Origin of the sequence: Membranihabitans maritimus (genome assembly GCF_021729145.1) — a bacterium.
Taxonomy (GTDB): domain Bacteria; phylum Bacteroidota; class Bacteroidia; order Chitinophagales; family Saprospiraceae; genus Membranihabitans; species Membranihabitans maritimus.
This window is the reverse complement of sequence record NZ_JAJSLW010000020.1, coordinates 1-57,671: the sequence shown is the minus strand read 5'-3', so window position 1 is coordinate 57,671 and position 57,671 is coordinate 1. Positions and strand designations below refer to the sequence as shown.

Sequence of the window (57,671 nt, the reverse complement as noted above, 5' to 3'; positions counted from 1 at the left end):
AAAAGAAAATGCGGGCAGCAATATTTCTATCCAAACATCGGCAAATAGTGTGGGACAGATTTTAGGGCCGGTCATAGGGACTTGGCTTATTGCAGGTGGGTTTTATTACCCATTTATTATTGCCGGCATCATCATACTGACCGCTATTGGATTACTGTATTTTTATAAAAGCTTTTACAAACCTACCAACGAAAATACCCAAAGATCACTTACTGATAATTAACCGAATTCTAAAGCCCCATATATGTTTTGCTTAAATTAATACATAAAATATTAGATGATTACAAAGAGGATATGAAGGGGGTTGTAGAATCCAATCTTAACGATTTTAACAACGTTGAGCAAGGAATTTCCATTTCCAGGCAGTATTTACAGAAATTAAGAATATGTGTAAGGCAAAATGAGTTCAGTAATCAACAGGACGAAATAACATTCTTTAAAGAACATAAACCTTACATATACAGTCGGTTAAAATTTTATGCTAAACTCTATAATTTCTTGATAAATAGGCCTGCGGGAACAATAAAATCCCAACAGGAATTTATAGACGCAGAAATAAAAAAACTTCAAGAAAGTAACCGGCGTAATATAGATTTCATAAAGTATTATAGGGAGCAATCTACGGTTCTCGATGAATTTTATTTTTTGCGAGGAAAGGATAAAATCAGTTTGGTTTCCAATACCTCCCATTTTTATACCGATTCCGAATTCTCTACAAGCCACGATAACGCCGTCGCTAAAATTATGGCTTATGATCTTTTAGTTAACCATTATGTTCAAGAACTGAGCTATTTAAGAGATATATCTTATGGGAAATCGCGAGAATTAAATACCTTGGCCAACGGGGATCGGCTAAGCTGGACTGCTTCAAAAACAGATTTGATAGAATTGATATATGCTTTACAAGCCTCTGGGGCCATAAAAAGTGGAACGGCCGGGATTAAAGAAATGGCTTCGGCTTGCGAAAGTATTTTTGACCTAAATCTTGGTAACGTGTACAGGACTTTTTTAGAAATCAGGGAAAGGAAGATAGACCTGACCAAATTTATCGATAGGCTAAAATCTGCGCTTTTACAAAGGATGGAAGAAACCGACGGTTAATTTATTCAACCCTGAAAATGTTAAATTTTCTCCCAAGTTGGGTACGACTTGGGAAAAAATAAAATTAATTTTTTTTATGGCTGTTTAGTGTTGACCTTCCAATGAACAACAAACAAATAAAACCATTTTAACTCATTGAAAATGAGAAAATAAAAACACCCAACTTGGGTATAACTTGGGAATAAAACCCATTAAACTATCCCAAATTTGTAGAACGAAAGTCAAATCCTGCGAGGGGCTATCAAATTAGTTTAGACTGAGGCGGTAGCCCTTTTCATTTAAAACCGTTCTATTATGCCAACAAGTATCATTACCACAGACGATCTTCGGGAATTCAAAATGGAATTGCTCGATGACATTAAAAAGCTCCTATCCCGACAAGCAACCGGTAAACTTAAAAAGTACCTGAAATCTTCCGATGTAATGGAACTGCTTCAGGTCAGTCCGGGAACACTTCAAAATCTTCGTGTCAATGGCACATTGCCATACACGAAAGTGGGCGGTATCATCTATTACGATGCCGAAGAAATCCAGAATGTAATGTCTGCAAACCGTGTGCAGCACGGATTAAATTCTTAAGCGATGAATTATATAAAGCTACTCAACGCGGCTTTTGAAAAATTCTTTTTCGATGACCGCTTGAACCCGACCCATATCAGCCTGTATATGGCGCTGTTCCAAGAGTGGAACAGCAGCCGTTTTGCCGATGAGTTTTTTGTGAACCGTCGAGAGTTGATGCGCGTGGCTAAAATAGGTTCTAAATCGACCTATCATCGCTGTGTTACCGACCTGCACTCGTGGAACTATCTATCTTATTTTCCATCGAACAATCCTTACAAAGGTAGCAAAATCAAGATGTCCATTATCGGGACAAGTGATGAACCGGATATGGGACGGTACAATCCCGAATTGGAACAGCTTGCGGAACGGTACCATCCCATACGTGAACCAGTAGTGTACCAACACCATCCCACCAACGGACAAGCTGTGTACCCGCACCGTCCCTTGAGTGGACAAGCATTGGTATCTAATATAAACAATACCAAACAAGTAAACATTAATAAACAACCAAAGGGCAGGCAGGCCGTTTTAGATTTTTTTGTTGAAAAAAATTTTAATGCTGATGAAGGAAAAAAATTCTTTGCGCACTATGAAGCCAACAATTGGAAAACAAGCGATGGAAAAATAATACGTGATTGGCGGGCTCTAGCCAAAAATTGGATGGATAGAACCGAATTATTTACCGAAGAAAACAAACCAAACAAAAAGGGAGCGTCCCAAAATCGGGACAACCTTAAAACCACTAAAACCAAGGATTATGGACAACCCCTCTAAAATAACCGAAGGCGGCGTGGAATATTCGCTCGGCAAATTTGACGGGAAATGCGTGCTTTACGATTTCCCGAGAATACTAATTTATCTGAATGCCAAGGGAAAGCTCCTCTTTGGAAAGAAATTCAAAATTTATGAAGAGGACAAGGATATTTTGCTAAAGCTCTGTTCCTACTTCATCAAGGACAAGGAAAACTGCCAAAAATTCGACATCGATATTGAGAAAGGCATTTTACTATCAGGCCCGGTAGGGTGCGGTAAAACCAGTTTAATGAAACTTTTACGACATTTAGTACCGTTGCAACGCCCGTATGAAATGATTCCCTGTCGGAATGTTGCATTCAGTTTTAATCATCTTGGTTTTAAAACCATCGAGGACTATGGCAACACGAAGTTTTTCTGTTTTGACGATCTGGGCGTAGAACCTTCCGGAAGGTTCTACGGTAAGGACCTGAATGTGATGGGTGAAGTCCTGTTATCCAGATACGAGCTCTTCCTACAGACCAAACATAAAATCAAGACGCACGCGACTACGAACCTCAATGCCGAGGAACTGGAAGAACGCTATGGAAACCGTGTCCGTAGCCGGATGCGGGAACTGTTTAATTTGATTGCTTTTGATGAAGGGGCTGGGGATAAGAGGAAATAGATTAAGCCCGCCAAGACTTGAATATTATAAACAACTCAATAAAAAATTGCTTGCCTAATTCCCGAATGTTTTTTATCACTTCTAAAAATGCCTCTTTCATAATTTGGTTTTTAAATAGTTATCTATTCCCATCAAAATAGCCAATGCCATTGCCTTAATTTTTTCAGGTATCAAAAAATAATTTCCCTCATCTTCATTGGTAAGAAATCCAGCTTCCACAAGTATGGCCGGGCAATACCCAATCATTTCCCTCAGAACTTGAAAGTTGGCAAACTTCACACCTCTACTTTCATAACCTATTACTTCACAAAGTGCCCTTTCAATTTTATAGCCTGCAAATACCAATTCCATCGAGAATTTTTCTTGTTTTCTTAAAGCATAAACCTCAATCCCTCTCGCATCCGGATTATCAGAATGATTGCAATGCAAGGACACAAATAAATCCGCTTTTAATGCTTTGGCCAGCTTAGTTCTGTCAGATAAAGAAATTAGTGTATCACTATACCTGGTTAAATAAATATCCAAAGGCTCTTCCAATACATTATTCAGCTTCAAAATGGCATTTGCAATATCCAAAACCACATCCTTTTCTTAGATTCCATTTACACCAATTGCACCAGCATCTTTTCCTCCGTGTCCAACGTCAATTATTATTCGTTTTTGAACACTCGTTTCTTGTCCAAAAATGACACACATTTTTAGAAGCAAAATCACAAAACTGACGTTTTTGAGCACTTTTTTCATTTTCACTTTTCGGATTATCAACAATCTACCTTCCAAAATCCATAAAATTTGATGTCAAATAATGGCAACGGAATTCAATTAATACCAAATAATATTTTATTCACAAATATTTGATTTTCAAGTATTTGAATACAAATATATATACTTTTCCCTTAACGAAAACGAATCAAAAATTTAAACTGTTCCATTATGAAAAAATCAATCTACTTGGCAACTTTTCTTTCGTTGCTCTCAACATCACTTTTTGCACAAATCGGCGGAATCGAAGATTCAGTTGACGATGTTTCAAACACCATCAGAACCATTTTTCCGATAATCCTCGGGGTGATTTTCCTTATCGGTTTCCTGTTCAACGCAGGACATTTCTTTGGGGAAAATGCAGACCTTAAAAAAGGAATTACCCGTGTACTCGTATTTGTGCTAATAGCGGGAGCTGTAGTTGGAATCTTTACTTACCTAATAGGAATCGTAGTATAAATGAACCCTCATCGAGGGCTTTAATAGAAGAGCTTTATGAAGAAATTCGAGGTCTATAAAAACATCAGGAAGCGGGCGGTCATTTTCGGACTGCCCATATCCTTGTTTGCCATAATGATGGTTTCCATTCTCGCTTCGCTACTGGTCATCATCTTCTCGTTCAGCTTCGGAATAATCATTGGCGTATTGCTGCTCAATTCAGCCTTGTATATCGCTTTGACCCGGATAACCGGCAATCCACAGCTTTTCCAAATGGCAAAAGCCTTCCCACAAATCATCAGTAACAAAAGAAACTCCGGCATCGATTATGAACAAGATTAACCTTTCGGCATACCGACCCATAGCGGATATTCAGGACAATATCATTTTTGCCAATAATGGCAATGTGGTCTTGTGCTATGAAGGCAATTTGCCCGAAATCTATTCCTTGTCCGAAAAGGATTTTGAGGATATGCACGGGGCTTGGTTTCAGGCTTTGAAGTCGTTGCCGGTGGGAACTGTAGTTCATAAGCAGGATATTTATTTGAAAAAATCCTATTCTTCGCAACAACTGCCCAATAAAACCTTTTTGGAAAAAGCGACCCACGATCATTTTAAAGGGCGTGAATATATGGAGCACCGCTGTTTCCTGTTCTTTATCCTGACCAAGAACAAAGCACTTAACAGTCCCAAATATGTCAACCCCTTCCGAAAGGTTTCCAAGAGCATTATCCGGGAACTTGATGATACCGTGCAACGCTTTATCGGCTCGGTAAGTGATTCGGTTTCCTTTATCAACAATAGCCGTAAAATGGAATTTTTTCCGCTTGAAGCGAAAGGGATTGAGCAACTGACCAATGGGTACTTTAATGGCTTCAATGAAGGTTTTGATACGGATATTTTACTTGAAAAGAAAAACGTCAATATAGGCGAAAACTATCTTGATGCCCTGGCCATCAACAGCGAACTGTGCTTTGGCGAAAGTGTACAAAGTAGCAAGACCAATGAGAAATTCACTTCTGACGATTTTGTGTTTCATCAAGGGTTTATTGATGGTTTAGGGCTTACGCTTAACGAAAACCACATTGTCAACCAAATTCTTTATCTGGACGATAAACAGAAGTGGCGCAAGCTGCTCGATAAGAAAGTCGAGGAACTAAACAAAAGTTCCAACTTTGGTTCGCAAAACAAAGTGGTATTAGGAAAAATCCAGCACATCCTTGACCAGATCAATGCGGATGACAATGCGCGGATTATTCGTGGTCATCTGAACATTGTCTATTGGGATAAAAACCCGGTCAACCTTAGCCAGATCGGTTCCAAAATAAAAACTGAATTCAAAGAATTGGATATCATCCCGTATTACCCACGAGGCGAAGAACGTAAAAACTATATTCTAAATAGTTACTGCTGCTTTTCATCCAACTTTTCAAACAACGATCTGTATGTAACGGATTTAAAGCACGCACTTTGCCTGTTCATCAACAATACAAACTATAAATCTGATAATACCGGAATCATCTTTAATGACCGTGAGCATAACATTCCCGTATTAAAGGATGTTTGGGACGAAAAGAAGAAACGCATCAAGGCACGGAACTTTGCTATTTTCGCGCCAACAGGCGAAGGTAAATCCTTTTTGGCAAATAATATTCTGCGCCAATATTTTGAAAGTGGTGTTCGCTTGGTCATCATTGATTTGGGTGGCTCATACACCAAGTTTGCCAAACTCTATCCTGAAAAATACACGGTACTTCGCTACGAAAGCGGAAAAAACTTAGGCATCAATCCATTTTACATAAGTGACACAAATGACCTCACACCCGAACGATTGGAAGACTTATCCGTTTTCCTGTTTGAACTGTTTGCTTCCGATTTAAAAGTAACCAAGGCACAGTCAGTATCCGTCAAAAAGATACTGCGCCATTATTATTATAGTACTTCTGAAAATCACTCATTAGATGGTTTCTACAGCTTTATAGAAAAGAGCCAAGAAAATCTACTTGACACTCTTAAAATCCATCCCGACTACTTCAACGTTACCAGCTTCTTGCACGTAATGTCCGAATATGTCGGCGATGGTCTATATAGCTTCCTTTTTGAAGTTAGCGAAGACCAGACCTATAAAATCGAGGACAAGCGATTGATTGTTTTTGAACTGGATGAAGTCAAGGACAATAAGGAAATCCTGTCGGTGATGCTGAAACTGATAAAGTCCGCCATTCAAAGAACTATTTGGAAAAACAGAGCTGAAAAAGGCATTATTCTATTTGATGAGTTTGCGAAGCAACTGAAGTTCGACAATGTACTCGAAAGCGTGGAATTCTATTATCAGGCTATCCGAAAACAGAACGGTGCTATTGGTATCATCCTGCAATCCATCAACCAGCTGCCGAACAATTCGACTTCCGCAAGTATTCTCGAAAATACGCAGGTCATTTATAGTCTGAACAATGAAAAAGGCTATGACGAACTGGTCAAAAGGCTCAACCTATCTAGCCACGATTTAAACCAATTAAAATCCATCAAAAACAACCTTTCCGGTCCGCGCAAGTACACCGAAATGTTCATTAAGATTGGAAAGGAAAGTAACATCTTCCGGCTTGAAGTTCCTAAGGAAGTGTATGCCGCTTACTTGACCGATGGGCAAGAAAATGAGGAAATTATGAAGCTCTATGAAAAGTATCACGATATGCAAAAAGCAATAATTCAATTCACATCTAAAACATAATATTATGAAGACAAAAATCAAAATTTTAGTAATGACAGTAGCCCTGACTTTGTTTATGTCGGGTAATGCGACTGCCCAAGGAATGCCCACTTATGATAATACCAATTTTATCAGCTTGGTAAAACAACTCATAGAATCTGGAAAGCAGACAGCCCAGATGATTAAGTCTGTAAAATTCCTGAAAGATGCAAAAGAGGCAATAGAAAAAGTATCAAGCGTTGTCCAGCAACTGAGGGCAGTTGAGGAAATTGGACAGAACAATCAACGCCTTATCAACGTAATGCAAAACGATGTACAGGATATTCTCAACTCGCCTTACATTAAGCCAGATGAAGTTTCAAAGGTTGTGGAATCTTTTGATGCCATAGTTCAAAACTCATTGGACACGGTGGATTTTATTGATGAAGTTCTCTCAAGCGATTACCTAAAAATGAGTGATGCAGAGCGCGCTGAAATTTTAAAGCAAAAAGAGCTGGAATCAAAGCAGATGGTTTCCAACATCACTACAAAAACCAAACGCTATCGCGACATTATTTCCTTCAGAAAAATGCAGGATAAAGTCAATAACAGAGAAACGGAATATTAAAAATGACTGCGACCATTCTCTTAGGAATCGGACTGGAATATATAGACACGGTTTTCCAGACTATACAGGCCAGCGACTTTTCGCAATACACCATTGCCGGAATGAAAACGCTTGCTGTCTTGTTCTTTCTGGTTAACATCCTTAAAAAGTATAACGAAGGCATTGCAGATAAGGATGGCTACACTTGGGGATTGAGCCCTGGCGAATTGGCCAAAAATTTTGCTATCGTCATTTTGGTCATTTTCTCAACACAGGTCTTAAGCTTTTTCGATGGCATCTTAGTCGCTATTGAAGGGCAATATCGAGGGACAGCACCAGCATTATTGCCTTTACAGATGCAAGACATTCCTTTAGAGGAAGACGTAAGTTTGTTTGATGCCGCAAGTTCGGCAATGACGCTTTTATACGAAGCATTGGTCACGCCATTGTACGGTTTTAAGATATTGGCTTTCATAATGAGCACCATACTTTGGATATTGGATTTGTTCATCTATCCGTTATTCTTGGCAGAACGCTTCTTCCTTTTAGGAATAATGCAAGCCTTCTTTCCTCTGGTCATTAGCCTGGCAGTTTTTGAAAAGTTCCGTTCGCTCGCTTATACGTTCTTTAAACTATATGCAGCGGTATATATGCTCGTGCCAGCATTCTTTCTTGTCAATGTATTTATCAATGCCATTTATACTGAAATCAATACCAATTTTTGGGTCAATCTATTCGGAACCGATACAGGTCAAGGATTTTTTGCACCTGTGGTTCAATTGGGTTCAGTAGGATTTATTGTGTTCCTGAAATTCAAACTGTATAAACGTGCCACGTCCTTTACACTCAGATTATTTACTGCCTAAATCAGATTAAATATGAAAACACCATATAAGAATATTTACAATGTCCTAAAACTGAATCGATTTATCGTTTTGGCGGTTGTTGTGTGTACCTTGCTTTCCAGTACATTTTCGGTTTGGATGGTATTCAACACCAATCAAAAAGCACTCAATAGTGCCTTTGCCATCAATACCGATGGCAGTATCATTCCGCTGAAGGTCGTGACCCAAAAAGAGAATTTCAGAGTAGAAGCTTTGGCACATTTAGATCTGTTCCACAACTATTTCTATAACATCGATGCCAGTAATTACGAGCGCAACTTGGAAAAGGCACTTTGGTTGGGTAATAGTTCCGTGGACAATCTCTACCGCCAGAAAAAAGCCGATGGTGTTTACAATAGATTACTTCAGTATTCATTGGTTCAAAAAGTGCTGAGCATCGATTCACGGATAACCGAAAATGATGGTGCGTATAGTTTTACCACGACGACCATTTTTGAAATCAATAGAGGTTCAATCATCGACACCTACGAATTGGTTTCCACCGGAAACCTGATTATGGTCGACCGAAACTTTCCGAACAATCCGCACGGATTATTGATTACTAACTATTTCGAAAACACCTTAAAGAAAATATCAGATGAAAGTTGAAAGCCGATAATCGGTAATTAAAAACGCACTATTATGAAAGTAGAAAAAAACAAGATAGTATTTGCAGCGGTTTTGACCGTGATTTTCATATTTCTGATTTCCTATTCCGTGATGGTAATGGGCGATGATGAAAGTGAAACAGAAAACCTTAAGCAGACCTTAGTTCCTGATTTGGAAGAAGGCCAAAAAGAGTATGATTCCAAGCTTGATGCGATTAACGACTTGAAGAAAGTGCGTGAAAACAATGCACCCAGCATCTATGATGAAAAGCTGATTGATTCCTTGGGATTTTACGACCCAAACCTTCCCGAACGCGAAAAAGAGCGTATCGTAGATAGCATCTATGAGGCTGGTAAGATTCAGTATTCAGAGACGCGATATCAAAACTTGGGACGAAGAAGAACTGTTCGCAAAGCGGTATCAACAATCAATTCTGCTGAAGTAAAACGGGAACAAAAAATTGAAGCGAAAGAATTGGGCTTAGAACATCAATTGTTCTTCGCTGCTGCACCTAAACCCAATGAGGAATCCATCATCGGCAACACAGACGAAACCATTTATGTAGTGGTAGATGGCGACCAAGTTGTAAAAGCAAATACCAGATTACGAATGCGACTGACCAAAACTGCTACCATTAATGGTAAAGAAATGCCAAAGAACACACCCATTTTCGGTTTTATAAGTTTTCAGCCTAATCGGGCTTTAATTGAAATCGAGAACATACAGCACCATCCCACAAAACTTAAAGCTTTTGATATATCTGATGGAAGCGAAGGTATCTACGTACAGAACAATTTTCGGGCAGAAGCCACAACCGAAGTTCTGGACGATATTATTGGCGACATCAACATACCTACCGTTCCGCAAGTAGGTGGCGTTACAAAAGTACTAAGACGAAGTAACCGCAACGTAAAGGTTACAGTATTGAACAATTACAGATTAATCTTAAAACCGAAATTATGAGCCCATAATGGGCATTTAAAACGCACTCTTATGAAAAATTATATCATTATTTCCGCTCTTATTATTTGTTCGACTTTCGCAAAAGTAAAAGCACAAACCACTCATTTACTCGACACCATTTATGCAAACGACACCAAAAACGTTGCGCTATTCTTCCCAGAACCCATACGGCAAGGCATAACGGGTTCAGATAACTTTATATTTACCTACAACCGTGAAAAAGAACAGTATTTCGGACTTCTTCAAGCAAAGCCCGGAAAAGAAAGTAACCTTTTAGTAGTCAATAGAAATGGTTCAATTTTTTCGTATATTGTAAGATATAAGAAACAGCTCTCTAAGCTCAATTATTTCATTCCGTTATCAAATAGTATCGGTAATGAAAAACCGATTGTAACTGATTCGGTTCTTGTTGAATCTTCTGAAGAACTTGTAGATAATAGAACCTATTATTACCAAAAATTCTGCTCGTATCTTCTCAATAGAAAACAGCGCATAGGTCGAATTAAGAAACGAAACGAAAGTATTGTTTTGAGTGTTGAGAATATTGTTTTTGATAAGGAAGAGCTCTACTTCGTTATCCAGATTGAAAATAATTCTGCTTTGGATTACGATTTGAATTTCTTGAACCTGTCGATTGAAACTCGGCAAAAAGGAAAAAGAAAATCGTTACAACGCCTCTATCAAGAACCTATTTACATAAATAATCTGCCTTCAAAAATTACAGAAAGTGAAACGGTTCGCTTCGTTTATGTGTTGCCCAAGTTTTCATTATCCAATGACCGTAGGGCAGTTTTGGAATTGAATGAAAAGGATGGCGAACGAAATATTGAAATGAAACTATCACATAGATATATTAATAACCCAAATTAATACTGTTATGAAAAAAAATGTCGTTTTTTCGCTCACATTACTGTTCCTTTCTTGTGCTGATTCTGAAACTAAAATTTCAGGACCAAGTGCTACAGCCCAAATTGTCATTGAAAGCTTTTATGAAAAAGATGAGGAAACCTTAAAAGCACATTCCACACCACAGGCGTATTCCAACTATATGAATACCATAAATATGTTCAACGCTACACCAAAGGATGATTCTAACTTTACTGTTTTGCAGGATACGATTATGGGCGATGTGGCTTGGGTAAAATATAACACAGCATACGATAAAACGCCTGGTATTTTTAAACTGATTAAGCAGGACGGCAAGTGGTTGGCTACTGCAAGAGGTTCAAAGGATAAATCGCCTTTTTAAAATAATCACATTCTTGGAATAACCGTTTCTTTCAACCAATGGAAAGCAGCTTTTTGATCGTATAGGATTTCCGGCCGTAACAAACCTTCCATATCGCCTTCAAAAGCTGCATCGTTTTTCTTGGCTTCCATATTTTGTAGGAACTCTTTTTGGGAAGGGACTTTGCCAACGGAAGATTCCATATAAACCCTAAAGCACTTGATAATCTCATCAATATCGAGTTTCATATATTGTCTGGAATAATCCAGATCAAACAAATCCCTTCCTTTACTTCGTTGATAAAGCGCCCTCAACTTCGTGCCCAAAAGTTCATTGATTTTATATGTTTTAATATCAGCTCTCCCCGAAAACCAAGGGTTCGCCATTTCAAAAGGGAAATCTACCCAATCGAGTACGTTGAAGTGTTCTTTACAATTAATCTCTAATTTTAGTCGGCGAACGTTCTTCTTCATATTCCGATGTAAACCTGTACAGCGCTTTTGCTCCGTGCCCTCTTACCTGTGTACGCCTGTCTTCCTCAAAAAAAGTAATGACCTCGCCAATGCGCTTCATAATGGGTTTGATAGGGCCTTCCCGAACCTGTACAAGGTCAATATCCTCGGAATATCTCGGTGCCGGGTTCAGATATAATTTATGTAGAGCGGTGCCGCCCCGGAAAGCAAGGTTTTCCCTTAGAAAATCATCGGCAAAAATTGCTACCAACGCCCGACTAATAATCAAATCCTGTTCAACCTGTGCAAATTCTTTCCAAGATGCGTATTCCCGCCATTGGGCTATATAAGGTTTTGAAATCATAGGTCGCTTTCTAACTGTAGGTTAGTATCTACCTTCCATTTATTATCCACCGAACCGGGTCTTTGCTGGTTGGTTGGCTTTAATAAAACCGGATGTATTTTTTGTTTTTCCAAATGTTGAAAAATTAAAGCAGAAAAACTATTCTCTTCATCTATTTGATCCAATAAAAAACCTAATCGTTGAAGTGTGGCTTTGTTGCTATACCAGCTCAACAAATCTTCTAGGTCTTTTTGGTTGACTTCTTCCAATAATTCTTCAATGGTGGATAACATTCGGTTCAGCCCGCCTAATTTGTTCTGATAATGTACCAGATCGGCCAAGGTTAAAGCCGGACTGGAAATATGGTAGATTCCGGCATCTGATTTTTTTGAAAGTATATTTTGTTCCGGCCAAGCGGAAGTGGTCAAAAAACGGATATCAATGGCCGATTTCTGAATATCCAACAGTTTCGGGGAGGATGTCATTACATAATCGCGCTGAGATTGTTGATGTCTTGCTCCATAGGCTTTTGCTGCACTGTAAAAACCTAAATAATAACTACGGCCTAAATAATCGAAAAGTTTGTCGATATAGAGATTTATGGGAAGTTTTCGAAAACTGGAATACCTTGGGGTCAGTATAAGGTAGAAGCCCTTTCTTAGATTGAGGACTTTGTTCTTTTCGATCAGATGAGCCAATTCCTGCCAAATTGCGTTTTTGCTCTTCTGGGTTCGGCTCATCAATTCTTCCAGGGAAAAAGAATATTCTTCCACAGACAGCAATTTGTCGATATATTCCGCCACCATAACTTTAGTAATTATTAGAGCAATATATGTATTTTAGACATAAAACTAAAATAAATACTATAAAATTTATATTTATTTAAAATCCAAGATTGGCTTTATTTCAAACAAACTTGAAAATTTGAAAGCGAATTCTAAAAGTTTGTTAAATTTACTCCAAAACAGAAATCAATCAACAATATGGATAATTATCACGATCCTATTAAACATATTAAGTTTTTACGTCAAACTTTATCCCAAGACAAAAAACCAATAGGCTACTTTATATCTGCTGGCTGTCCCTTATCCGTAAATATGCCGAAGGAGCAATGGCCTCTGATTCCTGATGTAGCCGGATTGACCCAATTTCTAAGTTCGGAACTATCATCAAAAACAGATGTCAAAAATGATTATGATAAACTTTTAGATGAAATAAGTTTAGCTCAAAAAAGTATTAAAAACATTGAAGATATTTTGAGTTTTATAAGAGGTTTGAAAGATGTTTCGGTTGGTAACAGCGTTAGAGGCTTTAGCAATGAAGAGCTTATCAAACTGGAAAGCGAAATATGCACGAAAATCGTAAGTAAATTGGATGTGGAATTACCAAATAAAGAATCCCCATATCATAAACTTGCAAAATGGATATCAATAGATCGTGAGAAACCTGTCGAAGTATTTACAACGAATTATGATTTGCTAATGGAACAAGCCTTTGAGGACTTATCCATACCCTACTTTGATGGTTTTGTCGGTTCAAGACAGTCATTTTTTGATTTGAGATCAGTTGAAGACGATTTAATACCAAATCATTGGACACGTCTTTGGAAAATCCACGGCTCTATTAATTGGTTTCAAAAGAAAAATCATCAGGTATTCAGATCAAGCAGAACTAAAGAAATAGACGCTTCACAGCTAATTTACCCATCTCATCTCAAATATGACCAAAGTAGAAAAATGCCTTTTTTGGCTTTGATGGATCAACTTTCTCGCTTTTTGAGAAAACCTAACGCATTACTTATTATCTCAGGTTATTCTTTTAACGACGAGCATATAAATGATTGCATTTTAGGTTCACTAAGAGCGAACCCAAATAGTATGGTAATTTCGATGTTATTTGGCTCTTTAACTGAGAAAAATAAAGAAAATGATTCAACGACTGAAAAGTACCCTAAAGGTGTGGATGCTGCATTAAACAGAGGCAATCTTGCTATATGGGCTAAAGACGAAGCGATAATTGGTACGGTTAGAGGCAAGTGGAAATTAGGAGCCTTATTGGAAGATGAGGATAATTTAGCTAATTGTCTGTCTAAAAGGGATGACGAAGAAGCAGCTCTTTGCGATTTAGATCTTGGTGATTTTTCAAAAATGGGGGATTTCCTTCAAGCTTTAATCGGATATAATCAAACTCTTTTGGATGAAAAATAACTCTACTTATCTTGGTTCCGTACAAGACGTTAGTGGCACTACCATTAGAATAGCAATGGTCAACGATTCACTATCTGGTTTGACATATGTAAATGGTGAAGGTTACAAAATTGGACAAATTGGAAGTTTTGTTAAAATTCCAATTGGATACAATTTTTTGTTTGGAATTATTACTCAGGTCGGCGCAAGCGCAGCACCAGAAAACGACCAACCTTATGGAAATAGATGGATAACTGTACAACTGGTTGGGGAAGGACATCGATCTGGTGAATTTCAAAGAGGGATTTCTCAATATCCAACAATTAGTGATGAAGTGCATTTAGTATCTGAAGTAGACCTAAAACGAATCTATGGACAACCAGACAAACCATACTTTGTAAATATTGGACATATTGCGGGAGCCGAATCTATTCCTGCTTTGGTGGATGTAAATAGGTTAATTACGAGACATTCAGCAGTAGTTGGAACAACTGGTTCAGGAAAGTCAACGACAGTTGCAAGTCTGTTAAATGCGCTATCCGATTCTGAGAAATATCCATCATCACGAATTTTGGTGTTTGACATACACGGAGAGTATGGACAAGCTCTAAAAGATCGAGCGAATATTTTTAAAATTAACGCTGACAAAAGCGAAGGAAGTCAAGAAAAAGAATTGGTTATTCCCTTTTGGGCCTTAAATTTTGAAGAATTATGTGATATCAGTTTTGGAAAATTTGCTGCCGAAAAAGATCAAAATGTAATTCTAGAAAGAATTCAGCAAGCTAAGTTGAAAAGTTTGGAAAAACATCCTAAAACCGGAATCGACATAGATAACCTTAGTATTGATTCTCCCATACCATTTAGCTTGAATCATCTCTGGTATGACCTTTATACCGAAACGCTAGGAAAGTTCTATCCGGACAAGGATGGGACGATTATGGAAAATCTTGCTTTTGAAACTGATGAAAATGGAGATAAGATATTAGGTGATCCAGTTCGGGGTATTCCTCCTATTTTTAAAAAAATAAATACCTCCAAAGCAAATGGTGATCGAGTTCAATACTTGCCTGAAACCCCTTTAAATAATAGCCAACAGTTACATTCATTGGGTTCAAAGTTGAGAATTCCAAGGTATGATTTTATTTTCAAACCTGGGGATTGGACTCCAAAAAAGGATGGATTTATAGAAAAAGATTTAGATTCCCTGATAAAAGGTTGGATAGGAAGCGACAAGCCAATTACTATTTTGGATTTATCAGGTGTTCCAATAACTATTTTAAATACAATTATCGGAGTTTTACTGCGTATAGTTTATGAAGGCTTATTCTGGGCAAGAAACCTCTCGCAAGGAGGCAAGGAACGTCCATTGCTTTTGGTAATGGAAGAAGCTCACAATTATTTAAACTTTGAAGGTAGCGCGTTATCGATTGTTCAAAAAATTGTGAAGGAGGGTAGGAAATATGGGATAGGCTCAATGATAGTTAGTCAAAGACCGTCAGAAATAAATTCTACAATTCTTTCACAATGTGGTACATTCTTTGCTCTCCGATTGGCGAACTCTACTGATCGCGCCCACATAACAAGTGCTGTCACAGATAATCTGGAAGGTCTTACAAGTATGCTCCCAATATTAAAAACGGGAGAGGCTATAATCTTAGGAGAATCGGTAAAGCTTCCTATGAGATCGCTTATCAAAGCTCCACCGAAGGATAAAAGACCTGATAGTCAAGATCCTATCGTATTCGATATTGTTGATACAGAAGAATCTTTAATGCCTGGGGGTTGGGGCAACAAAATGGAAGAAAGCCCTAACTACGAAGAATTTATTGAGGCCTGGAGGTCTCAAAATCCTAAAATTAGTAAAATTATCAAATAAAGTATTATGAATAGAAAACCAGTAAAATCATCGAACATAGCATCTATTGGCTATGACGACAATTCATCCACATTAGAAATAGAATTTAAAAACGGCACGGTCTATCAATATTTTGACCTTCCAGAAAGAGAATATAAAGGGCTTATTGGTGCTGAATCCCACGGAACATATTTAGCCCAAAGTATCAAAGGAAGGTACAGGTACTCTAAAGTTTAAGCAAAATGATAAGACTCAATCAACAACTGAAACGAGTTGAAGTAAAGGAGTTTGAAATTGAGAATCAAATAGTCTTTAATTATTTTGATAATCTTCCCGTGTCTGATCGTGATGAAAAATTATTAAAAGCTATTTATATTGGTGTCCTCGCACTTATGGAAGATCGACTATCCGCATTTTTATCGAAAACATCAAATGAACTGGGTACTGAACTGGAAAGTTTGAAGATAATTTTTGAAATGAAAAAGGAACTTTTCTATAAATCTGCAATAAAAGGAAACTTGGCCGAAGATGAAGTTGCCGGGTTTCTTAATCAGTATTTTAAAGATAAGCGTTTAAAAGACAAAGCCTACTTAACTGGGAATGAACAAGGTGAACTCAGTCGAAATAAAACAGGTGATATTGTTTGCGAGATAGAGGGAAATAAAGACTTAAAGATTGTTATTGAGTGCAAGTTTGATAAGAGTATCAAATTTGGAGATATAGAATCAAAAGAAATTTTTACTCGTAGAACCGATACAGCCTGGAGTCAATTAATAGAAGCTCAAGCAAATAGGGATTCAAAGGTTAGCCTTATCGTATTTGATATTTCTCTCGTGGATAACTCAATTCTTAAAGCATTTGAAAATGTGGGCTACATTCCTTCTATTGGTTTTATCGCTATAATCGATTCCCAGAAAGGGAATTATTCTAATTTGGCAATAGCTTATATGTTGGCAAGGGATATAGCTTTAAATGCTAAGAGTGTTAAAGTCGATAATAATATTTTGGCTATTCTGGTAAATCGTATCATTAAGGATATAAATGAAATATCCCTGATTAAAAATCTAGTTGAGAATAATATTGAGAATAATAAAAAAATTTTAAAACAAATTAAGAAATCTATGTTGTTATTAGACTTCAACCAACAGTATCTGAATAAGTTTTTAGAAGATGGAACTTTGGATAAAAATGATCTGTTAGATTTTTATATGGGTGAAGATGTGAAGGATAAATATAAGATTATTGAAAAGGAAATTAATGAAAATTTTAGCATATCCTAATTATCCAAATATCGACCGCGCCTCCTCATAAATCCGTTCAAAGTTAGCCTCCAAATCTGCCTGTGAATACTGTTTAGATTCTTCGGGAAGTTCCCTGTTAATTTGCTGTAATTTAAACTGCACCTTTTTATCCTTCCCGTCCGCATAGGTAATAAACTCTCCCTGATTCAGCCGAAAGAAAACATCTGCCCTTATTTTCGGGATTTCTTTTTCCCCAGTTGTTACTCGTGTATCAAAATCCAAGTTATGGCCACGGCTCACGCTTTTGGTCGGGTCTTTAATAATTTCAAAAAAGCGTTCGTAGTATTTGGCGGTGTCCGGGTCGTTTACCTTGCCGAAAAATTGATAGGAAAGGTTACTCAAAATTGCCTTGCTCGCTTTGTCGCCGTACATCATATCATTTTGTATCTTGTCCTGCATCACATAAATTGTGGCAATATCATAACTCCGCAGCGTAGCCGGAATACGGTGCATATTCAATAGCCGAATGGTCGGGGCTTCTTCCATCAACAGGAAAGAAGGTTTGGAATTCCGCACGCTCATTTGCTTGGTAATAGTATGGATTATTGTTGCAATGACAGGGGAATAAGAAGTTTCAAATTTCGGATTATTCACAATTGAAATTACACAAGGATTTTCTGGACTATTTATATTAAGTGGCACTTCGTCTGCGGACAATGCCATAAATATTCGCTGTGTACTGATTCGTTTTAGCGCATTGGCCAAGGTGCTTTTTACACCTGCTGTCTGTCGCTCTGAATCTTTACCGCTAATAAAGGCATCTGCCATCGCTCTGGATGTTGTATTGGATTCCAAAAACTGGATAAGGCTGTCTGTATCCAGATATTGGTAAACCGCTATTAAATGGGGCAATGTGCAGAATTGGAAATAGTCGGTTTTCAGTTTCCAAATCAATCCACCAATCAAGCCTTCGGCAGCATCATTGAAAAATTTGGTAGTGCCGCTCGTACCGGATTCCCTTTGCTCCAAAAGATTTTCGATCAGCACCCTTGAAACTTCGTTTACGCTTTCCTCGTTCTCTAAATAGCGAGGTGCAATAGGATTGACCCTATGGATGATTTTATCAAAGGAAATGACCTTAAACGGGATTTGACCATCCTTGAAAAGTGGATAGGCCATTTCAGTCAGCTCAAAATCTTTGTAGTCGTGAATGATCCCGCAAAAGGCTTCTTTCTGAAAATGCCTCAAAAACCCATAAACCACGCTTTCGGTCTTGCCACTTCCGGCAGATCCTATGATGGATGCCCCTCTTTTTACGTTTTCGAGTTTGAAGTTTCCCTTGCTCGTTGCAAAGCTTACACGATACTTGCTATCGGCATTTTTCGGTTCCTCCGTTTTGTGCAAAAAAACGTACAGTCCTGTATTAATTAGCATCAACGGACAACCTAAATAAAGTAGGGTCAATATCAACCGATTCTCTTCGGAAATATAATAAAAGATAGCTGCGATTAGCAGCATATTCAGCGCGAACGCATACCGACTGATCTTGAAAAACGAATAAAATAATAAACTGGTCAAGCTAATAACCGAGAGTACCGTAAAAAGACTTTCTATTTCCATCGTCTTGAATTAAATACCGATTGAACTTGATTTGATGGCCACGTCCAAACCTTTGCGCAGTTTGTTGAAAACCTTTAGGGCGAGCTGCGCCTGATTGGTCGGGATGCTTGGCATTATCGGGATGCCCGTTTCCCGCATCAACTTGAAAGCGATTGCCTTTTCATTGGTGGGCAATTTCATCAACGAGGCAAAATAGATTTTTGGGTTTTTGATAAAATCCTTCCGCGCCTTGTAGGTTTCCGCAAAGTTCCGCTGGTAGCCAAACGTCCTGTCAAAGCTCTTTTCGGCATTTTCAAAAAATTTATCCCTGTCAAAACCCCGTTTCACCTGTTTCCCCCTCATCTCGACATCGGAAGCTTTGTATTTGCTCCCGGGCGAAAGGCTGAACGAATTGGACGCATCCTTTCGGCTCACGATAATATGGATATGGCTTTGGCTTCCCGCCTTGGGCATTCCTTGGACGATCCGTTTCCCATCCTGTTGATGTGGGGCCTGCTTTTCTAATTTTGCGATTTCCCGTTCCCGCTTCCTAACACTTCCTTCCATCGAGCCGTTTTCTATGCTTCGGATTTCATTTCTTAGCTGAAGTATTTTGGTAGCAAAAGGTTGGTTTTCCCTAATCTGTTTGTCGGTTCCCTTAAACGTTCGTTGGTGCTCGATTTTTGCATAATATTTTATGTCATCGATGGTCACAGGGCGCCCATTGATTTCCCGGTTGAATGATGCCACATAATCCTTCATCAGCTCACGGGTGTACTTTTTTAAATCTTCGCTGCTGTTCTGTAACCGGTTCAATTCGTATTTGGAAGGACTGACCGTGATCGAATAGAATTTCGGCTCTTTCTTTTTCAGTTTTGCACCGTTCCCATCAATATCTTTTACCACTTCTTCCGCTGAAAATTCATCGCCATATTGATTGAAAAAGTGTTCCATTTCTTCCTGCTCCAGACCTTGGTTTTCTTTTTCCAGATAGCCTACAAAATCGGCCGAACTTTGGGCATAGTTCCTGCCCAATTTTTGAGGTGTGATCGTGATATACATAGCTCAAAAATTTATAGTTCGTTGTTGTGGTTTTGCTTTTCCTGAAATCTTACTTTCGGCTTTTCTTCCACATATTTCTTCTCTAAGATCAGCGGTTTCTTTTTGGGTTCTTCGGTCTGAAAAAGGGATTCGATCATCGCCACCGTAGGTTTGGTCTGGGTCTTTTCCATATCCCTCATTATGGCGATTACGGCATTGATCCGTTTCTTTAAATTGGCCTCGATCGTCCTTCCGGTCGGGCCCAATCTTTCCCGTGGAGAGATTTCGTTGTAGAAGAAAAAATCGAGCATCGTGGCCATTGCCTCGGTGTGCGATTTGAAATGTATTTTTGAAAATTCCTGAAAACGCTTTGCTGTTTCCTTTTTAAACCTAATGCCGATAAATGAGTCCATAATTCGCCGATTTGTCGCAAATCCTTCCCTAAAAATAGGCGCTCACAGGGCATTTGTCGCAAATTGTAGAAATCTAAATAATCGGCTGATTTTTAAGTGTTTAAAAATCAGGTGATTAACAAGGAATAGGAGTGCTTAACATCGCATCGCGTGTTACCCTCTTGCTACTCCTTTTCGTTCGCCACGGGCGAACAAAAATTTCGTACAATCTGGCTAAAAAGCCAATTGCCAATTTCAGGGAAAAGATTTCCCGTTATGTAATTTTTCGATGGGCAGGGTTATCGGCGAAAGTCAAAAAATGGATACCCCTGCGTAAAATTGAATGCTGAATTTCAGCGGAATAAAGATAAGGATTTTTATTGAACTGGATATGTTTTAGCAAAAAAAGACCTCTGAAAATTCAAAGGTCTTTCCGTTCCTATTTGGACAATTTCAGATATTAAACACATAGGTATAACTGTATAAATTCCTTAGTGCTTCTTCCTCAATCATTACCTCAAAATTGGTGCAATGCTTTTTTGAATACTTCCGAATATCATCGCCAAATTTTTGCTCGACGTCTTTTTTTGAACTTTCCAAAAGACGTTCTTGGGCATCCCCGTTCAAGTCTGAAAAATTTAGATAGATCATAATTTTTAGGTTTTGAAGGGGTTAATATTCGCTCGGTAACATCAGCGTATTATTCACAAAAAACAACCGTAGTTCATCAAGCGGAAAATCAGTCGTCCGATACCCGTGTTTTTCCAAAATATTATCATTTCCATCCGTGTAGATTATCTCAGCTTCGTAGCCCGTAAAATCCTGTTTGTCCTCGGACAATCTCTTGAAGTCGATAGTAATAAATTCGCTTTGGTTCATCAGGTTTTGTGCGATTACGGAAGCGTCCGTAATGAGCCAAAAACATTCGGCAGCTTCCGCCAAATATTTCAGTCCGTTGGTGTATCGGATTCTTAATAATGGGATTTGAAATATGGTTTCCGAACCGTGAAAATGTTGCAATCCCTGTTTGATTTCGTTAACTTGTGCTTTCATTGTTATCTAATTTTAATTAATGGATAATGAAAAAGAGGGCGCATCTTTAGACGGTTACGCCCTCTTTAATTTTAGATTAGTCGCCTGAATTGTTGCCGTTCTTAGTTCCCAACAAAAGGATTTCGTTGGCTTCCACTTCGGTAACATATCTTTTGATACCGTCCTTGTCCTCGTAGCTTCGGGATTTCAATTTCCCGGTTACCCCGATTTCCTTGCCCTTTCCGGCATACTTCTCGATGATTTCGGCAGTTTTGCCCCAGGCTACAATCGTGTGCCATTCGGTATTTTGGACTTTTTCGCCCTTGGCACCTTTGTAATACTCGTTTGTGGCGAGTGAAAAACGGGCTACTTTCTTACCGCTTTCAAGGTTCGTGATCTGTGGCTCTTGTCCAACGTTTCCGATTAACTGCACGTGATTTTTTAAAGTACTCATAATAAAATATTTAAAGATTAATTAAAATGCTACCTGAACCATTCAGGCAGTTTACGTTTATATTTTTTTGAAGTGATTTACTTATTATATCCAGAGCGTTTTCCTTTTTTTGTTTTTTTAGTCCCGCTTCCTTTTTGATGTTTTTGTAAGATTTCATAATATTCAATTTAGATTTACTTCCCATAGAGCCGTCCGCTGTTACCTTTTTTTGTTGCTGATACATTTTCAATATTTGGAATTGATAAGGACTTATAAAAGGGAGGCACGACCGGTTATGCAGTCCGTTCAACTTCCAAATGTTGGTATTTTGCTTACAAAAAAACGGTTGGGACAGCGGTGGCTCGGGGGTAGGTCTAAATGCCTTTTGTGAAGTATAAAAACATAGGAAGCGGGACTAAATGATAAATGGAATTCCTATCAGGCGGACTTAACTTTAAAGATGTAGATTGGGAATGAAGTGTTCCTGCCGTTTTTCAGGCAGGGTTAACGTAATGGAAATCGGAATCTTTTAGAGTTGTGTCCAAGACCTTTGCAGGAAAGCTCTTTGCCCGGAATGTAGCTTTTCGCGAAATGGAGCGGCAATGTGCTGACCGGATTATAAAAACGGATTATCCTCTTGAAGCAGGATTTAAAGCGGACTTGACTTCAAAGGTGTAGATTGGGAATGGAGTTTGGCCGCTTCCCGAATTTTCTAGGGAATGAGCGGGCAAGTGGAATGGAAATCGGAAGCTTTGGAGTTGTGTCCAAGACCTTTGTAATGAAGCGCTTTTCCCGGAATGCAGCTTTTTCTGCGGAATGCAGGGGAATGGGCTGAGTGGGATTGCAAAGCCAACTTTCTAAATAAACAGCATTGCCGAGAAAACAGGAAAAAATCCAGTTTAAGGTACTGGATAAACCTTTGTTGGCATTAAGCCATTTCAAAGACGGCATCGAACAGTTTTTTGTCCAAGCGTTCTTGTTGTGAAAAGCTTTTCTTCAAGGTATTGTGAAGCATCTGGTTAAACGCATTATAGCCTATCCATAAATTGGGAGCTTCCTCAAGTAACAATGCTTCATTATCCAGAATTTCAAGGACTTCACGGGATTTCTTTGAAGGATCATTGTTCTTATCGCTACATTCATACCGGAACAATTTCGTCTTTTCGAGAATTTCCTTGACAAATTTGTTTGTGTCGATGATTTTAAATTCCCTCATTCTATCGAATTTTTTGGTAATGGTGTAAAATTCATTATCCAAGAACTTATCAAAGAGATTGCTCAACCTTGGCATTATCAGGTCGGTATTGTTCTTACTGTGCTTGATGGAAAACTCGATTTCCGCCTGCGAAACGTGCAGTCCATTGGAGCATACCTGTCGGTAAAAGCCAAAATGCCCGGAAGTTTTTTCGCTCCCATCATAGGAATTCTTAAACCGCAGCATCGGCAGTATCAGGTCTTTTTCATTCTTTACCGAAAACTGGCTTTTATCGTCGATGATAAAGTCGGTAATGAAAGACCTATCATTCCTGTTGATCGTCCGTTTCTGATAATTCAGTTTTGCATCAGTCAACATTTCCTCTGCTTTCTTAAAGAATAGTTCGTTCGGTACGTGGCCGTAGCTGTTCGATACCACGTTGACAATTTTGCCATTCGAAATTATGGCATTTTCAAGTCCCCTTCGGGATTCCATCTGGGTCAGGCTTTTCAAGGATTTCATTTCTGATGGAACGAAGATTTCATCCTGCTGTAAATTTGATAAATACATAACATTTGATTTTAGTTAAACAATTAATATTTAAGCTGGAACCAAACGGAAGATAAAATCTCGGCTCAAAAGGAAACGGAATAAATAGCGAGTGCGGGAGCGGTTTTATGCTGTAGTCTTTTGATGTGAGTATTTTACGGGTTTACCTTTGCGCACATATTGATTGAATACTATTTACCTCTATTTTTCATTCAAAATCACAAAAGAAAACCTACTCTTGGGGAGTAGGCTTCCTGTTTAAAGGATTTGAAGTTATTCTAGAGCTCAAACTCTACAATCTGTTCTTCAATCTCGGACTTTCGTTCCTCCAAAGTGGACTGTAAGTGTGTTGTAACCAATTTGATAAGGTTCGTATTGGTCGTTTTAAACTCCAAATTGTGGGAATCCCGTATATAGAACGAGGCTGAATCCCCTTGGTTGTAGTTGAACTTCGTCAACTCGTTCAAGGTTTGGGTCAACCGTTCCCGTTGGGTCGCCAATCCTCTCAGTTTCTCGAAATTTTGAATCCGATCATCCAAATTGATGGTAGCCTTTTTAGATGCTAACGCTTTTTCTGTTGAAGCAGCTTTTCCGATAGCTTCATCGGTCAGCTTTTTCTGTACTTCTTTTTTAACGGATGCAGTATCCTTTTTTGCAGTTCCGTTTTGTTTTACTGTTGTTGCCATAATTAAAATTTTTGAGTTAAACATTATTTTAAATCGTTTTGGCAGCTTGTAAGGCAACGAGCAATACCAAAACAGGGCATTAACAGCCACAGGGAGGAAGTGGCAAGGTATGAGCGGTTATTTTTCGCAGAAAAATGTTCGGCATCCCGAAGGGCCTGGCCTTGACCAAGCGGTGGAAGGTGGCTACATTTGCCCCCGGTTTGGTTTTGGTTGCCTCAGCTGACCGAAATGAAAAATGACTTAACGTAGAAATTTATGGCTCAATAAAAAACCAAAATCTGCAAAGGATCAGACGGGAAAAAATAAGAGTGTCGACTGGATTAGAACCTAAAAGGTGTTTTCCGAAATGAATTATTGATAATGCACCCTAGTTTCAGCTTTGTCCTTGGTGTTTAATTTACCGCGTAACGAACGCATATCCGAAGATACTTTCTGCTCGATGACCCGGGCATAGATTTGCGTTGTGGAAAGCTTGGTATGACCCAGTAGTTTTGAAACGGTCTCAATGGGCACACCATTGGAAAGCGTAACGGTAGTGGCAAACGTATGTCGGGCTGCGTGGAACGTGAGCTTTTTATTGATTTTTAGGATTGCCGCTATTTCCTTCAAATATTTATTGATCTTTTGATTGGAAAAAACCGGTAGCAGTTTTTCTTGCTTGCCTTTAGGTTCTTGATCATATTTTTTCAGGATAGCAAGCGCTTTATCCAAAAGGGGAATTTTTACCGCTTCATCATTCTTTTCCCTTTTTGTGAATATCCAGTAATCCCCATCAATTCCACGTACAATATGATCATCGCAGAGCAATTTCACATCGATATAGGATAGTCCCGTATAACAGGCAAAAACAAAAACATCCCTTGTTTTTTGGTGCATCCCTTTTAAAAGCTGACCAGATTCCAAAACTTCAAGTTCCGATTGGGACAGAAATGCCCGTTGATGTTTTGTGAATTTTAGCGAAAACCTTACAAAAGGGTCTTTTTCGATCCATTCCAACCGAAGGGCAAGGTTCATTATCTTTTTCAACCGCTCCAAATGTTTCATAACTCCATTATTTTTAAGGGGCTGGGAACGGTTTATGGATTTTCCGTTGCGAAGGAACTGTTCAAAGTCAATGATGAATTTATAGGACAGTTGTTTCAGAAAAACGTCATTGGTCTTTAGTTTGTTCTTTAAATACCGTTTGATGTAGCGTTCCGTAGTGAAATAATTTTTCAACGTGCCCGGCTTGAGAATGGAAATCATATTCTTGTTGTGGTAGGAAACCAGTTGAAGAAGCGTTTTGTGCTGTTCATCTTCCCCAAGGTAACGGGCTTTGATAGCTTGGGCGGTGACATACTTGGATTCGCCCAGAAGCTGTTTGTGGCATTCCAATAAATCGGAATACACTTGGTCTAAATAGACATTGAGGGCTTTGCCCTCAGAAGTTCTCAAAGTTGACCTCTTGGAATGGGTATCCCAATAGGTAACCGATGTAGATCGTTTTAAACTGATTTCGGCACGTTTTCCATCGACCGTGATACGGGCATAAATGGGTGCAAAATCATCTTTCGCTTTGGCCATACTCAGCCAAAAATGAATGGTAAAAGTCTTGGAAGTTTGCATAAACTCTCGCTTTAAGTGAATAATCGATTTGTTTACGAAAGTCAAATCGCTGCGAAAGTCAAGTCTATTGAATTACCAATGTAGTGAAAATTCCGGTAATAAATCAGGTAACCGAATAGGTAACCTTTCATTTGATAATAAAGCCAATCTTATGATTTCAAGAAAAATGAAAATCCTTGATTTTCATAAGATTAGCTATATTTTGGTGTCTATTGACACCGTAATTGTCGGGGTGGCAAGATTCGAACTTGCGACCTCCGCGTCCCAAACGCGGCGCGATAACCGGGCTACGCTACACCCCGAATTATTTATTAAAAATTCGGATGCAAATATAATAATATCTCTTGTATTAAAAAATAATTCTGGTATTTCTCAAGGTAAAGATTAGAGAAACTTTCAAAAATCCCCCCATACATCATCGGATAATCTTATTCTCTTGTACCAACCAGCCCCCCACATTTTCATCACTCCTGGCAACCAGCAGTTTTTTAACCATTTGTTGCAAACACCAAATGACAAAAAATATAATTCCTGCTACACTAATCATCCCTCCTGCTATCGAACCATTGAAATAAATAGCCAGGCGATATCCAAGTAGCACCGAAAGAGTCGCAAACACCAATGTGAGTACGATTACCATCTTCAACTTGCTATTGATAAGATACGCTGTTGCCGGGGGTATGATCATAAACCCTACAACTAATATAGCACCGACTGCTTCAAATGCCATCACGGTCACCAGCGACACCATTGACATAAGTAAATAATGCCACCTTGATACAGAGATCCCCATGGATGCAGCATAATCTGGATTGAAAGTGGTTATTTGCCAGCCTCGAAATCCAAATAGAATCACCACAGAGATGAGAACAAAAACTGGAATTTGATTCCACATAGCCCGTGGCCCTAGGTACAAGTTACCATCTACAATAATTTTATCGAGATTCACATATGCGATATCCCCGTACAAAACACACTCCTGATCAAGGTCAATCCCCCCTTTTGTAAATACAGCAATGAGAATAACTCCGATAGCAAACAACCAGGTAAATGAAATACCTATCGAAGCGTCGTTTTGTAATCTCGCTTTTTTAGTAAGAAATTCAATCAGGACCGTAGTTATCAATCCCATAGCAGCAGCACCTATGAGCATAGGGAAAGATGCTCTCGTCCCCGCGATCAGATAAGCAATTACAATACCCGGCAATACACTATGGGAAATCGCATCTCCAACCATAGCCATTTTTCTAAGCATTAGAAAGACACCGAGAATCCCACAATTAAAAGCAACAAATAAAGCCGTAAATACAATACCAATATCCATGCTATTCAGGAATTTTACTTTGATGAGGATCCTTCTCAGGATAATCCAACTCTTTGATCAATATTTTCTCTAATTCCGGAGTGAGGATGTGCTCCATAGTCTCTGCATTCGGATGAATATGGTCTGCTGCTAAATTCATTTTTTCATACAAATACAACTCCCACAGCCTGTGCAGTCGGACAATTCTTTTGCTTTCAGCCCACCCTTGCTTCGTTAACCTGATTTTATCTCCATCGATTATAATAAAATGTTTTTTATCTAATGTCCGTATTCCTTTCTGGAACTTAATTCTATCAAAAAACCTGTGTTCAAAAAGAGTACTTTTCTTAATCCAATCATGAGAATTTGCGTCCCTGCCCTCCAAAATCTGAAAGAGTGATTTCAAGATGTTCTCGGAAAGCATTTTCCTGGAATTTGATTGCTGCAATTTGATACGAGATATCATACCGCTGCCCGGGGCAAAAAAAGCAGATCCGATGGCAAATACTGACAAAGAAGTAACAATCCATGGACCGGTAGGCATATCAGGAGCAGTATAAGAGACAAAAGCCCCAAACCACCCTGAAAAAGCGCCTATAGAAGCTGCAATCACTAAAAGTCTTGAAAGTTTGTATGTCCAGAATCTCGCTGCAGCGGCCGGAGAAATTAATAAAGCCGCCATAAGTATTACCCCCACTGCCTGTATACCTACTGCAATAGCCAATACAATAGCACTATTTAATAAAAATTCCAGAATCCGAACCGGAAGTCCTATTGATAATGCATAATCACGGTCGAATACCATTATTTTCAACGGTCGGTAAAAAGTGACTACAAAAAATATAATTAATAGAGCCACTCCACTAAATATATAGATATCAAATCGCTGGATTGCAGCCGCTTTACCTACCAGGAAATTATTGAGGCCACTTTGTGCCGCTTGTCCTCCATTTTGTATAATGGTCAAAAGAAAAATTCCTACACCAAAAAAGAAGGATAAAATTAAGGCTATTGCCGTATCATTTTTAAGCTTTGTCCTTCTGGATATCCACTCCACTAATAATGTTGCTATCCAACCCGAAACAAAACTGCCTAATAAAAGGAATATCGCATTTTTCTCCTGCATATACATAAAGGCCAGGCAAACTCCTGGTAAAGCAGAATGTGAAATCGCATCTCCTAATAGAGATGTCTTTTTGAGAAATGCGAATGTCCCTATTAGACCGGATGAAGCCCCAATCAATAGGGTACCCACCACAACATATACTATGTTGGGTTCCCTTAGCAATACAAAATCCAAAAAGTCATTTATGTCCCCCATTCCTTAAGACTTACTTCTTTTTTTAAACTCTTTTTCACGTATTGGAAATTCTCTTTTTTTCAATAAGTCCCCGACTTTCGTCAAGACATTCAACTGCCCTCCATATGCAGCTTTCAAATTATCATCAGTCAGGACAGAATTTACCGGGCCGTAATCAATTACGCGCGTATTAAGTAATAATACCTCATCAAAATATTCGCTTACCGTCTGCAAATCGTGATGGACTATAATCAATGTTTTCCCCAGATTTTTCATCGTGGTCATCAATTCCAGGATGGCAGATTCAGTTGCAGCATCAACGCCAACAAAGGGCTCATCCATAAAATATATATCCGCTTCCTGGGCCAAAGACCTGGCTAGAAAGACCCTCTGCTGCTGTCCTCCCGAAAGCTGGCCAATTTGTCGATTTATATAGGGCGTCATACCCACTTTCTCAATTGATTCCCGGACAATTTTGCGGTCATTAGTATTGGATCTGTGAAAAAGATTGTTCTTGCGAAATCGCCCCATCATGACCACATCATATACACTGGCGGGAAAATCCCAGTCTACTGATTCCCGCTGTGGCACATATGCAATCTGATCGCGCACCCTATTTATCTCTGCCCCAAAAACTTCAACATAACCACTGTCCGGCGTAATAACTCCCATTAAAGTTTTTATCAATGTTGTTTTCCCGGAGCCATTTGGCCCTATAATACCTATGATATTCCCTTCATTCATTTCAAAGTCCACTTCCCATAATACGGGCTGGCGATCATATGCTACTGTGATATTATGCGCTTCTACGGCTACCTTTCGTTCTTTCATTAATATACTGATTTTAAAGCCTTAACTATTGTATTTACATTATGCTTCACCATTCCTATATAGGTCCCTTCCGGGGTTCCTTCAGCCCCCATTGCATCACTGTATAAGGTCCCTCCAATTTCAAGATTATGGCCCTTCGATTTGCACCCTTCCTGTACCGCCTGCATTGATTTACCAGAGACAGAACTTTCAACAAAAACAGCAGGAATTTTTTCTTCCACTATAAAATTAACAAGTTCTGTAATATCTTTTAACCCAAATTCTGCTACTGTAGATATTCCCTGAAGCCCCATTACATCAATATTGTACGCATCACCAAAATACCGGAATGCATCGTGCGAAGTAATCATCACTCTATTTTCCGTGGGTATTTTTTCCAATTCATCTTTCACCCAATTATTCAGTTCTTCCAGGGAATAGACATATGCTTCTGTATTTGAAAGAACCTTTTCCCGGGATACCCCGTTTATCAGGGATAATTTACTCCCCAAATATCGAACTGCTTCTGCCCATAATTCGACATTAAACCAAATATGTGGATCATGTGCACCTGTATTAGCAACAGTTGCATTCAGTAATCTATGCTCATCCAAATTCTCTGATATCTCAATAATTATTTTCTCCCTCTTCAAACGATTAAATATATCCGCCATTTTGCCTTCCAGATGAAGACCATTGTGGATAATTACATCTGCATTCCCCAAAATGTTAACTACATCAGGTGATGGTTTGTATAAATGCGGGTCTACTCCCGGCCCCATCAGTGTAAATACCTCAATACTATCCGATAGTCCTTCTGTAAGGTTTTTTGTAGCGTCACCTATCATACCTGTGGTACACACTACCTTCAAATTGCCCGAATGTCCTGCATCTTCAATACGACATCCGGAAACGGCGCTAACTACCAGAAAAAGCCAAACGTATATTTTCCTCATTCACCTCAATTTTAATACTAATAATACAAAAATAGTTTTATATGTCTAATTCTAATAACAACTAAGTAAAACTTTTTGTTTTTTCACTAAATCATGATGTTTTGGATCACCCGGGGCCCTTAAACCTGGTGCGATTAATGGGGCGTCATCCATTTACAATTAATCGGCGGAATTATTCCTCTAAAACTTACGGATTCATCTTCAATAAAATAGGTTTATTGTCATTTACTTTATTGATTTTATATCTTTAGAATCCAAACTACTTTGCTAAATCAAGATGCTATATGAAAAAATATAAAAACTACGACCCCAATGGCCCAGGTTTAAAAAACAATAATTTTATAGGTTTACCATTCTCTAAAAAAGACTCAGAATTAATCATGTTTCCCGTTCCATGGGACGTTACCACTTCATATTCAGATGGCACCAGCTCCGGTCCAGAAAATATTCTCAATGCGTCTTACCAATTGGACTTACTCGATATTAATTTTCCAAATGCATGGCATAAAGGAATTTACTATGAGAAAAGTAATAAAACTATTATAACGAAAAATAATGCCCTTAGAAAAAAAGCTAAAAAGTATATTTCAGCCTTGGAGGCAGGACAAAGAATTGAAGAACATTCCGATCTTTTAAAAATTAGAAAAGTAATTAATAAAGAATCCGAAATGCTTCAGCAATGGGTCTATAAAAAGACTCAAAAATTACTGCAAAAAGATAAAAAAGTTCTTTTAATTGGTGGAGAACACAGTACTCCTTTGGGATATTTAAAAGCACTAAGCGGATTTCATTCCAATTTTGGAATTCTTCAAATTGACGCACATTGCGACCTGAGAAAATCGTATGAGGGATTAAAATATTCCCACGCTTCCATTATGTACAATGTAATAACTGAAATTCCTGAAGTTTCAAAACTTGTCCAGGTTGGGATCCGGGATCTCTGCCAGGAAGAAAGGGATTTTTCACAATCACAACCGGACAAAATTCACACTTATTTTGACCAAAAAATTTCTCTGGCTAAGTTTAAAGGTGAAAATTGGGACAGAATATGTAAATTTCTCATTGAAAAACTTCCCGATAAAGTATACATCAGCTTTGACATAGATGGGCTTAGTCCGGTTAATTGTCCAAATACTGGAACCCCTGTACCCGGAGGACTTTCTTTTAACGAGGCTGTATATTTGATCGAAAAAATCCATCAAAGTGGAAGATCTGTTATTGGAGCAGACTTGTGTGAAGTAGCTGGCATTCCACATGAATTCGATGGAAGTATAGGTGCCAGAATCGCGTACAAACTTGGATGTGTGCTATTAGAAGGTAATTCAACCTCTACAGAAAAACTATAAATCCACTACAAAATGACCTGATAACATAATACCAATCATTTGAATCTATTGGTTTTTCACAGAGATTCGAGCTGCAAACCAAACTACCATTCCTACTGCCATCAACGTTTTACAGGCAGATGAATCAATTCCGCCGGAAAAAAGCAAAAAGGAAGGAATAATGGTCAAACCCAATCCAATAAAAGCAATTATCCACATTATTATGTTCAAACTTCCGGATTTCATACTGTAGCAATTTTTTGTGATTGGTAATATTTTCCGAGTAAAACATACAAAATTGCTGCTATAAACCACCCCGGAAGCCCCAGAAAGAATATTTCTAATCCAAGAAATTTACTCATTAACCAACAGCATATTAATGTCAATACCCATGTCAATCCTGCAGCCCAATTAAAACGTATGCCAGAAAGCTTTGCATAATCTTCCTTGAGATTGAATTTTGGGAATAGATGAAAATCAATAAAAATAACCGCTCCCATCGGCATCAGTATAAGTCCATACAAAGCCACAAATTCCAGCAACTTCATCACCAATGCAGGAAAGCACGCAGCCAAAGTAGTTACAGCCCCGACAATAAAAGTAATTTTCCACGTCTTGAAATGTGGCAAAATTGATTGTACTGCCAGACCAGCACGATAAATAGTAGGATTAGCTGTAGTCCACCCAGCAACCATCACACATATGGCTCCAGCCACACCCGCTGCATAAAACGCAACAGGACCGGGTGCAAATTCAAGGCTATTCTGGCTTTTATATAAAAACACAGCATATAAAATACCCGAGGCCAGCCAGGCAATATAATGGCCTACATACATCCCCGCGGCAGAAGTAAAACCCGCTTTCCAACTGCGGGCATACCGTAAAATAGACATATCTGCCATTCCGATATGCATAGCCATATTACAGAACCAGGCAAAGAAAATTACATGCCATACCGTAAATTTGGATTGTCCTTCCAGGGGAATTCCCGTCCAAATCCTTTCCTGGGCTACGCCCCAAAAGTCCGACGCACTATTTACCCCCACTTCTGGCAAAACAGCGATGGCAGCACTTATAAATATTAATATCATCCAGGGTGCAGCGATATTGGCGAACCTGGATACCTGGTTATATCCTAACATAGCAATAACAGTCGTAATCATTCCAATAACCACTACAATGACAACCCACATAAAACTTGTTGGCAACCAATCTTCTAAGGTAGGCATAGGCAAATTAAAAGGGATACCCACAGCTGTAGCTGAAACAGCGATCATAGAGCCTGCCAAAAAACAAAACATCAGTGCATTGACCAGATTATATATTGTAGTTAGACGACTTCCACAGATTTTCTGCATTTTATAATATAGAGTTATTCTTTCCTTCACAGCGATAGGAGCGCAAATAAATGCCCAACTCAAAACGGCTAACAAATTACCTACTACCAGGCCAATTATCAAGTCCATGGCAGCTACCCCATGAGCAACAAATAAGGGCCCTATTACAAATTCTGTACCCGCTGTGTGCTCACCTGCGTACATTCCCAAAAAACTCCACCAACTCTTTTGGTTCTTCTCAGGTACGGGGACCTGCTCAAACTCCACTACCGTATTCAGCCTTTTCTTGAATTTACCTAACATTATATATGACAATACATTATATTCTAAAATAAAATTCCGACACAATGTACACAAAAGCAGTACATTTCCTTACCTAAACTTGCCTATATTCAGGAACTTATCTTTAATGATCATTGAAAATGTCGACAATATACATGAACCTGTCATGAAAAAACGAGCCAAGAACTAAATCCTTTTCACTGTTTACCATTCACCTCTTATTTGGGTCTTCCGGTTGCGAGTATATTCCAGTCGATTACCAGGAATCAAATTGCCAACCCAACCTCCAATTTTATTCCGATTCTTTACTTACCGCTTATTTCCAGTCATTCATCAGAATTTATGCTAATGAATTCCCTGACTAGAAAATAGAATCTCGCATTCCCAGGTATACCATCGTATCCGAAGAAACAAAAATTTAAGATCGACACCTGTTATAATTAAGTTTTTTATTTTTTAGTATGTTTGCAATGTAATTCCAAAATAAAATGAATATTCATTCTTTAATTTCAACAAAATCCGCCTTAATAGTTGGACTGCTGGGAGTAGTATATCTTTTATCATCCGTTTTTTCATCTATTCCTTATCGACCTGGGGTTATGATTTTAATGATTGCCGTATTGTTTTATGTACTGAGTCATAAGGTACTGCGTAGTTATACTTTTACTACAAGTGTACTTTGTTGTGTAGGAATTGCCCTTTTGTATCCCGGCTGGTTAATTCGGTGGGGCAATTTTGAACTATCTGTTTTGATCGTTCCTTTAACTCAGCTAATAATGTTTGGCATGGGTACTACTTTGAGCGTATCCGATTTTTCAAAGATATTAGCAGCTCCATGGGCTGTGCTTGTAGGCGTACTGTTACAATTTGGGATTATGCCGGTAGTAGGCTACTTTATAGCAACAGGTTTGGGACTGGAAGGAGATTTGGCAGCGGGAATTGTATTAATTGGTTCTGTTTCCGGGGGTGTGGCATCTAACCTTATGGCTTTTATAGCAAAAGCTAATGTGGCGTTATCAGTAACCATGACAATTGTATCGACTTTTGTGGCCCCGATCATGACCCCTTTACTAATGAGTTATTTTGCCGGAAAATTTATTCCCATTGACACTCTGGCCATGGCGATAGGGGTAATGAATATTATTGTAGTTCCTGTTATGGCCGGTATATTATGTAATTCCATTTTATATAGTCAGGACAAAAGGGTCAATAAGATTCGTCCTCTTGCAATGATGATCTTCATTTCAATTATAGCTATTTTTGTTTTTTACTTTGTTCCAGAAGACTTTCTCGGCATGTTATCACCGCTTAGAAATGGAATCATCCTTGGACTAATATTAATTGCACTTGTAGCTTTAGCCAAAATCATCCTCAATATAATCATGGGGAAAAACAACAACTGGATGGACCGAGTCCTTCCATTAATTTCTATGGCAGGTATTTGCCTCATCCTGGCTGTTATTATTGCCCAAACACATGATGTATTGATCCAGGTAGGAGGCATCCTGGTTATCGCAGCGGTTCTTCACAATACCATAGGGTATATTTTGGGATATTGGGGTGCCAGGGGATTTGGTAGCCTGATAGGCCGCTTGAAATATAGACTCGGATATTCCCAAACAAATACCTCGGTAATTCATGAGTCCGACTGCCGAACGGTGGCATTCGAAGTAGGGATGCAAAACGGAGGAATGGCAACTGGGTTGGCCATGGATGTTTTGAAAAGTCATATCGCTGCTCTACCGCCCAATCTATTCGGAACCTGGATGAATATATCAGGATCGGTATTGGCGAATTATTGGCATGGAAAAACCCCAACAGCACAATTAAATCATACCAAATCCAAAGATGTCGAATGAGTGAAAAACCCGTAGTCTTAATTTCAGAAAGTATATATGATAAAGGAAAAAGTATCTTTGATTCTGCAGACCGAATACAAATAAAAAGAGTCCCTCCTGACGAAAAATCCCTTTCTTCAAAATTAAAATCTACCCAGGCGGTCGCTGCTGTGCTTGGCGTTGAAAAATACATAGACACACTGTACCAATCAATGCCTAACAATGGGTTGATAGCAAGATTTGGTGTAGGTTATGATGGAATTGACTTACATCAAATAAAATCAAATAACCTTGTATTAACCAATACTCCGGAAGTCCTGGATACCACTGTAGCCGAATTGACAGTTTTTATGGCAGCAGAATTGTTGAGAAAATCAGGAAAATATACTGCCCGGATGAAATCCGGAATTTGGAATTCAACGCCTGGGATGGATTTATCAGGCAAGACGTGGGGAATAATCGGTCTCGGAAATATTGGTTTACAGCTCAGCAAGATTCTCCACTTTGGTTTTGGAGTCCGGGTAATCGGCCTTAAAAGGGATCTTTCAAATGCAGAAGAATTAAAGGAAACATACGGAACGAGTCAGATATTTTCAGATTTCGATGAACTAGCAAAACAGGCTGACATATTATCCCTTCACTTACCAGCCAATCAACACACACATCATTTTATTAATAATGAGAAATTGGCCAAAATGAAAACTGATAGTTTTCTCGTCAATACAGGAAGAGGCAGCCTTGTAGATGAAATCGCCCTATATAATGTACTCCATCAAGGCAAACTGGGAGGAGCTGCATTAGATGTTTATGAAAATGAGCCGTATATACCTATGCATCCTGAAAAAGACTTCAGGAATCTTGACAATGTAGTTCTTACCCCACACATCGGCAGTTACACGCATGAGTGCACCGATAGAATGGCAAAAAGAGTATTACAGAATATATATTGCTTTTTAGATGGTAAATATGAAGAAATGGATCTAGTAGTGAATAATTCTATCTAACAAAAACACACCACGCTTCTCTTTATCCCGCAGTTAATGCCCCAAAAGGGATCACTATGTGACGGGACTTACCTGACGGTTTTTCCTTAAATTATCAAGAGCGGACTCTCCGAGGAGTCCTTTGCGACCTGACAAGAACCTTAATTTTGTTCGCTCTTTTAGTCTTATGCCATTCCAATGGATTCCTTGGGAAGGGCATCCCAATGGGGCCATATTTTTTTATTTGTATTCAATTTCGGGCTAAAAAAGTCAGATTATATTTGTGGATCTTTTATATGAAATGCAGTTAAGTTTTAGAAGCATTTGAAATGATAAACTTTCTAAAAAAGACTATTAATAAAACCACACAAGCTCCTATGCACCACCAAATCCACTGATTTCTACTGGCAAATTGTATAGGCGAATCATCACCCATAATTACTAATCCCGCCCAATAATACGGTGCTTTCATTTCATTGGGTGATGCTGCCAGGAAGTCCAGTTTAGCTTTTCTTAAAGCGCTCGACTTTGACTCTCCTTGTATCAAATACGAATAGAACTTATCTATGATCTCAGCAGAACTTTGCTCATCAATTTTCCAAAGTGACATCAATACAGAAGGACAACCGGCATGTGTAAACGCATGCGCCAGTGAAACCACCCCTTCACCGGAGGTATAATCACCTATTCCCGTTTCACATGCAGATAATACAGCCAAATTAGCATCCAGGTTCTGACCAAATATTTCGTAGGTATGTAGATAACCATCCTCCAAAGAATCTTTGGCAAAAATCAATTTGGAAAAAAGGGGTGAATGATCGTCAATAATTCCATGGGTCCCGAGGTGGATGATCTTAAATCCTCCGGTATGGGACTTAAAGGATAGTTCATGGGCATTGGAAGTAGTTAAACTTTGTGATTCGTTTATTCTATTTAGACTCTCTGCCAATTTCAACAAAAAAGGTTGCTGAAGAAAATATAACCAGGCGGAATCAACATTGCCACCAGGAAGGGATTGTAAATACGTATCCTTTAGATCTTCGGTAAATCCCGGTGTTAAAGCAATTATGTTTCTTGTATTATTTTTCTGTTCTGCCAATTGCGATTGATAATTATAAACGGCAGAAGAATACGCATACCGAAAATTCTTTGTAGCCAGAAGATATTGCTCCGTTTCATCTACCAGTTGTTCAAAATTAAAATGGAATAACTTCCAATCAGGTACAATAAAAAACGAAGTATAATGTCGGACTTTTTCTGGAATCAAAAGCAGATATAATTGCTGTAAGGCCTCTCGATTCAAACCATTTTTACACGCATATAATAATGAATCCACGTCTACTAAATCAATCTTATTAACAACACTGAAATTCCTACTCATCCCCATAATATACATCACAGAATCCAAAGCGGTATACTCTAATAACATCTCTCCTTTTTCCAGTGTATTCAATATATCTTCTATTTCAATATCCGGAAAACCATAGGTCTTATTGTATAGTATTCGGTTGGATCTATACAGTGAATCCTTGTAACTATTAAACTCTTCAAGAACCCGGCCTGCTTCGACAAATACAGATTGAGAATTATCCTCAATTGACCGGGCAATAAGTTCGTTTACTTTTGTCTGTAAATCCTTTGCTTTACTATCTGCTTGTATTAATTGGCTCTGCAAAATGATCCGGGTAAGAAATGATTTAATTTTTTCGGAATAAATTATTGCTTGCTCAGGATCTTCTTCCGAAAATAGTTCTATCCCCGGTTGATAAATTTCTTTGATAATTTCTGCATTATTACTTATCGTAGAATTACTTCGTATAATGGACAGATGTTGATTGTAATAAGATTCAAAATCATGTATAAACCGGACATATCGATCCTTTGAGAACCTATTATCTATGACTCCCTGTCTGAGATAATGTGCCCAGTTATTGGCAAAAATCAAAAGATCATAGGATGGAAGACAAAATCGAATGTTCAATTCGTTATTTCCATTATTTCGTCGACGCAATATTTCCTTTCCAAGTTCTTCTACATTATCAAAGTTACCCAACGTCATTTGAATTTCCATTATATCGTTCAAGGTCTCAATAGCGGAAGAAGTGGAGGTAGTAAAAATGGAATCATTAATAACCAAATTTTGCCTTAACCAGCTTAAGGCCTTTTCAAAATCTTTATTCCTTCTGTGTAACTGGGCTAATCTAACGGTTATATTCAATCCCTCATGTGAATACAACAGGCCTCGAGATTTGTAATAATCGTATAGCGCATTTGAAAGGATCTGACTTTTATCCATTTGTCCTGTCAACAAGTAATAACGAAGGTCATACGTCTCAGTATACATAATCATTTCATTCTCCAATCCGGGATTCATTAGTAAAACCGAATCAACTCTTTCTAACCAAATTTTCGCACTATTAAGCTGTCCTGTTTGCATTTTAATATCGGACAAAATAAGATAGAATTCCATCATAAACCGGTTGTATCTACCATATTCATTCTCCAATAGGCTAATGGCCTTTTCATAGTACTCGGTGGCCAGTTGGTACTCTCCCAGTTCATAATAAACCATCCCTTTATTAGCTATAGCAACAGACAGATAACGAGTATTCCCATATTTTAAATAGTTTTGATAAAACACATCCTCCGCCCGGTTTAAATACTTTAATGCCTGGTCCATCTCTTTCAAATCAAAAAAATAATCAGACATGCCTGTATAAGCAAACCCCAAATTACTGTGGTCAGGAGGGTAAAAGTATTTAACACATTCCAGCCACTTCTCTTTATAATACAATGCGCTATCTGATACTGAAAGATATGAATATATATTCCCCAGCGTCCCAAAATTTCCTATCAACAATGCTGTATCTGGAGGATTTTTTGCCAGAATCTCTTTTTTTACCTGTTTTGCCAATTCAAGGGCTTCCTGAAATTTCCGTTGATCCAACAACACCCATGACTGAAGATCCAACGCCCTTATTTTAATCCCGGTAGTATCACGGGTTTTGGTAGCTAATTCAACTACATCCTCAAAATATTTTATAGCTTCATCATATCGGCTCATGCGGCTAAAACAATCCCCTTTATTCAATTTTACCATAATATATTCCCGATCCGTAGGTTGCAAATGCTTCTCTGCCAGTTCTTCTGCGGTAGTAAAAGCCTCCAGGGCTTCGGGCAATGGTTTTATGGTCGAATATATAACCGCTTTTAACCGTTTAACAGCCACTAAACTGTCCCATTGTTTATGGGACTCATATTCAGGCTCGTATTCCTCAATTAACAAAAGAGCAGAATCTCTGTTATTATTCTTATAATAATCGGTAATTCTTTCTACCGGATTTTGGGCAAAAAGCACCCCTCCACCTATCATTAAATAAGTGGTCAAAACGAGAATCTTTGCTATTTTCATGCTATTGTTTTTTGGACAAATATTCCCGGACGTTTTGATATCCTTCAAAAGTATCAGGTACTTCCGTTAGCAATGTTAACGCCGCTTCATATTCCTTTTGATACAATAAAATATATACTCTGTACCAGTTGGATTTGTCGTAAAAAATACTTTCCTCCGGAATCTTTTCCAACTGCACCCGGGCTTCATCCCAGTCGCCCATATTGAGCAAGGCCATTCCCGAATAATAATCCAGGGTATCCCGGCCAACATCTGAAGTATTCTGCCATTTTTCCAAAGCCGTTTCAAATTTTCCAGCTTTGTAATCAACCATGGCATCATAAAATAAATACCGGTCTGTTTCACTCATTACTGTAGGCAATCCCGGATCTTTATAAAATATTTCCTGAAAATCAATTCCGGGCGAATACATTTTTTGTACGATAAAATACAATGCAAATCCAAAAATCAACATACTGGCTGCCACTGAAATCATTCGCATGGAAATAATTCTTCCTTTCTTTGATGGTTCAGCAGCTCCTGTTACCCCCTTTCCCTTTTCACCATCTTCATAGGGAACTTCAAAATCTCCTAATGTATCTTTGAGAGCAGAATATTCGATTGCCATCAAGGCATCCTCCATCTCCCGCTTTTCAGCAGATAATTCCGGTTCTTTATTCAACCTGATTTCAAATGAGGATACTTCTTCAGGGTTCATTCGACCTAAGAGATATTTCTCCAATAATTCAAAGTCTTTCTGATCCATGGTTTTAATTTTTATGAGTTGCGAGTTCCTTCAATTTTTTCATGCAACGGTATTTTTGGTTCTTGGCTGAATTGGTTTCGAGTTCCATAGCAAGTCCAATTTCTTCAATCGACAATTTTTTCCAATAAAAAAGATGTAATATTCTCTTACACCGTTCCCCAAGGTGCCCCAATAACTTATGAAGGTGTTTAATTCGTTGTTCTGCTTCTGACTCCCCGGACCATTCCTCAACATCTGCAATATCTTTTATTTCCTCATCTGACTTCTTTTTCACATAGGAGCTTTTATTCAAATCATACCATTTGAACTTACAGATTTGTATTAAATAGGTAGAAAACTTGGCATTTTGAGAAGAGCTGTATTTTCCTGTCCGGATATTTAAATAGGCCGCCAGGACGCCTTCCTGAAATATATCTTTGGCATCTGCCAGCTTACCACCTGAATCAAGTATTAATTTGTATACCATAGGTCCTACTTTTTCGTACAAATATTGGATTACCTGTGAATTCTGCACTTTCAAACCTTCAACCAGCTCTTCATTATTATAATCGCGGGTACTGCCTGATTTCATAATTGTCTATTTGCCAATAAAAATAGCAATTTAACACTACTCTCTACATTCAGAACTCCAGTTTTCAAAATTTAAAAATTCTGCTTTTCAGTAGTTTATAGAATAACCGGCTAAAAAGTCATCATAAATATTCAATAAATATTCTTTACAAAAATATACACACAATAAATAATTGACTACCAACTGATTATAAAATAATTCATTTTTTTTATAAAAAAGATGATGACTTTAGGAAGGCCCATTCCATATACGACCGAAAGCGCTTTTACAAATTTATTAATCAACAATTATGTGTAATTAATTTCTAAACTTAAAAATGTAAAATCATGAAGCAGATCATAAGATTTATCATCACAGGTACTTTATTTATTTTTCTTTCATCCGCATTTTCACAGACCTCGCTTGTTGTAGGTGCTAGCGGAGGTGCAAACTTAGCCAAACAAAAATTAGCCGGTGACATGCCATTCCCCGGAAGGGATTTTGACGGAAATATCTCCAGAACCTTACAATATCAGGGGGGAATTGACCTCGGCATCCAATTTGGGAACCTTGCCATACTCACCGGGGCACGTTATAATCAAAGAGGCAATAAACTTACAGAGAACCGGGACGATCCGAATAGCAAATACTGGGTATTACCTGATGGATCTACCGATGTAGGAGAACTGACAGTCAAAACCAAATACAATTTCATCAGTATTCCTTTAATGGCCCGCTATAAACTGGGACAAGGTGCTTTCAAATTTAGTATAGCATTAGGCCCTCAGTTCAACCTCGGAGCAGGAAAAGTAACCGAGACGGACGAATTCCAACTGTTGAATAAAGGAGAAATAATCAATGAGTACACTTATGAATATGGAAATGCAGGTGACAACTTACTTAAGAAATCAAATGTCAGCTTCGTCTTTATGCCTGGAATAGCTATTGATGTTAGTCCGAAAGGAAGTTTCAAGGTCAATATGATCCTGGAAAGCAGTGGGGACATGCTCAATAAAAGTTACCTGGTGAATGGCGGGGAACGCAAAGTCCAGGGCAGTATAAAAAGCAGGACATTTGCATTGGAAATTGGTTACGAACACCGCCTTGATTTTAATGTAGGCGTAAAATATTGATCCCATGAAACGCTGCAAAAATTGTCACACAATTCACGAAGACGAGGTGCTGGAATGTAATCATTGCAACATGAAAGGCCAACTAATACCATATACTCCTGCGAAGGTTCAAACTAAAAACAACGTAAAAACCCTTTACAGGACCTGCCGGAACTGTGGAACAGTTGACCCCGGGAATGGCCACAAATGCATCAGGTGTAACTTTCCACTGCCGCAAATCGGAATTGAAAATACACCGCAAGCCACAGAAACGAAAATTCGCAAACAACAACAAAACTAAAAGTGATGAAACGCCAAAATATAGAACTGTTCAATATCTCCTTTTTGGATTTGTTGTCAGGAGCCCTGGGAGCAGTAATCTTCCTCTTCATAGTGGTTCCAAAAGGTGAAGGAGAAGCACCTGCAGTGCAACCCCAACTATCAGTAATGTACGATACCGTTCAACAACAATTTTTTGGTGAAATCCCCGACAGCCTGTTAGATAAAATTGTCGGGGACTCCCTACTGGCGGTGGTGGTGGACTATAAGAAAATGCCGAGTATTGAAAATTGTCCTCCACCCAAAAAATGCCCCGAATGTCCTGAGATACCCAAACAAAATGATCTGGTGACAAATAGCAAAACTTCGGAAAGAACTGTTGAAAAAGCGGTGAAAAAAATTCCCGCCCCTGAAATACCAACACCCGAATTAAGCAAAAATACAGCAGAACCCGAAAAACCAACACCACGAACTTCAAGGTATGACGGTCCATTACCATCAGTTCCTTGCAGTTTTTCAATCGAACTCAAATGGGAGGATGAAAAAGACAACGTAGACCTCTACGTATGCAAAGATGGTGATTGTGTTTTCGGAGCAAGGCGGTACAGAGACTTCATCGGGTTTTGGGACAGTGGAAAATCAAGAACAAGTATTTTCGGAGGTGATTTGAGAACATCTCAGGAAGCCGTCCGACAATTCGATGGTATCATTCCCGGTGAGTATACTATTCTTGCCCAATACAAAGAATCACCTGAACCCAAGGATCGGCTGTCAATCAATGGACTTGTTTATACCAATTCAGCTGAATCCGGGGAGCAAGGGGAAAAATTTACCATTTCCCTGCCTTTGAGCGAACGAGAAAGAACACGTGTAGGCGTAATGAATGTCAATGCCGACGGAAGTTTCCATTTTCAATTATCAGTAAATCCATAAAAATTAAAAAAAATGAATAAGTTAATTACTATAGCCATCAGTTTAGCCGGAGCATTAGTCATCTGGTTTGTACTTACCCTTTTAGTAAACGCGACAGGAGCGATCCCCTCTATACAACGCCTGTTTATCATGTTCGGGGGCACCGAAAACGGGTACATTCAGTTTGTTTGTTATTTCGCTTTTATATATGCGATTCTTGAACTATACAAAATGCGCAGTTACTTAAAAAAGCAGTACGGGGGATTTAATCTAAACCTGCTGCCAGAAGAGGACCAATTGGTTCTCACTCCGGATGAAGTGGCCGACATCAAACTCAGCGTATTGGAAATCGAAAAGAGGGGTGTGCTTTATCTTATTTCGGATTTTATCAAAAAAGCCTGTACACAGTACCGCAATGACCAATCAATATCCGAAACACTGCAGGTGTTGGATGTCCAGATCGAAAACACGAAGGAAGAAATGGAAGGAAACCTGAGTATGGTGCGATACCTTATAGCAGCGATTATGTCACTCGGATTTATCGGGACACTAATTGGATTGACCAGTGCCATTGGGAATGCCCACCTGGCACAGACCGAAGAAGGTATGCCGATATTGACATCTTATCTCAATGCGGCTTTTGATACTACCCTGGTAGCCCTGGTCCTGGGATTGATCCTGAACTACATCTTCCACAATTACCTGGAAATCATGGACAATTTCTATGCAAAAAGTAAAAGATACATCGTCGACAATCTTATAAGTCGAATTTACAGACATACGTAAGGATTACGATCTGCAAACATTGCATTGGGTCCCTGTTCGGCTTTGGTTGAGCAGGGACTTTTTTTGGTTGTTTTTACAGAACATAGGTTATTGCATTTGTGCAAATGAGAAGAAATCCCGTAATAATGCAAAAGGTTGCTTTTGGGGGCAAAATCCCTAACATCCTGCAGAAATGAGGGAATCCCCTATGAGTCAGAGCTGCCTATGCTTCAGCAAATGAGCTTATACAGGACCTATTCAACTTTCTCCCCCCCCTTTCAGCTAGGTCGACCTCTATTCACCCTTTTGAAAATGAGTGACATTGTAAGGACATAATACTATTACAACAAAATCCGACACCCTCCGGGGTCGACATTCTAAATTAAAAACTCTGACTAACATACTCCAATCCCGCTGGGATTTTATGGGTTATCCGAATGGGGGTAAACAGATTATATCGCTTGGGGTAAAATAAATCTTCCATTAGTAATAGATGTTAGATTGAATTCAATAAGATGTAATGGATTATCTCTAATATAAACTGTAAAAACAATATCGCTAAAAAATAATATCCTTTCGCCTACAGACTTTACTATATCTAAGTAATCGAGGTTATCGTCACAATGCATTTCAGCGTATATAATTAGATAGAAACCTTTTTCAAATCACCTCACTAATGATATGGCTTTTTCCAAAATAGCATCGGAGCCAGAAAATCCGTCTTCTTCCACCACATAATCCGGAATATGCCCGGTTCCATTGGTGACTCCTTCCTCCGGATCTATTACTTTTTGAACGGTAAATATTGCTTTTATCCCTTCGGATACCTGCAAGCGAATGACAGAACCATTGGCACCGGCGGTATGGCTTCCCACTGATTCAAAACGGTCATAGGTTTTAAGCATTTGGAGAATGTATTCCACGTGACTTTGCGTTTGGTGATTAACAAGACCAATAACGTAGGAATTAAAAGGCCGTTTCCTCTTGTCTGTTTTCGGCGCGGTATAGCATCGATCACTGTTCTCATCCAAATTAAAACAACCAATATTAATAGAATCCTGGTTCATATACTTTACAAATCTTTTCTTTTCAAAAAGTACACACTGGTTGACGATATCTATAAAATCTATATATGGATAACTTCTCATATCCAAAATCAACGTATTATATTCTGATGCTTTTTCGAATACCTTTCTATAATTGTCTTCCGTAACTTTTCGAATATCCAGGTAACAAGTATTGGGATCAATTATTTCCAATGCTACACTGTCACTTTGATAAGCATCCTTTATGTCTTGATAGGAATAATACCTTATTTCAATGGTAACTTCTCTTCCATCCCTCATTATTTGAAATACATGATCCCGCTTATTTGATTTTGTACACATTTTCGCTATTTCACTTCCTTTGTCCTCAGGATTCCCGGCATACACATAAGGGCTATACGCAGATACCAGGGAATCAACCGAAATATCATCAATAGTCAAAATCCGGTCTCCCCTCTTTAAATTTGATGTCAAGATACCCGGTGCGTCCACATACATTCCTTTTTCCGGGCGATACATTAATTGGGAATCCAATTCGTACCATCCATTTCGAGATGAGAACTGTATACTTACCAAGTAGGAATGCGCATCTTCCATAGCAGCACTGAGCGCCATGAAATGAGTTTCATATTCCAGCACCGTATCAGATTTGAGGATTTTCTGAACATACATTGGAAGTAGTGAAATCCAATTTACTTCCATTTCATTCCTATAGGCATATAAATATTGAACAGCATTCCAATAATAGAGTAATGTCAATACACTCAATTCCGGGGTATTACGATCAAATCTATAACTACTATACTTAAACGGTACATTCTCTGGCACTCCACTATCCCTGAAATTTACCCGTTGTTTTGTACTGCCACAAACAAGTTTTTTTAATTTTTCTAATATATCTCTATCCAGGTCAATATGGTCCAGTATTGAAACACAACCACAGTCTTTCTTACCTGACCTTTCATACATCTTCAACTCGGAAATAAAACGACCGATAATTTTATGGCTTTCATCACCTCCTTGGTTAACAACCTTTTGTAGATAATATGCTCCCAAACTATCGATTTTATCATGTGGAACATCCGACCTAAATTTCAATGCTCCCCATATTATACCAAAATCAGCAATGTCACTCTCCAATGGACTTGGATTAACGCTCTCTCTAGCTGATCCGGATATTACATAAAACAGAAATGTGAAAATAAATATGGAGGGTTTTGAAAATTTAAACATGGCGTACAGCTTTGACATTAAGTATGTTGTTTAATTAATAATATAATCATGGAGAATATAAGAATTACAATTATCATTTTATAAAATTCATACAACAGCCCTGTGCCGGTTAGACAAAAGTCCAGATTATCCTATAATAATACTTGCTTGTTATTAAACCACGATCAATAAAAAAAGCCCCTGGCGCGTATGCACCAAAGGCAGAAAAGAGTTCTAATAGGAAAAATAACGGGCTACTATTGTGAAGATTTAGATAGGTTAAAAAGTGGATTTAATAATTGTCAGAAAACTGACGAACCTGTTTTCCTATTTGACCTCTCTGTAATTATCCAATTGGGAATACTCTCCCTGGTTCATAAGTACATCATTTGTTTGGTAATAATTACCATACGGGTCAACAAATGTTCTTTTATACCCCTGGTTGACCTGCATGGAATTACCATTATAGGGATTGGTAATGGTTTGTTCTTCATGAATTCCATTGACCGCATTTTGTTGGGATTGATATGAAGAGGCACTGCGGCTCCAATATCCGTTCATAGACATATCACTTATACTGTTAGAAGCATCCGTAAACGCTTTTTGCGTTGCCTGAAATGAAGCCTGATTGGCAGCCATCCTATTTTGATGGGCAATGGCACTATTCCTCATCCGTTGGTTCCACATTGCCTGATTACTGGCCATTTGTTGCTGATGTTGGGCCCTTTGATTTCTACCTGCAGCTATGATTTGTTGTTCATCATATTTTTTGTTGGTTAAGGCTTCTAGATAGATTTCCTTTGCATTCTCAAAAACTGCTTCAGGGGCTTCCAGTTCTTCCATGGACAAACTCCACATCGAAAACCCTGTATGGCTTCTGATCATTGTTTGCGTCAAAACAATCAAAGACCGATTTCCTTCCGGGTTCATCCACTCCGTCGCGAGCACATTGACACCCAGTGGCTGGAATCCATGAGCCTGTATAGTTATCTGTGCCAAATAACGATCTGCATTTTCCAGGTTTGTCAATGAATATTTTTTGATAAACTTTCCACCTTGTGCCTCAATCCTTGATTTTAGATTTTGCTCTACGATCGTCTCCAGGGCAACGGGATTGACTATTTGCCAACCTTTCGCTTGAGCAGCCTGGACCATCATCGGATTGCAATTGTAATAATAATTTTCAATGGTATTACTGTACACTTTTATTCCCTGGGGACCGATAATATAAGGATTACCTGTATGGCGAGGGCCTACTACATTCCATCCGTCGGGCAAAGCCAGATAAAACATATCTTTTTCTAAATAATGAAGTTGATAGTCAGAGGACTGGGCTTTTTGATCGGAGATTTGCATAGGTGGGTTTTGGCTGTTACAAGATTGAATACAAAACATAAAAATTGGTGCGAGTAAGAATATGTAATTTTTCATAACTATAATTTTTTTGATTTCACTTATGTATGGATTGAGCTCGGAAAAAGTCATCAGTTTATTCCAATTATTTTTTCATATTCAATGTTTTCCCGCTGAAAATCCCCTTTATCAAATCTACTTGACTCCAGATCCAAATAGCCGGTCAGCACTGATTTATCCATTTTCAATGCATAAAAGTCGCAAGAGCGCATCGATAAATCGTTTCCATTAAAACTTATAAATTCGGATCTCTTTCTGAAAAAAGAATGATCAAATACCAACTTCCCCGGACATTCAGCGTAATTAAATAGGAAATCCCGGTCACAATCCATCAGCGTAAAGTCTCCGTATCCCAATATTTTAATTGAATGCATCAATAAACGGTCGTTGAAATGGACATTTTGAAAACTAATGTCTTTGTGAAAAACAGATTTTGAAAAATTAACAGATTCGTGAAAAACGGCATCCTGAAACATAGTATTTTCAAAAAAATGGTTTTCGCGCATAGCGACCTTCCCTCGAAAAGAAGCTCCCTGAAATGACGGCTCCTCATAAAAGGTACAACGGAAAAAAGAAACAGCGCTACGAAATTCACACTCGCTAAAATCGACCTTTCTCTTAAAATCACAATCAATAAAGCGAACGGGATGTAAGAAAGATGTTGTTGTGTGATTATTTCTCTCCCTAAAATCCCCTGTCAGATCCCCTTCGAATGTGCAGTTTTCAAAAACCAAAACAGACCCACATATTGCGTACTCCCTACCCCCTCCCATTTTCGCTTTTGCAACCAATTCACTAATATTCAAATCCTTTGCAATTATCAGATCTTTGATGAATATAGGTTCTCCTTTTTGCAACAATTCTTCCACTCCCACATCTTCGTTATTGGATTGAAAGGATTGCTTCGTGCACTGGAATGATACAACCGACAAAAAGACAATAAATAGAGGAATAGATATTTTAAGCGTTTTCATTTTTAATTAATGTTTTTGATAGCATTTTGCTCTCGCGCTATTGCTATTGGAAAAGAATAGGCTCTTGTACAGGGATAACTTATGTCCATTATCTATTAACCGAGTTAATAATTATGAGAACTATAATAAAGACCCCGGGTTGGCCACCCGGGGTCTTTCTAAAGTGGGTACGGTTTCTATTTAACATACAATAAAGAATGGTAAATATTTTTTACTGTTTTACTTACTCTCTTTTGAATAAATAGCATTACCCAAATCCGTCTCTACATTTTTGATTTTTGCAGCTAATCTACCGGAAGCTTTTTCCCTTCTCAAAAAGTCCCTAATTTCTTCCGATGAATAGGCGTTTGGAGTTTCTACATTCACGGAAGTATTAAATACACTTGAAACTAATTTCATGTCATCCATTTTCTCAGCATTATCGAATTCAAAAACAGAAGGATTGGAAGGTTTACTTCCCTCTTTGGAAAGTGCAGCATATCCTTGTTCGAAGTAGATCGGCCACTCCGATGTATAAAATATATTGTTCATTTCATTTTCTTCCTGGTACACATCATCTCCATCTGCGATCAAAGCTAAATAATACTCTCCTGTAAGGTCAGGCATACTATACGTCCTGTAAATACTTTCATCAGCGAAGGCTTCTGCAGCAAAATCACTTCCGGAAGGGATATCCAGATTAAATTTACAATGATTATAAGTCTCACAATTGTAAGTATTCCTCTCTAATGAATTGCTAAACTCATCATAAAAAATGACACCGTAATCATTGATATCATACGCATTGTAATATACATAATAGACGGACCAGTTATCAGATGCGCTTGCAGTACTTTGACCAATGTTGTAAATATTCATATATACCTGTCTTTCATAAGGATCACCTGAAGTATCATACGTCGAATGATCACTAAACACCCAAGGTGCCAGGTCAACACTTGTACTTACCGGATCCGTATCCTCTGGTGGAGTAACATCGCCTTCACCTTCTTTATTTGCGGCTATAAAAAGAGGTTTGCCCCCATTAAAAGTAACGCAAAATTCATCCACCAGGAAGTTGTAATCAATCCATATAAACCCCTGATCACCCCAGGAAGGTCCCCAGGAATTGATAATTCGGAATGCTCCGTTTGAACCTTTCGAATCATCATATCCTATAATAGCCATAGCATGATAAGCGTGTATCCCTACATTGTCATAAGAAGAATTTGAGGACAAAACAGCATCCGAATTCCATGTCATAAAATTATCAGCCAATTTAGCACCCAAAATCACGGGGATATTATTGGCTATTTTGCTTTTGATGCTGGAGACGGTAGGATCTATTCTGCGCCAATATTCAATTTTATTTTGAACGGCTTCGGAAGTCCAATGATCCTGAAGATTTCGCTGTTCACATCCACCCATGCTTTCATACGGTACTGTAGCCATACTTGCAACACCACGATCTTGTAATTGGGCCAGCGCACTTGTAAAATTGGTTCCGTCACATCCTCCTTTCTCTGCATCAGGAATGGAAATAAAAAGATCTTTTGGGCTAAATTGATTCTGAGTTTGTGTCAATGCCTGTGGATCCAGCCCTTTTTCCATGGCTGAAATAGCTGTTTTTACATTGTATCCAACAGCCCATGCCACACAGGTTCCATAAGCACCCTGGTCTCCAATTGGGGGAAAATATTCAGTAAGGTCATAACGGGTAGGCAGGTTTTCTGTAGAGAATCCAAAATTTGGTGCCATGGGGATTTTACTTAGATCTTCATTTTCAGGGTTCCAGCCTGTAAAAAAATCCGAAACGGGATCCGGCTCTGAATCTGTAGGACGGGGCATTACATCATCTTTTTCACAGGAAGTGGTTATAAACAGGAATAGAGACAAAAACAAAAATAACTGAGAATACGTTTTCATAGCAGAAGATTTTATTGATTTAAAATTTAATTCTTAATGACCGGTGTATATAATTTCTCGGGAGAACGATCATTTATTTATTCATAGAATGGAAGGAAGAAAAGTCATCAGTTAAGACCAATTAAATTTTTTTTTTGTATTTTTCATCAACAGGTTTGAATCATGGCTAGAACGGTAGAACAGTATATATACAGCAACCAACATTGGGACAAAGAACTTCATAAATTACGTGAAATCTGTAATAACTCCGAGTTGACAGAAGAAGTGAAATGGGGAGCTCCCTGTTACACACTCAACGGAAAGAATGTTATTGGGATCAATGGCTTTAAATCTTATGTTGGTATTTGGTTCCATCAAGGTGTTTTTCTGAAAGACCCTCACCAATTACTCGAACAATCCGATGACACTACAAAAGGATTAAGGAAAATGATGTTTCAATCCCTGGAAGAAATTGAAAAGAAGGAAAATATTATAAAAGAATACGTCGAAGAAGCTATTCAAAATCAAAAGGAAGGTAAAGAAATTAATATTTCCAAACCAAAGGAAGTTATACTCCCCACCGAACTTATAGAACATCTAGATAAAAATCCAGATCTAAAAAAAGCTTTTGAAAAATTCACCCCAGGCAAACAAAGGGAATTCGCCGATTACATAACCGATGCCAAACAGACTGCCACAAAAGATCGTCGACTCAAAAAAATATCTGAAATGATTTTGGATGGAATTGGACTACACGACAAATACAAATAAACCATTTATCGTCACACGTAAGAGTTTATTATATTAAATCCCATTATATATTTAAGAACAACTATACTACAATGAACAACTTTTCATTAATTGGCTTACCGGGTGGTTTTGAACTACTATTATTCGTACCTGTATTATTATGTCTTGTACTAACTATATGGGCACTAATCGATATTTTACGAAGTAATTTTCGCGGTAATGATAAAATCATATGGGTACTGGTAGTGTTATTTTTACAATTTTTCGGTGCTATTTTATATTTTCTCATTGGTAGAAGACAAAAATTACACCGGTATTCGGAGTATTAGAACGAGCCGTCTCGTTTAAATAAAAGGTCACATCCTACTACAAATGAAACAAAAGCATATAAAGCAAGTAAATATCTCATAGTATGATCTACGGAAAATTATAAATCCTTTTTTCATACAAAAACATCCAAACTTTATTCCACTATTACCCTCGCTGATAGTTAATATCGTTATATAATCTCATTCAATTTGCATATTTTTACTTCTATTCTTACATTAAGGGAAATAATTGATTAGGATAAATTAAATATGAGATTTACATATTCTATAATATTAGGTATTTTGGCCGCTGTCTTTATCTTCTATCTAACTGATATTGATGACCCCATAGACTACAGCACGCAAGTAAAACCTATCCTGAACAAACACTGTATTAGTTGTCATGGCGGGGTAAAGAAAAATGCTGGTTTTAGCCTTCTTTTTAAAGAGGAAGCCTTAGCCGATACAGAAAACGGCCATCCGGCTATCATTCCGGGAAATGCAAGTGAAAGTCCTTTTATACAACGACTCAAAGAAACCGACCCGGAAATGCGGATGCCGTATAAGAAACCTCCTCTACCAAAAGATGAAATTAAAATACTCGAAGCCTGGGTAAACCAGGGTGCAAAATGGGGTAAACATTGGGCGTATGAGAAAATAACCAGTGTAGAACCCCCTGAAGGCCCACGATTCGCCTCTCTTGATACAGAAGAACAGCCCTTCTTTCAAAACGAAATCGATAAATTCATTTATTCAGGTCTGCTAGAACACAATCTGACACCTTCCAATCCAGCAGATACCGCTATCCTATTGAGGAGATTATCTCTTGATATTACCGGACTCCCCCCTCTGGACCGATGGAAAGAAAATTACCGTTCGGGAAAATGGTCTTATGAAATCTTGATCGACACTCTGCTCGCCAGTGAAAACTATGGAGAACATTGGGCCAGTTGGTGGTTGGACCTTGCCCGTTTTGCTGATACCAAAGGATATGAAAAAGATCCACCGCGCGCCATGTGGAGATACCGGGATTGGGTTATTAAAGCTTTCAATGAGAATAAACCGTTTGATGAATTTACCATTGAGCAGTTGGCCGGTGATTTGCTTCCTAACCCCACCAATGATCAATGGATTGCTACAGCATTCCACAGGAATACCATGAATAATACAGAAGGGGGAACGGATAACGAAGAGTTCAGGGTAGCTGCAGTGGTTGACCGCGTCAATACAACGTTCGAGGTTTGGCAAAGTACCACCTTTGCCTGCGTTCAGTGTCATAGCCATCCCTATGATCCGTTCAAACACGAAGAATACTATGAAGTAATGGCTTTCTTCAACAATAGCAGGGATGAAGACACTAATGATAACGAGCCAAACCTGAGACTTTACAATAAAGAACAAGAAGCAGACATCACCGAGATATCCAATTGGTTAAAAGATAACCAATTGTCACCAAAAGAAATTAGTCGTGAAATTACATTTCTAAAGACACTGGAACCAAAAATTTCACCGGATTATTTTTCGGATTTCCACAAGGGTGAGTTGATTGATACAAAATGGCTCGGACTCCGTAACACCGGTCATTGCATGTTAAAAAACACCTATGTAAATGATGCTGATCAAATAATATTTTACTATAACGCCTACCAGAACCGAGGTAAATTAACCATCCGGCAGAACGATGAAAAAGGAGAGATTCTGGCAGAAATTCCTATCAATAAAACAGGGGGGAAAAAAATCGAAATTTTTCCTTTTAAACCCAAAAAAGGTTACCAGGATTTGTACTTTGAATATTCCAATCCCGCACTTGAAGAACAGCAAAATTCTTTTTACGTAGAATGGTTAGCATTTCACAAAAGTTTACCGGGAAAAGATAAAAATGAATACCCCTCCATCCAACAAAAATTTAATAAACTTCTGGAGTCCACCCCTCCCCTGCAGCCCGTAATGGTAGAAAATCCGGAACACCGCTTCCGGGAGACACGGATTTTTGAAAATGGGAACTGGATGGCTCTTGGAGAAGAAGTGCATCCCGATGTCCCGGAATCGCTCAATGATTTCCCGGCTGATGCAGATCGCACCCGATTGGGACTGGCTCAATGGTTAGTAGATGAAAACAATCCTTTAACTGCAAGAACATTGGTGAACAGGATTTGGGCACAAATTTTTGGCCAGGGATTGGTGCGAACGTTAGAAGATATGGGGACTCAATCGGATATTCCAGAACATGGAAAATTAATGGATTGGTTGTCTCATCGGCTGATTTACGACCATCAATGGGATGTCAAAGCTTTAATCAAGGACATAGTAATGTCCGGTACGTATCGCCAGTCTTCCAAATCCAATTCTAAACTCCGATCTGTCGATCCTTATAACCAATTATATGCCCGGGGACCCAGATTTCGTCTTAGTGCGGAACAAATAAGGGACCAGGCCTTATTTGTTAGCAAATTGCTATCCGGAAAAATGTATGGTCCCAGTGTAATGCCTCCACAACCCGAAGGAATATGGAAGACAGTATACAGCGGTGAAAAATGGATCACAAGTGAAGGAGAAGACCGTTATCGCCGTGGTCTTTATACCTTTATTCGACGAACCAGCCCATATCCTTCTTTCATTTCATTTGATGCCGGAAGTCGCGAAATTTGCGAAGTACAACGACTGAGAACCAATACACCACTACAAGCACTGGTAACATTAAACGATCCTGTTTACCTGGAAGCAGCTGTAGCCATGGCAACCCAATTACTTGAACAGCGTCCGGAATCTATTGATTCTGCCATCGAAAGAGCATACAAAAACGCTACATTGCAAGCATTAGAAACCGAAAAATTAACTCCTTTAAAAGACCTTTATGAGTCTTCTTTACAACATTTTGAAGAAAATCCGGAAGCCGTAAGTGAATTCCTGGACTATTATAAAGAAGACTTTGAAAAGTCCAAAAAAATTGCCGCCATGGCCGTAGTCTGCAATGCGATCATGAATTTAGATGAATTTATTACAAAAACATGAGTTGATGAGTGTAGAAAAATTACTTAAAGAAATCGGGGATAGAAAAGCGCAAAAATCTACCAGACGACACTTTTTGTTCGACTGTGCTGCAGGACTGGGAACAGCTGCGCTGGGTTCTATGTTTTTGTCAGGTTGTTCCAACTCCAAAAGTGAAAAATTATCTTTGAGCGCCCGAGAATTAAATCCATTAGCACCGCAATCTCCCCATTTTGCAGCTAAAGCCAAAAGAGTGATTTATCTCCATATGGCCGGAGCACCTTCACAATTAGAATTATTTGATTACAAACCCGACCTCTTCAAGCTCCATGACCAACCCTGTCCGGAATCGTTTTTAGAAGGAAGGAAATTTGCATTTATCCGCGGAGTCCCAAAAATGTTGGGACCGCAAGCAGATTTTCGGCAACGTGGTGAATCGGGAGCCTGGATATCCGACAATTTACCTCACTTTAGTAAAATGGCCGACGAAGTAAGTTTCTTAAAAGCGGTACATACAGATCAGTTCAATCACGGACCTGCCCAGCTCTTTATGCATACGGGTAGTGCTCGCCTTGGACGCCCATCTATAGGTTCTTGGGTTACGTACGGGCTAGGCACAGAAAACAGTAATTTACCTGGGTTTGTAGTACTCACATCAGGGGGCAAAACCCCGGATGCAGGAAAAAGTGTATGGGGTAGCGGATTTTTACCTTCTGTTTATCAGGGAGTTCAATGCCGGTCTAAAGGCGATCCGGTTTTGTATATCAATGATCCGAAGGGGGTTAATCGACCGCTAAAGAAAAAAGCTATTGATGCAATCAACGCCATTAACCGTGAAGAGTTTGAAGAATACCAGGACCCGGAAATCCTTACCCGGATTAATCAGTATGAAATGGCCTATCGAATGCAGATCGCAGTACCGGAAGTTATGAATATCAATGATGAACCCGAATACATCCATGAGCTCTATGGCACGGAACCCGGTAAAGAAAGTTTTGCAAACAACTGTTTGCTAGCGCGAAAACTTGTTGAAAAAGGGGTTCGTTTTGTCCAGTTATTTGATTGGGGCTGGGACTCCCATGGAACGGGTGAAAGTGGATCACTCAATTACGGGTTTAAGAATAAATGCAGGGAAATTGATCGTCCTATGTCGGCATTGCTACTGGACCTAAAGCAACGAGGATTGCTCGATGACACTCTAGTGGTGTGGGGAGGAGAATTCGGTCGTACCCCTATGCAGGAAAACCGAGAAGGTAAAGAGCAGTTTTTTACCGGGCGTGACCATCATACAGAAGCGTTTACTATGTGGTTGGCAGGTGGGGGAATCGCCAAGGGTGTATCTTATGGAGAAACTGATGAAGTTGGGTTTCTCGGTGTGAAAGATCGGGTATCCGTACACGATATCCATGCTACGATTTTACATTTATTGGGATATAACCATGAAGAATTTACATATGAATTCCAGGGAAGACCTTTCCGTTTGACCGATGTGCACGGCCATGTGATCAAGCAAATACTGGCATAAACCTATTATTGGAAGAATATAAAACCACAACATCAGTCACTATAATAATCATATACTAGCAGGTCAAATATGGATATAAATATTTTAGTAGGGCGCTTTCATCCTTTGATTGTCCACCTTCCCATTGGATTTCTCATTCTGGCCATCTTGTTTAAAGGTATGGAAGTCAAAAAGAAAACTTCTGATTATAGATCTGCCTTAATGCTCATATTATTATTGTCTTCAGTTGCTGCAATTTTTGCCTGTATATCTGGATATTTACTTTCACGGACCAGTTCTTACCCCGACAACGAGATCAGCATTCACATGTGGGCGGGTATAGTCCTGGCTATCATTACTACCACCTGGTATTTCCTTGAAAAGTCATCCAATAACAAACCAATCCTAAAAAAAGGTATCGCCGGCCTGGCAGGGGTGCTTGTGATGATTACCGGCCACTGGGGTGGGAATCTCACCCACGGGAAAGGATACTTATTACAGGGTTTACCCCCGGGGGTACAAAAAATTCTGGGTCACACCCCCAACGAAGCTGAAAAATTAGAATTTAATATTTCCAATATCGATAGCACAGCAGTCTACGACGAAATTGTGCAGCCTATTCTCGAAGCACGCTGTTATTCTTGTCACAGCGATCGGAAACAAAAAGGGGAATTGCGGTTGGACAGTCCCGAAAACATTCTCAACGGTGGTGAATCCGGAGATCCTTTGGTAGCAAAAAAAATAGAAGAAAGTAAATTGCATCATACCCTAACTTTACCTTTGAACGATGATTTACATATGCCACCGAAAGGGAAAACGCAATTAACTGAGTACGAAATCGCTGCCATAAGTTCCTGGGCTGCTCAGGGCGGAGATTTTAATAAAATTGTACTCCAATTGGAAGACCAAACGGCCGTCCGCTCATGGTACGAAGATCAAATTTCGGATCAGAAACTCTTCGCCAATCCACTAATCCCAAATGAACCGGCTCCCAACCCCGATATAGAGGCAATTGAATCACTGGAAAATCAAGGGGTATTGGTACAACCCGTTGGTACAAACAGTAATTTTCTTGATGTTTCTTTCATTAATGTTCCCAAAATAGATATATCTACCCTGGCATCCATAGAATCCCTTCGAGATAATATTATCTGGATTGACCTTTCGGGACACAATATATCTAAGCAATTTATTGAAAGAGTCATTCAACTGCACAGGATTACGCATCTGGACCTGGCATATGACACCCTTCAAACAGGAACGCTGGCGCCCCTTTCCTCACTGTCTAATATCCGTATACTTAACCTTACGGGAGCAATAGTGGAAGATGATCTGGCTACTATCGGAAAAATTGAAAGTTTGGAGAAAATATTCACCTATCAATCCTCAATTTCCCGAGAAGCCATAACGTCTTTTATCAATAAGTTTCCACAGATTAAGGTTGATACAGGTGGCTATACATTACCTCCAATACCAGCGGATACGGTTATTTATAAATTTGAGCGGGAATAGTTTCTCTCATTAAAAATCTATTTGTATCCCAAGACTGGGAATTATAGTTCCAGCTGATGCTTCAATTTCTTTGAGTTTATATCTCTGTTGCTCAGCAGGAGCATTGGGGTTAATAATAATCGGGGGTCCCACCGGCACCCCAGAATCATTTAATTCACGATCAAGTATTAGCTCCGGCGTTCCGGGTGCATAACCAGTAATATTTTCGATATCAAAATAGTAGTTAGGGATATTCAGTAGTAAGGTACTAATGGGTTAGATAATTGAAGAAGTTTTCTTTGGCCATTCATTAAATACACC

Annotated in this window: 54 protein-coding genes, 1 tRNA gene and 2 pseudogenes (1 of these 57 running past the window's edge); 30 read left to right on the top strand and 27 right to left on the bottom strand. The window is 38.7% G+C overall.

All coding sequences use genetic code 11. The features are described 5' to 3' along the window. From LVD47_RS19300 to LVD47_RS19280, 5 genes are all read left to right on the top strand, one after another. Positions 1–223 carry the 3' portion of an MFS transporter gene (locus LVD47_RS19300; protein WP_236979809.1) on the top strand. 1,034 nt of this gene lie to the left of the window's left edge, so only the last 223 of its 1,257 coding nucleotides appear in the window; the start codon falls outside the window, past its left edge; its stop codon occupies positions 221–223. 26 nt (positions 224–249) lie between these two features. Next, entirely contained in the window at positions 250–1,101 is an 852-nt protein-coding gene (locus LVD47_RS19295) for an RteC domain-containing protein (protein WP_236979808.1), read from the top strand. 294 nt (positions 1,102–1,395) lie between these two features. Beyond that, the gene (locus tag LVD47_RS19290; RefSeq protein WP_121344430.1) at positions 1,396–1,680 is read left to right on the top strand and encodes a helix-turn-helix domain-containing protein; all 285 of its coding nucleotides are present in this window, start codon (positions 1,396–1,398) and stop codon (positions 1,678–1,680) included. A gap of 3 nt (positions 1,681–1,683) precedes the next feature. Then, positions 1,684–2,436, top strand: coding sequence for a hypothetical protein (locus LVD47_RS19285; RefSeq protein ID WP_121344429.1), 753 nt, complete (start codon positions 1,684–1,686; stop codon positions 2,434–2,436). Beyond that, on the top strand, positions 2,420–3,082 hold the full coding sequence (locus LVD47_RS19280; RefSeq protein ID WP_236979807.1) for a P-loop NTPase family protein: 663 nt from the start codon (positions 2,420–2,422) through the stop codon (positions 3,080–3,082). Before LVD47_RS19285 ends, LVD47_RS19280 begins: the two co-directional genes overlap by 17 nt. Before the next feature lie 96 nt (positions 3,083–3,178). Here LVD47_RS19280 and LVD47_RS19275 read toward each other — a convergent pair. Next, a pseudogene (locus tag LVD47_RS19275) lies at positions 3,179–3,826 on the bottom strand (N-acetylmuramoyl-L-alanine amidase family protein). Positions 3,827–4,015: 189 nt separating this feature from the next. Here LVD47_RS19275 and LVD47_RS19265 point away from each other — a divergent pair. The 9 genes from LVD47_RS19265 to LVD47_RS19225 are packed head-to-tail and all read left to right on the top strand — an operon-like array spanning position 4,016 to position 11,283. Beyond that, a complete protein-coding gene (locus LVD47_RS19265; RefSeq protein ID WP_031428457.1) occupies positions 4,016–4,303 on the top strand; it encodes a hypothetical protein in 288 nt (95 codons plus the stop codon). Positions 4,304–4,339: 36 nt separating this feature from the next. After that, a complete protein-coding gene (locus LVD47_RS19260) occupies positions 4,340–4,624 on the top strand; it encodes a hypothetical protein (RefSeq protein ID WP_150543765.1) in 285 nt (94 codons plus the stop codon). Beyond that, positions 4,611–7,013, top strand: a complete 2,403-nt coding sequence (locus LVD47_RS19255) for a TraG family conjugative transposon ATPase (RefSeq protein WP_236979801.1) — start codon at positions 4,611–4,613, stop codon at positions 7,011–7,013. Before LVD47_RS19260 ends, LVD47_RS19255 begins: the two co-directional genes overlap by 14 nt. Positions 7,014–7,017: 4 nt before the next feature. Beyond that, positions 7,018–7,599: a hypothetical protein gene (locus LVD47_RS19250; protein ID WP_236979798.1), complete on the top strand. Its 582-nt coding sequence runs from the start codon at positions 7,018–7,020 to the stop codon at positions 7,597–7,599. Between the two features lie 2 nt (positions 7,600–7,601). Then, positions 7,602–8,444 (top strand): hypothetical protein, encoded by an 843-nt coding sequence (locus LVD47_RS19245; protein WP_150543768.1) that lies wholly within the window; start codon positions 7,602–7,604, stop codon positions 8,442–8,444. A gap of 12 nt (positions 8,445–8,456) precedes the next feature. Continuing rightward, positions 8,457–9,071 (top strand): hypothetical protein, encoded by a 615-nt coding sequence (locus LVD47_RS19240; protein ID WP_236979796.1) that lies wholly within the window; start codon positions 8,457–8,459, stop codon positions 9,069–9,071. A gap of 33 nt (positions 9,072–9,104) precedes the next feature. After that, entirely contained in the window at positions 9,105–10,034 is a 930-nt protein-coding gene (gene traM, locus LVD47_RS19235) for a conjugative transposon protein TraM (RefSeq protein WP_236979794.1), read from the top strand. A 30-nt stretch (positions 10,035–10,064) separates the two neighbouring features. After that, positions 10,065–10,904, top strand: a complete 840-nt coding sequence (locus LVD47_RS19230) for a DUF4138 domain-containing protein (protein WP_236979793.1) — start codon at positions 10,065–10,067, stop codon at positions 10,902–10,904. A 7-nt stretch (positions 10,905–10,911) separates the two neighbouring features. Further along, positions 10,912–11,283: a hypothetical protein gene (locus LVD47_RS19225; protein WP_236979792.1), complete on the top strand. Its 372-nt coding sequence runs from the start codon at positions 10,912–10,914 to the stop codon at positions 11,281–11,283. A 5-nt stretch (positions 11,284–11,288) separates the two neighbouring features. Here the strand turns inward: LVD47_RS19225 and LVD47_RS24160 are convergent. Both LVD47_RS24160 and LVD47_RS19210 read right to left on the bottom strand, forming a co-directional pair. Continuing rightward, positions 11,289–12,078: pseudogene (locus LVD47_RS24160) on the bottom strand (nucleotidyl transferase AbiEii/AbiGii toxin family protein). Further along, a complete protein-coding gene (locus LVD47_RS19210; RefSeq protein ID WP_236979789.1) occupies positions 12,075–12,863 on the bottom strand; it encodes a type IV toxin-antitoxin system AbiEi family antitoxin domain-containing protein in 789 nt (262 codons plus the stop codon). Before LVD47_RS19210 ends, LVD47_RS24160 begins: the two are co-directional and overlap by 4 nt. A 177-nt stretch (positions 12,864–13,040) precedes the next feature. Between LVD47_RS19210 and LVD47_RS19205 the strand changes: the two genes are divergently transcribed. From LVD47_RS19205 to LVD47_RS19190, 4 genes are read left to right on the top strand one after another with little or no spacing between them, the layout of a single operon-like run. After that, positions 13,041–14,264, top strand: coding sequence for an SIR2 family protein (locus LVD47_RS19205; protein ID WP_236979788.1), 1,224 nt, complete (start codon positions 13,041–13,043; stop codon positions 14,262–14,264). Continuing rightward, entirely contained in the window at positions 14,254–16,119 is a 1,866-nt protein-coding gene (locus LVD47_RS19200; protein WP_236979786.1) for an ATP-binding protein, read from the top strand. Before LVD47_RS19205 ends, LVD47_RS19200 begins: the two co-directional genes overlap by 11 nt. Before the next feature lie 6 nt (positions 16,120–16,125). Further along, entirely contained in the window at positions 16,126–16,335 is a 210-nt protein-coding gene (locus LVD47_RS19195) for a KTSC domain-containing protein (RefSeq protein WP_236979784.1), read from the top strand. A gap of 5 nt (positions 16,336–16,340) precedes the next feature. Next, positions 16,341–17,378, top strand: coding sequence for a hypothetical protein (locus LVD47_RS19190; RefSeq protein WP_236979782.1), 1,038 nt, complete (start codon positions 16,341–16,343; stop codon positions 17,376–17,378). On the opposite strand, the gene LVD47_RS19185 is transcribed toward LVD47_RS19190, so the two are convergent. From LVD47_RS19185 to LVD47_RS19155, 7 genes are all read right to left on the bottom strand, one after another. Next, positions 17,379–18,959 carry a type IV secretory system conjugative DNA transfer family protein gene (locus tag LVD47_RS19185; protein WP_236979780.1) on the bottom strand — a complete coding sequence of 527 codons (1,581 nt, stop codon included), beginning with the start codon at positions 18,957–18,959 and terminating at the stop codon, positions 17,379–17,381. Positions 18,960–18,968: 9 nt separating this feature from the next. Further along, a complete protein-coding gene (gene mobB / locus LVD47_RS19180) occupies positions 18,969–20,000 on the bottom strand; it encodes a MobB family relaxase (protein ID WP_236979778.1) in 1,032 nt (343 codons plus the stop codon). A gap of 11 nt (positions 20,001–20,011) precedes the next feature. Beyond that, positions 20,012–20,392 carry a BfmA/BtgA family mobilization protein gene (locus tag LVD47_RS19175; RefSeq protein WP_236979776.1) on the bottom strand — a complete coding sequence of 127 codons (381 nt, stop codon included), beginning with the start codon at positions 20,390–20,392 and terminating at the stop codon, positions 20,012–20,014. A 432-nt stretch (positions 20,393–20,824) separates the two neighbouring features. Further along, positions 20,825–21,022 (bottom strand): hypothetical protein, encoded by a 198-nt coding sequence (locus tag LVD47_RS19170; RefSeq protein WP_236979774.1) that lies wholly within the window; start codon positions 21,020–21,022, stop codon positions 20,825–20,827. 21 nt (positions 21,023–21,043) lie between these two features. Further along, positions 21,044–21,424, bottom strand: coding sequence for a DUF6876 family protein (locus tag LVD47_RS19165; RefSeq protein ID WP_236979772.1), 381 nt, complete (start codon positions 21,422–21,424; stop codon positions 21,044–21,046). A gap of 76 nt (positions 21,425–21,500) precedes the next feature. Then, positions 21,501–21,857 (bottom strand): single-stranded DNA-binding protein, encoded by a 357-nt coding sequence (locus LVD47_RS19160; protein ID WP_236979771.1) that lies wholly within the window; start codon positions 21,855–21,857, stop codon positions 21,501–21,503. Between the two features lie 10 nt (positions 21,858–21,867). Then, the gene (locus LVD47_RS19155; RefSeq protein ID WP_236979770.1) at positions 21,868–22,080 is read right to left on the bottom strand and encodes a hypothetical protein; all 213 of its coding nucleotides are present in this window, start codon (positions 22,078–22,080) and stop codon (positions 21,868–21,870) included. Positions 22,081–22,373: 293 nt separating this feature from the next. Here LVD47_RS19155 and LVD47_RS19150 point away from each other — a divergent pair, with 293 nt between their 5' ends. Continuing rightward, on the top strand, positions 22,374–22,514 hold the full coding sequence (locus LVD47_RS19150) for a hypothetical protein (RefSeq protein ID WP_236979769.1): 141 nt from the start codon (positions 22,374–22,376) through the stop codon (positions 22,512–22,514). Between the two features lie 250 nt (positions 22,515–22,764). Here the strand turns inward: LVD47_RS19150 and LVD47_RS19145 are convergent, their stop codons facing one another. From LVD47_RS19145 to LVD47_RS19110, 8 genes are all read right to left on the bottom strand, one after another. Next, complete coding sequence (locus tag LVD47_RS19145; protein ID WP_236979768.1) at positions 22,765–23,601, bottom strand: DUF932 domain-containing protein; 837 nt, start codon at positions 23,599–23,601, stop codon at positions 22,765–22,767. 257 nt (positions 23,602–23,858) lie between these two features. Next, entirely contained in the window at positions 23,859–24,266 is a 408-nt protein-coding gene (locus tag LVD47_RS19140; RefSeq protein ID WP_236979767.1) for a hypothetical protein, read from the bottom strand. A gap of 351 nt (positions 24,267–24,617) precedes the next feature. Next, entirely contained in the window at positions 24,618–25,871 is a 1,254-nt protein-coding gene (locus LVD47_RS19135) for a site-specific integrase (protein WP_236979766.1), read from the bottom strand. Between the two features lie 227 nt (positions 25,872–26,098). Then, positions 26,099–26,173 (bottom strand) — tRNA-Pro (locus LVD47_RS19130). 113 nt (positions 26,174–26,286) lie between these two features. Next, entirely contained in the window at positions 26,287–27,195 is a 909-nt protein-coding gene (locus LVD47_RS19125) for a metal ABC transporter permease (RefSeq protein ID WP_236979765.1), read from the bottom strand. Position 27,196: 1 nt separating this feature from the next. Beyond that, positions 27,197–28,495 (bottom strand): metal ABC transporter permease, encoded by a 1,299-nt coding sequence (locus tag LVD47_RS19120; RefSeq protein WP_236979764.1) that lies wholly within the window; start codon positions 28,493–28,495, stop codon positions 27,197–27,199. 3 nt (positions 28,496–28,498) lie between these two features. Then, positions 28,499–29,305 carry a metal ABC transporter ATP-binding protein gene (locus LVD47_RS19115; RefSeq protein WP_236979761.1) on the bottom strand — a complete coding sequence of 269 codons (807 nt, stop codon included), beginning with the start codon at positions 29,303–29,305 and terminating at the stop codon, positions 28,499–28,501. Continuing rightward, positions 29,305–30,240 (bottom strand): metal ABC transporter solute-binding protein, Zn/Mn family, encoded by a 936-nt coding sequence (locus LVD47_RS19110; RefSeq protein WP_236979759.1) that lies wholly within the window; start codon positions 30,238–30,240, stop codon positions 29,305–29,307. The genes LVD47_RS19115 and LVD47_RS19110 overlap by 1 nt, the downstream gene beginning before the upstream one ends. 284 nt (positions 30,241–30,524) lie before the next feature. Here LVD47_RS19110 and LVD47_RS19105 point away from each other — a divergent pair, with 284 nt between their 5' ends. Then, positions 30,525–31,586 carry an agmatinase family protein gene (locus tag LVD47_RS19105; protein ID WP_236979757.1) on the top strand — a complete coding sequence of 354 codons (1,062 nt, stop codon included), beginning with the start codon at positions 30,525–30,527 and terminating at the stop codon, positions 31,584–31,586. A gap of 45 nt (positions 31,587–31,631) precedes the next feature. Here the strand turns inward: LVD47_RS19105 and LVD47_RS19100 are convergent, their stop codons facing one another. Next, positions 31,632–31,811 carry a hypothetical protein gene (locus LVD47_RS19100; protein ID WP_236979756.1) on the bottom strand — a complete coding sequence of 60 codons (180 nt, stop codon included), beginning with the start codon at positions 31,809–31,811 and terminating at the stop codon, positions 31,632–31,634. Continuing rightward, positions 31,808–33,205, bottom strand: coding sequence for a purine-cytosine permease family protein (locus tag LVD47_RS19095; RefSeq protein WP_369427827.1), 1,398 nt, complete (start codon positions 33,203–33,205; stop codon positions 31,808–31,810). The genes LVD47_RS19100 and LVD47_RS19095 overlap by 4 nt, the downstream gene beginning before the upstream one ends. Positions 33,206–33,672: 467 nt before the next feature. Here LVD47_RS19095 and LVD47_RS19090 point away from each other — a divergent pair, with 467 nt between their 5' ends. Together LVD47_RS19090 and LVD47_RS19085 are read left to right on the top strand one after the other, a co-directional pair. Continuing rightward, a complete protein-coding gene (locus tag LVD47_RS19090; RefSeq protein WP_236979752.1) occupies positions 33,673–35,043 on the top strand; it encodes a bile acid:sodium symporter family protein in 1,371 nt (456 codons plus the stop codon). Then, positions 35,040–36,026 carry a 2-hydroxyacid dehydrogenase gene (locus tag LVD47_RS19085; RefSeq protein WP_236979750.1) on the top strand — a complete coding sequence of 329 codons (987 nt, stop codon included), beginning with the start codon at positions 35,040–35,042 and terminating at the stop codon, positions 36,024–36,026. Before LVD47_RS19090 ends, LVD47_RS19085 begins: the two co-directional genes overlap by 4 nt. Before the next feature lie 286 nt (positions 36,027–36,312). Here the strand turns inward: LVD47_RS19085 and LVD47_RS19080 are convergent, their stop codons facing one another. From LVD47_RS19080 to LVD47_RS19070, 3 genes are read right to left on the bottom strand one after another with little or no spacing between them, the layout of a single operon-like run. Next, positions 36,313–39,417 (bottom strand): CHAT domain-containing protein, encoded by a 3,105-nt coding sequence (locus tag LVD47_RS19080; RefSeq protein ID WP_236979748.1) that lies wholly within the window; start codon positions 39,415–39,417, stop codon positions 36,313–36,315. A 1-nt stretch (position 39,418) separates the two neighbouring features. After that, a complete protein-coding gene (locus LVD47_RS19075) occupies positions 39,419–40,162 on the bottom strand; it encodes a hypothetical protein (RefSeq protein WP_236979746.1) in 744 nt (247 codons plus the stop codon). A 4-nt stretch (positions 40,163–40,166) separates the two neighbouring features. Continuing rightward, positions 40,167–40,733, bottom strand: a complete 567-nt coding sequence (locus LVD47_RS19070; RefSeq protein ID WP_236979745.1) for an RNA polymerase sigma factor — start codon at positions 40,731–40,733, stop codon at positions 40,167–40,169. A 326-nt stretch (positions 40,734–41,059) separates the two neighbouring features. Between LVD47_RS19070 and LVD47_RS19065 the strand changes: the two genes are divergently transcribed. The 3 genes from LVD47_RS19065 to LVD47_RS19055 all read left to right on the top strand — a co-directional run bounded on the left by LVD47_RS19065 (position 41,060) and on the right by LVD47_RS19055 (position 43,801). Continuing rightward, positions 41,060–41,845 (top strand): outer membrane beta-barrel protein, encoded by a 786-nt coding sequence (locus LVD47_RS19065; protein ID WP_236979744.1) that lies wholly within the window; start codon positions 41,060–41,062, stop codon positions 41,843–41,845. Positions 41,846–42,130: 285 nt separating this feature from the next. Further along, on the top strand, positions 42,131–43,036 hold the full coding sequence (locus LVD47_RS19060; protein WP_236979743.1) for a hypothetical protein: 906 nt from the start codon (positions 42,131–42,133) through the stop codon (positions 43,034–43,036). A 12-nt stretch (positions 43,037–43,048) separates the two neighbouring features. Next, a complete protein-coding gene (locus LVD47_RS19055) occupies positions 43,049–43,801 on the top strand; it encodes a MotA/TolQ/ExbB proton channel family protein (protein ID WP_236979742.1) in 753 nt (250 codons plus the stop codon). A 644-nt stretch (positions 43,802–44,445) separates the two neighbouring features. On the opposite strand, the gene LVD47_RS19050 is transcribed toward LVD47_RS19055, so the two are convergent. From LVD47_RS19050 to LVD47_RS19035, 4 genes are all read right to left on the bottom strand, one after another. Next, the gene (locus LVD47_RS19050; RefSeq protein ID WP_236979741.1) at positions 44,446–46,077 is read right to left on the bottom strand and encodes a S41 family peptidase; all 1,632 of its coding nucleotides are present in this window, start codon (positions 46,075–46,077) and stop codon (positions 44,446–44,448) included. 288 nt (positions 46,078–46,365) lie between these two features. Next, positions 46,366–47,394 (bottom strand): hypothetical protein, encoded by a 1,029-nt coding sequence (locus LVD47_RS19045; protein WP_236979739.1) that lies wholly within the window; start codon positions 47,392–47,394, stop codon positions 46,366–46,368. Between the two features lie 128 nt (positions 47,395–47,522). After that, positions 47,523–48,425, bottom strand: coding sequence for a pentapeptide repeat-containing protein (locus LVD47_RS19040; RefSeq protein WP_236979737.1), 903 nt, complete (start codon positions 48,423–48,425; stop codon positions 47,523–47,525). A 219-nt stretch (positions 48,426–48,644) separates the two neighbouring features. Next, positions 48,645–50,330, bottom strand: coding sequence for a C1 family peptidase (locus LVD47_RS19035; RefSeq protein ID WP_236979735.1), 1,686 nt, complete (start codon positions 50,328–50,330; stop codon positions 48,645–48,647). A 162-nt stretch (positions 50,331–50,492) separates the two neighbouring features. Between LVD47_RS19035 and LVD47_RS19030 the strand changes: the two genes are divergently transcribed. From LVD47_RS19030 to LVD47_RS19015, 5 genes are all read left to right on the top strand, one after another. Next, positions 50,493–51,080: a YdeI/OmpD-associated family protein gene (locus LVD47_RS19030; RefSeq protein ID WP_236979734.1), complete on the top strand. Its 588-nt coding sequence runs from the start codon at positions 50,493–50,495 to the stop codon at positions 51,078–51,080. A gap of 71 nt (positions 51,081–51,151) precedes the next feature. Beyond that, positions 51,152–51,388, top strand: coding sequence for a PLD nuclease N-terminal domain-containing protein (locus tag LVD47_RS24155; RefSeq protein WP_369427825.1), 237 nt, complete (start codon positions 51,152–51,154; stop codon positions 51,386–51,388). 249 nt (positions 51,389–51,637) lie between these two features. After that, positions 51,638–54,379 carry a DUF1553 domain-containing protein gene (locus LVD47_RS19025; protein ID WP_236979733.1) on the top strand — a complete coding sequence of 914 codons (2,742 nt, stop codon included), beginning with the start codon at positions 51,638–51,640 and terminating at the stop codon, positions 54,377–54,379. A gap of 4 nt (positions 54,380–54,383) precedes the next feature. Beyond that, entirely contained in the window at positions 54,384–55,880 is a 1,497-nt protein-coding gene (locus tag LVD47_RS19020; RefSeq protein WP_236979732.1) for a DUF1501 domain-containing protein, read from the top strand. A gap of 69 nt (positions 55,881–55,949) precedes the next feature. Further along, a complete protein-coding gene (locus LVD47_RS19015; protein ID WP_236979731.1) occupies positions 55,950–57,371 on the top strand; it encodes a c-type cytochrome domain-containing protein in 1,422 nt (473 codons plus the stop codon). The last annotated feature ends 300 nt before the right edge of the window (positions 57,372–57,671 follow it).

Bases quoted from the DNA above. Each gene is read 5' to 3' on its own strand.
- LVD47_RS19290 (WP_121344430.1), top strand. From the start codon at position 1,396: ATGCCAACAAGTATCATTACCACAGACGATCTTCGGGAATTCAAAATG.
- LVD47_RS19285 (WP_121344429.1), top strand. From the start codon at position 1,684: ATGAATTATATAAAGCTACTCAACGCGGCTTTTGAAAAATTCTTTTTC.
- LVD47_RS19280 (WP_236979807.1), top strand. From the start codon at position 2,420: ATGGACAACCCCTCTAAAATAACCGAAGGCGGCGTGGAATATTCGCTC.
- LVD47_RS19265 (WP_031428457.1), top strand. From the start codon at position 4,016: ATGAAAAAATCAATCTACTTGGCAACTTTTCTTTCGTTGCTCTCAACA.
- LVD47_RS19260 (WP_150543765.1), top strand. From the start codon at position 4,340: ATGAAGAAATTCGAGGTCTATAAAAACATCAGGAAGCGGGCGGTCATT.
- LVD47_RS19255 (WP_236979801.1), top strand. From the start codon at position 4,611: ATGAACAAGATTAACCTTTCGGCATACCGACCCATAGCGGATATTCAG.
- LVD47_RS19250 (WP_236979798.1), top strand. From the start codon at position 7,018: ATGAAGACAAAAATCAAAATTTTAGTAATGACAGTAGCCCTGACTTTG.
- LVD47_RS19245 (WP_150543768.1), top strand. From the start codon at position 7,602: ATGACTGCGACCATTCTCTTAGGAATCGGACTGGAATATATAGACACG.
- LVD47_RS19240 (WP_236979796.1), top strand. From the start codon at position 8,457: ATGAAAACACCATATAAGAATATTTACAATGTCCTAAAACTGAATCGA.
- traM (WP_236979794.1), top strand. From the start codon at position 9,105: ATGAAAGTAGAAAAAAACAAGATAGTATTTGCAGCGGTTTTGACCGTG.
- LVD47_RS19230 (WP_236979793.1), top strand. From the start codon at position 10,065: ATGAAAAATTATATCATTATTTCCGCTCTTATTATTTGTTCGACTTTC.
- LVD47_RS19225 (WP_236979792.1), top strand. From the start codon at position 10,912: ATGAAAAAAAATGTCGTTTTTTCGCTCACATTACTGTTCCTTTCTTGT.
- LVD47_RS19210 (WP_236979789.1), bottom strand. From the start codon at position 12,863: ATGGTGGCGGAATATATCGACAAATTGCTGTCTGTGGAAGAATATTCT.
- LVD47_RS19205 (WP_236979788.1), top strand. From the start codon at position 13,041: ATGGATAATTATCACGATCCTATTAAACATATTAAGTTTTTACGTCAA.
- LVD47_RS19200 (WP_236979786.1), top strand. From the start codon at position 14,254: ATGAAAAATAACTCTACTTATCTTGGTTCCGTACAAGACGTTAGTGGC.
- LVD47_RS19195 (WP_236979784.1), top strand. From the start codon at position 16,126: ATGAATAGAAAACCAGTAAAATCATCGAACATAGCATCTATTGGCTAT.
- LVD47_RS19190 (WP_236979782.1), top strand. From the start codon at position 16,341: ATGATAAGACTCAATCAACAACTGAAACGAGTTGAAGTAAAGGAGTTT.
- LVD47_RS19185 (WP_236979780.1), bottom strand. From the start codon at position 18,959: ATGGAAATAGAAAGTCTTTTTACGGTACTCTCGGTTATTAGCTTGACC.
- mobB (WP_236979778.1), bottom strand. From the start codon at position 20,000: ATGTATATCACGATCACACCTCAAAAATTGGGCAGGAACTATGCCCAA.
- LVD47_RS19175 (WP_236979776.1), bottom strand. From the start codon at position 20,392: ATGGACTCATTTATCGGCATTAGGTTTAAAAAGGAAACAGCAAAGCGT.
- LVD47_RS19170 (WP_236979774.1), bottom strand. From the start codon at position 21,022: ATGATCTATCTAAATTTTTCAGACTTGAACGGGGATGCCCAAGAACGT.
- LVD47_RS19165 (WP_236979772.1), bottom strand. From the start codon at position 21,424: ATGAAAGCACAAGTTAACGAAATCAAACAGGGATTGCAACATTTTCAC.
- LVD47_RS19160 (WP_236979771.1), bottom strand. From the start codon at position 21,857: ATGAGTACTTTAAAAAATCACGTGCAGTTAATCGGAAACGTTGGACAA.
- LVD47_RS19155 (WP_236979770.1), bottom strand. From the start codon at position 22,080: ATGTATCAGCAACAAAAAAAGGTAACAGCGGACGGCTCTATGGGAAGT.
- LVD47_RS19145 (WP_236979768.1), bottom strand. From the start codon at position 23,601: ATGTATTTATCAAATTTACAGCAGGATGAAATCTTCGTTCCATCAGAA.
- LVD47_RS19140 (WP_236979767.1), bottom strand. From the start codon at position 24,266: ATGGCAACAACAGTAAAACAAAACGGAACTGCAAAAAAGGATACTGCA.
- LVD47_RS19135 (WP_236979766.1), bottom strand. From the start codon at position 25,871: ATGCAAACTTCCAAGACTTTTACCATTCATTTTTGGCTGAGTATGGCC.
- LVD47_RS19125 (WP_236979765.1), bottom strand. From the start codon at position 27,195: ATGGATATTGGTATTGTATTTACGGCTTTATTTGTTGCTTTTAATTGT.
- LVD47_RS19120 (WP_236979764.1), bottom strand. From the start codon at position 28,495: ATGGGGGACATAAATGACTTTTTGGATTTTGTATTGCTAAGGGAACCC.
- LVD47_RS19115 (WP_236979761.1), bottom strand. From the start codon at position 29,305: ATGAAAGAACGAAAGGTAGCCGTAGAAGCGCATAATATCACAGTAGCA.
- LVD47_RS19110 (WP_236979759.1), bottom strand. From the start codon at position 30,240: ATGAGGAAAATATACGTTTGGCTTTTTCTGGTAGTTAGCGCCGTTTCC.
- LVD47_RS19105 (WP_236979757.1), top strand. From the start codon at position 30,525: ATGAAAAAATATAAAAACTACGACCCCAATGGCCCAGGTTTAAAAAAC.
- LVD47_RS19100 (WP_236979756.1), bottom strand. From the start codon at position 31,811: ATGAAATCCGGAAGTTTGAACATAATAATGTGGATAATTGCTTTTATT.
- LVD47_RS19095 (WP_369427827.1), bottom strand. From the start codon at position 33,205: ATGTTAGGTAAATTCAAGAAAAGGCTGAATACGGTAGTGGAGTTTGAG.
- LVD47_RS19090 (WP_236979752.1), top strand. From the start codon at position 33,673: ATGAATATTCATTCTTTAATTTCAACAAAATCCGCCTTAATAGTTGGA.
- LVD47_RS19085 (WP_236979750.1), top strand. From the start codon at position 35,040: ATGAGTGAAAAACCCGTAGTCTTAATTTCAGAAAGTATATATGATAAA.
- LVD47_RS19080 (WP_236979748.1), bottom strand. From the start codon at position 39,417: ATGAAAATAGCAAAGATTCTCGTTTTGACCACTTATTTAATGATAGGT.
- LVD47_RS19075 (WP_236979746.1), bottom strand. From the start codon at position 40,162: ATGGATCAGAAAGACTTTGAATTATTGGAGAAATATCTCTTAGGTCGA.
- LVD47_RS19070 (WP_236979745.1), bottom strand. From the start codon at position 40,733: ATGAAATCAGGCAGTACCCGCGATTATAATAATGAAGAGCTGGTTGAA.
- LVD47_RS19065 (WP_236979744.1), top strand. From the start codon at position 41,060: ATGAAGCAGATCATAAGATTTATCATCACAGGTACTTTATTTATTTTT.
- LVD47_RS19060 (WP_236979743.1), top strand. From the start codon at position 42,131: ATGAAACGCCAAAATATAGAACTGTTCAATATCTCCTTTTTGGATTTG.
- LVD47_RS19055 (WP_236979742.1), top strand. From the start codon at position 43,049: ATGAATAAGTTAATTACTATAGCCATCAGTTTAGCCGGAGCATTAGTC.
- LVD47_RS19050 (WP_236979741.1), bottom strand. From the start codon at position 46,077: ATGTCAAAGCTGTACGCCATGTTTAAATTTTCAAAACCCTCCATATTT.
- LVD47_RS19045 (WP_236979739.1), bottom strand. From the start codon at position 47,394: ATGCAAATCTCCGATCAAAAAGCCCAGTCCTCTGACTATCAACTTCAT.
- LVD47_RS19040 (WP_236979737.1), bottom strand. From the start codon at position 48,425: ATGAAAACGCTTAAAATATCTATTCCTCTATTTATTGTCTTTTTGTCG.
- LVD47_RS19035 (WP_236979735.1), bottom strand. From the start codon at position 50,330: ATGAAAACGTATTCTCAGTTATTTTTGTTTTTGTCTCTATTCCTGTTT.
- LVD47_RS19030 (WP_236979734.1), top strand. From the start codon at position 50,493: ATGGCTAGAACGGTAGAACAGTATATATACAGCAACCAACATTGGGAC.
- LVD47_RS24155 (WP_369427825.1), top strand. From the start codon at position 51,152: ATGAACAACTTTTCATTAATTGGCTTACCGGGTGGTTTTGAACTACTA.
- LVD47_RS19025 (WP_236979733.1), top strand. From the start codon at position 51,638: ATGAGATTTACATATTCTATAATATTAGGTATTTTGGCCGCTGTCTTT.
- LVD47_RS19020 (WP_236979732.1), top strand. From the start codon at position 54,384: ATGAGTGTAGAAAAATTACTTAAAGAAATCGGGGATAGAAAAGCGCAA.
- LVD47_RS19015 (WP_236979731.1), top strand. From the start codon at position 55,950: ATGGATATAAATATTTTAGTAGGGCGCTTTCATCCTTTGATTGTCCAC.